General features: G+C 41.2%; 54 protein-coding genes, 1 other RNA gene and 1 pseudogene (2 of these 56 only partly in view). 22 read left to right on the forward strand and 34 right to left on the reverse strand.

Annotated elements, in window-relative coordinates:
* The 5 genes and pseudogenes from rlmB to N523_RS18900 all read right to left on the reverse strand — a co-directional run.
* Nucleotides 1-405 carry the 5' portion of a 23S rRNA (guanosine(2251)-2'-O)-methyltransferase RlmB gene (gene rlmB, locus N523_RS0104290; protein WP_008112440.1) on the reverse strand. 339 nt of this gene lie to the left of the window's left edge, so the window shows 405 of its 744 coding nt (coding positions 1-405); it begins with the start codon at nt 403-405; its stop codon lies off the left edge, out of view.
* Nucleotides 402-2,861, reverse strand: a complete 2,460-nt coding sequence (gene rnr / locus N523_RS0104295; protein ID WP_028834423.1) for a ribonuclease R — start codon at nt 2,859-2,861, stop codon at nt 402-404. Before rnr ends, rlmB begins: the two co-directional genes overlap by 4 nt.
* Before the next feature lie 208 nt (nt 2,862-3,069).
* On the reverse strand, nt 3,070-3,804 hold the full coding sequence (locus tag N523_RS0104300; RefSeq protein ID WP_028834424.1) for an enoyl-CoA hydratase/isomerase family protein: 735 nt from the start codon (nt 3,802-3,804) through the stop codon (nt 3,070-3,072).
* Between the two features lie 162 nt (nt 3,805-3,966).
* Nucleotides 3,967-4,581: a response regulator transcription factor gene (locus N523_RS0104305; protein WP_028834425.1), complete on the reverse strand. Its 615-nt coding sequence runs from the start codon at nt 4,579-4,581 to the stop codon at nt 3,967-3,969.
* Nucleotides 4,578-5,670 (reverse strand): annotated as a pseudogene (locus tag N523_RS18900) (sensor histidine kinase). Before N523_RS18900 ends, N523_RS0104305 begins: the two are co-directional and overlap by 4 nt.
* 328 nt (nt 5,671-5,998) lie before the next feature.
* Here N523_RS18900 and N523_RS0104320 point away from each other — a divergent pair.
* From N523_RS0104320 to queG, 4 genes are all read left to right on the forward strand, one after another.
* Nucleotides 5,999-6,865: a DMT family transporter gene (locus N523_RS0104320; RefSeq protein WP_028834426.1), complete on the forward strand. Its 867-nt coding sequence runs from the start codon at nt 5,999-6,001 to the stop codon at nt 6,863-6,865.
* Complete coding sequence (locus N523_RS0104325; protein WP_028834427.1) at nt 6,862-7,566, forward strand: glycerophosphodiester phosphodiesterase; 705 nt, start codon at nt 6,862-6,864, stop codon at nt 7,564-7,566. The genes N523_RS0104320 and N523_RS0104325 overlap by 4 nt, the downstream gene beginning before the upstream one ends.
* Before the next feature lie 58 nt (nt 7,567-7,624).
* The gene (locus N523_RS0104330; RefSeq protein ID WP_024601218.1) at nt 7,625-8,845 is read left to right on the forward strand and encodes a methyl-accepting chemotaxis protein; all 1,221 of its coding nucleotides are present in this window, start codon (nt 7,625-7,627) and stop codon (nt 8,843-8,845) included.
* 70 nt (nt 8,846-8,915) lie between these two features.
* Nucleotides 8,916-10,049, forward strand: coding sequence for a tRNA epoxyqueuosine(34) reductase QueG (gene queG, locus N523_RS0104335; protein WP_016899494.1), 1,134 nt, complete (start codon nt 8,916-8,918; stop codon nt 10,047-10,049).
* 609 nt (nt 10,050-10,658) lie between these two features.
* Here queG and N523_RS0104340 read toward each other — a convergent pair.
* From N523_RS0104340 to N523_RS0104350, 3 genes are all read right to left on the reverse strand, one after another.
* A complete protein-coding gene (locus N523_RS0104340; RefSeq protein WP_028834428.1) occupies nt 10,659-11,786 on the reverse strand; it encodes a response regulator in 1,128 nt (375 codons plus the stop codon).
* Between the two features lie 36 nt (nt 11,787-11,822).
* Nucleotides 11,823-13,814: an ATP-binding protein gene (locus N523_RS0104345; protein WP_028834429.1), complete on the reverse strand. Its 1,992-nt coding sequence runs from the start codon at nt 13,812-13,814 to the stop codon at nt 11,823-11,825.
* A 110-nt stretch (nt 13,815-13,924) separates the two neighbouring features.
* Nucleotides 13,925-14,413, reverse strand: a complete 489-nt coding sequence (locus N523_RS0104350; protein WP_013464075.1) for a GNAT family N-acetyltransferase — start codon at nt 14,411-14,413, stop codon at nt 13,925-13,927.
* 88 nt (nt 14,414-14,501) lie between these two features.
* Between N523_RS0104350 and N523_RS0104355 the strand changes: the two genes are divergently transcribed.
* From N523_RS0104355 to N523_RS0104380, 6 genes are all read left to right on the forward strand, one after another.
* On the forward strand, nt 14,502-15,071 hold the full coding sequence (locus N523_RS0104355) for a glutathione peroxidase (RefSeq protein WP_028834430.1): 570 nt from the start codon (nt 14,502-14,504) through the stop codon (nt 15,069-15,071).
* Between the two features lie 75 nt (nt 15,072-15,146).
* Entirely contained in the window at nt 15,147-15,428 is a 282-nt protein-coding gene (locus tag N523_RS0104360; protein ID WP_008114778.1) for a peptidylprolyl isomerase, read from the forward strand.
* A gap of 69 nt (nt 15,429-15,497) precedes the next feature.
* The gene (locus N523_RS18905) at nt 15,498-15,776 is read left to right on the forward strand and encodes a glutathione S-transferase family protein (RefSeq protein ID WP_036949825.1); all 279 of its coding nucleotides are present in this window, start codon (nt 15,498-15,500) and stop codon (nt 15,774-15,776) included.
* A 630-nt stretch (nt 15,777-16,406) separates the two neighbouring features.
* Nucleotides 16,407-16,757 (forward strand): DUF2750 domain-containing protein, encoded by a 351-nt coding sequence (locus N523_RS0104370; RefSeq protein WP_013464070.1) that lies wholly within the window; start codon nt 16,407-16,409, stop codon nt 16,755-16,757.
* Nucleotides 16,758-16,846: 89 nt separating this feature from the next.
* Nucleotides 16,847-17,527 carry a hypothetical protein gene (locus N523_RS0104375; protein WP_028834431.1) on the forward strand — a complete coding sequence of 227 codons (681 nt, stop codon included), beginning with the start codon at nt 16,847-16,849 and terminating at the stop codon, nt 17,525-17,527.
* A gap of 114 nt (nt 17,528-17,641) precedes the next feature.
* Complete coding sequence (locus tag N523_RS0104380; RefSeq protein ID WP_028834432.1) at nt 17,642-20,215, forward strand: M1 family metallopeptidase; 2,574 nt, start codon at nt 17,642-17,644, stop codon at nt 20,213-20,215.
* Nucleotides 20,216-20,474: 259 nt separating this feature from the next.
* On the opposite strand, the gene N523_RS0104385 is transcribed toward N523_RS0104380, so the two are convergent.
* Both N523_RS0104385 and N523_RS0104390 read right to left on the reverse strand, forming a co-directional pair.
* Complete coding sequence (locus N523_RS0104385; RefSeq protein ID WP_013464067.1) at nt 20,475-20,840, reverse strand: hypothetical protein; 366 nt, start codon at nt 20,838-20,840, stop codon at nt 20,475-20,477.
* A 333-nt stretch (nt 20,841-21,173) separates the two neighbouring features.
* A complete protein-coding gene (locus N523_RS0104390; protein WP_028834433.1) occupies nt 21,174-22,043 on the reverse strand; it encodes a hypothetical protein in 870 nt (289 codons plus the stop codon).
* Nucleotides 22,044-22,158: 115 nt separating this feature from the next.
* On the opposite strand from N523_RS0104390, the gene N523_RS0104395 reads away from it, so the two are divergent.
* From N523_RS0104395 to yjjG, 3 genes are read left to right on the forward strand one after another with little or no spacing between them, the layout of a single operon-like run.
* The gene (locus N523_RS0104395; protein WP_008114793.1) at nt 22,159-23,058 is read left to right on the forward strand and encodes a phosphoribulokinase; all 900 of its coding nucleotides are present in this window, start codon (nt 22,159-22,161) and stop codon (nt 23,056-23,058) included.
* Nucleotides 23,059-23,118: 60 nt separating this feature from the next.
* Nucleotides 23,119-23,658 carry an inosine/xanthosine triphosphatase gene (gene yjjX / locus N523_RS0104400; RefSeq protein WP_024601200.1) on the forward strand — a complete coding sequence of 180 codons (540 nt, stop codon included), beginning with the start codon at nt 23,119-23,121 and terminating at the stop codon, nt 23,656-23,658.
* An 11-nt stretch (nt 23,659-23,669) separates the two neighbouring features.
* Nucleotides 23,670-24,344, forward strand: a complete 675-nt coding sequence (gene yjjG / locus N523_RS0104405; RefSeq protein WP_028834434.1) for a pyrimidine 5'-nucleotidase — start codon at nt 23,670-23,672, stop codon at nt 24,342-24,344.
* A 103-nt stretch (nt 24,345-24,447) separates the two neighbouring features.
* Here yjjG and lpxC read toward each other — a convergent pair whose 3' ends face one another.
* From lpxC to mraZ, 16 genes are all read right to left on the reverse strand, one after another.
* On the reverse strand, nt 24,448-25,359 hold the full coding sequence (gene lpxC, locus N523_RS0104410; RefSeq protein WP_028834435.1) for a UDP-3-O-acyl-N-acetylglucosamine deacetylase: 912 nt from the start codon (nt 25,357-25,359) through the stop codon (nt 24,448-24,450).
* A 106-nt stretch (nt 25,360-25,465) separates the two neighbouring features.
* Nucleotides 25,466-26,719, reverse strand: coding sequence for a cell division protein FtsZ (ftsZ, locus tag N523_RS0104415; RefSeq protein ID WP_024601202.1), 1,254 nt, complete (start codon nt 26,717-26,719; stop codon nt 25,466-25,468).
* Nucleotides 26,720-26,740: 21 nt separating this feature from the next.
* Nucleotides 26,741-27,973: a cell division protein FtsA gene (ftsA, locus tag N523_RS0104420; RefSeq protein WP_013464060.1), complete on the reverse strand. Its 1,233-nt coding sequence runs from the start codon at nt 27,971-27,973 to the stop codon at nt 26,741-26,743.
* A 13-nt stretch (nt 27,974-27,986) separates the two neighbouring features.
* A complete protein-coding gene (locus N523_RS0104425; protein WP_013464059.1) occupies nt 27,987-28,748 on the reverse strand; it encodes a cell division protein FtsQ/DivIB in 762 nt (253 codons plus the stop codon).
* A 1-nt stretch (nt 28,749) separates the two neighbouring features.
* A complete protein-coding gene (locus N523_RS0104430) occupies nt 28,750-29,670 on the reverse strand; it encodes a D-alanine--D-alanine ligase (protein WP_028834436.1) in 921 nt (306 codons plus the stop codon).
* On the reverse strand, nt 29,667-31,076 hold the full coding sequence (murC, locus tag N523_RS0104435; RefSeq protein ID WP_216712925.1) for a UDP-N-acetylmuramate--L-alanine ligase: 1,410 nt from the start codon (nt 31,074-31,076) through the stop codon (nt 29,667-29,669). Before murC ends, N523_RS0104430 begins: the two co-directional genes overlap by 4 nt.
* 42 nt (nt 31,077-31,118) lie before the next feature.
* Nucleotides 31,119-32,195, reverse strand: a complete 1,077-nt coding sequence (murG, locus tag N523_RS0104440) for an undecaprenyldiphospho-muramoylpentapeptide beta-N-acetylglucosaminyltransferase (protein WP_028834437.1) — start codon at nt 32,193-32,195, stop codon at nt 31,119-31,121.
* Nucleotides 32,192-33,367 carry a cell division protein FtsW gene (ftsW, locus tag N523_RS0104445; RefSeq protein ID WP_008465286.1) on the reverse strand — a complete coding sequence of 392 codons (1,176 nt, stop codon included), beginning with the start codon at nt 33,365-33,367 and terminating at the stop codon, nt 32,192-32,194. The genes murG and ftsW overlap by 4 nt, the downstream gene beginning before the upstream one ends.
* Nucleotides 33,364-34,698 (reverse strand): UDP-N-acetylmuramoyl-L-alanine--D-glutamate ligase, encoded by a 1,335-nt coding sequence (gene murD / locus N523_RS0104450; RefSeq protein WP_028834438.1) that lies wholly within the window; start codon nt 34,696-34,698, stop codon nt 33,364-33,366. The genes ftsW and murD overlap by 4 nt, the downstream gene beginning before the upstream one ends.
* Entirely contained in the window at nt 34,699-35,781 is a 1,083-nt protein-coding gene (gene mraY, locus N523_RS0104455) for a phospho-N-acetylmuramoyl-pentapeptide-transferase (RefSeq protein ID WP_008110692.1), read from the reverse strand.
* Nucleotides 35,775-37,163 (reverse strand): UDP-N-acetylmuramoyl-tripeptide--D-alanyl-D-alanine ligase, encoded by a 1,389-nt coding sequence (locus N523_RS0104460; RefSeq protein ID WP_028834439.1) that lies wholly within the window; start codon nt 37,161-37,163, stop codon nt 35,775-35,777. Before N523_RS0104460 ends, mraY begins: the two co-directional genes overlap by 7 nt.
* A complete protein-coding gene (gene murE, locus N523_RS0104465; protein WP_013464054.1) occupies nt 37,160-38,638 on the reverse strand; it encodes a UDP-N-acetylmuramoyl-L-alanyl-D-glutamate--2,6-diaminopimelate ligase in 1,479 nt (492 codons plus the stop codon). The genes N523_RS0104460 and murE overlap by 4 nt, the downstream gene beginning before the upstream one ends.
* A complete protein-coding gene (locus N523_RS0104470) occupies nt 38,631-40,448 on the reverse strand; it encodes a peptidoglycan glycosyltransferase FtsI (protein WP_013464053.1) in 1,818 nt (605 codons plus the stop codon). Before N523_RS0104470 ends, murE begins: the two co-directional genes overlap by 8 nt.
* A complete protein-coding gene (gene ftsL, locus N523_RS0104475) occupies nt 40,445-40,771 on the reverse strand; it encodes a cell division protein FtsL (protein WP_008110697.1) in 327 nt (108 codons plus the stop codon). Before ftsL ends, N523_RS0104470 begins: the two co-directional genes overlap by 4 nt.
* A complete protein-coding gene (gene rsmH / locus N523_RS0104480; protein WP_008110698.1) occupies nt 40,768-41,706 on the reverse strand; it encodes a 16S rRNA (cytosine(1402)-N(4))-methyltransferase RsmH in 939 nt (312 codons plus the stop codon). Before rsmH ends, ftsL begins: the two co-directional genes overlap by 4 nt.
* A 28-nt stretch (nt 41,707-41,734) precedes the next feature.
* Complete coding sequence (mraZ, locus tag N523_RS0104485; RefSeq protein ID WP_028834440.1) at nt 41,735-42,193, reverse strand: division/cell wall cluster transcriptional repressor MraZ; 459 nt, start codon at nt 42,191-42,193, stop codon at nt 41,735-41,737.
* A gap of 574 nt (nt 42,194-42,767) precedes the next feature.
* Here mraZ and N523_RS0104490 point away from each other — a divergent pair.
* The 3 genes from N523_RS0104490 to N523_RS0104500 are packed head-to-tail and all read left to right on the forward strand — an operon-like array spanning nt 42,768 to nt 43,787.
* Complete coding sequence (locus N523_RS0104490) at nt 42,768-43,085, forward strand: hypothetical protein (protein ID WP_013464052.1); 318 nt, start codon at nt 42,768-42,770, stop codon at nt 43,083-43,085.
* A gap of 5 nt (nt 43,086-43,090) precedes the next feature.
* A complete protein-coding gene (locus N523_RS0104495) occupies nt 43,091-43,531 on the forward strand; it encodes a hypothetical protein (RefSeq protein ID WP_028834441.1) in 441 nt (146 codons plus the stop codon).
* A gap of 13 nt (nt 43,532-43,544) precedes the next feature.
* A complete protein-coding gene (locus tag N523_RS0104500) occupies nt 43,545-43,787 on the forward strand; it encodes a hypothetical protein (RefSeq protein ID WP_008110702.1) in 243 nt (80 codons plus the stop codon).
* 22 nt (nt 43,788-43,809) lie between these two features.
* Here N523_RS0104500 and N523_RS0104505 read toward each other — a convergent pair whose 3' ends face one another.
* A complete protein-coding gene (locus N523_RS0104505) occupies nt 43,810-44,655 on the reverse strand; it encodes a pirin family protein (RefSeq protein ID WP_028834442.1) in 846 nt (281 codons plus the stop codon).
* 254 nt (nt 44,656-44,909) lie between these two features.
* Here N523_RS0104505 and N523_RS0104510 point away from each other — a divergent pair, with 254 nt between their 5' ends.
* Complete coding sequence (locus N523_RS0104510) at nt 44,910-47,936, forward strand: bifunctional diguanylate cyclase/phosphodiesterase (RefSeq protein WP_028834443.1); 3,027 nt, start codon at nt 44,910-44,912, stop codon at nt 47,934-47,936.
* Between the two features lie 23 nt (nt 47,937-47,959).
* On the opposite strand, the gene N523_RS0104515 is transcribed toward N523_RS0104510, so the two are convergent.
* A complete protein-coding gene (locus tag N523_RS0104515; protein ID WP_028834444.1) occupies nt 47,960-48,907 on the reverse strand; it encodes a YihY/virulence factor BrkB family protein in 948 nt (315 codons plus the stop codon).
* A gap of 123 nt (nt 48,908-49,030) precedes the next feature.
* Here N523_RS0104515 and N523_RS0104520 point away from each other — a divergent pair, with 123 nt between their 5' ends.
* Nucleotides 49,031-50,134, forward strand: coding sequence for a mechanosensitive ion channel family protein (locus N523_RS0104520; protein ID WP_028834445.1), 1,104 nt, complete (start codon nt 49,031-49,033; stop codon nt 50,132-50,134).
* A gap of 214 nt (nt 50,135-50,348) precedes the next feature.
* Here the strand turns inward: N523_RS0104520 and rnpB are convergent.
* Nucleotides 50,349-50,714, reverse strand: an RNA gene (rnpB, locus tag N523_RS19200) — RNase P RNA component class A.
* Nucleotides 50,715-50,756: 42 nt separating this feature from the next.
* A complete protein-coding gene (gene rsmI / locus N523_RS0104525) occupies nt 50,757-51,614 on the reverse strand; it encodes a 16S rRNA (cytidine(1402)-2'-O)-methyltransferase (protein ID WP_024601335.1) in 858 nt (285 codons plus the stop codon).
* Nucleotides 51,615-51,674: 60 nt separating this feature from the next.
* Here rsmI and N523_RS0104530 point away from each other — a divergent pair, with 60 nt between their 5' ends.
* The 4 genes from N523_RS0104530 to dolP all read left to right on the forward strand — a co-directional run bounded on the left by N523_RS0104530 (nt 51,675) and on the right by dolP (nt 55,240).
* A complete protein-coding gene (locus N523_RS0104530) occupies nt 51,675-53,555 on the forward strand; it encodes a penicillin-binding protein activator (protein WP_016899511.1) in 1,881 nt (626 codons plus the stop codon).
* Nucleotides 53,556-53,564: 9 nt separating this feature from the next.
* The gene (locus N523_RS0104535; RefSeq protein WP_016899512.1) at nt 53,565-53,936 is read left to right on the forward strand and encodes a YraN family protein; all 372 of its coding nucleotides are present in this window, start codon (nt 53,565-53,567) and stop codon (nt 53,934-53,936) included.
* A 151-nt stretch (nt 53,937-54,087) separates the two neighbouring features.
* Nucleotides 54,088-54,681, forward strand: coding sequence for an SIS domain-containing protein (locus N523_RS0104540; RefSeq protein ID WP_013464044.1), 594 nt, complete (start codon nt 54,088-54,090; stop codon nt 54,679-54,681).
* Nucleotides 54,674-55,240, forward strand: a complete 567-nt coding sequence (gene dolP, locus N523_RS0104545) for a division/outer membrane stress-associated lipid-binding lipoprotein (protein WP_013464043.1) — start codon at nt 54,674-54,676, stop codon at nt 55,238-55,240. The genes N523_RS0104540 and dolP overlap by 8 nt, the downstream gene beginning before the upstream one ends.
* A 452-nt stretch (nt 55,241-55,692) precedes the next feature.
* Here the strand turns inward: dolP and N523_RS0104550 are convergent, their stop codons facing one another.
* The 4 genes from N523_RS0104550 to N523_RS0104565 form a co-directional block, all read right to left on the reverse strand.
* On the reverse strand, nt 55,693-56,130 hold the full coding sequence (locus N523_RS0104550) for a ClpXP protease specificity-enhancing factor (protein WP_028834446.1): 438 nt from the start codon (nt 56,128-56,130) through the stop codon (nt 55,693-55,695).
* Nucleotides 56,130-56,756 carry a stringent starvation protein SspA gene (sspA, locus tag N523_RS0104555; RefSeq protein WP_013464041.1) on the reverse strand — a complete coding sequence of 209 codons (627 nt, stop codon included), beginning with the start codon at nt 56,754-56,756 and terminating at the stop codon, nt 56,130-56,132. The genes N523_RS0104550 and sspA overlap by 1 nt, the downstream gene beginning before the upstream one ends.
* 79 nt (nt 56,757-56,835) lie before the next feature.
* Entirely contained in the window at nt 56,836-57,579 is a 744-nt protein-coding gene (locus N523_RS0104560) for a cytochrome c1 (protein WP_008110862.1), read from the reverse strand.
* A protein-coding gene (locus tag N523_RS0104565) for a cytochrome b (RefSeq protein ID WP_008110864.1) crosses the window boundary here: on the reverse strand, nt 57,576-57,671 show its 3' portion. 1,170 nt of this gene lie beyond the right edge of the window; only the last 96 of its 1,266 coding nucleotides appear in the window; its start codon lies beyond the right edge, outside the window — the gene reads right to left on this strand; the stop codon is at nt 57,576-57,578. Before N523_RS0104565 ends, N523_RS0104560 begins: the two co-directional genes overlap by 4 nt.

Consider the following 57,671-nt stretch of genomic DNA (forward strand, 5'->3'; position numbering starts at 1 on the left):
AAGCTTTGCTGACTTGTCTTTAGGAACTATCACCGCATGAACACCGGCAGCATCGGCGCTACGTAAGCAGGCACCTAAATTATGCGGATCGGTGATGCCATCAAGTACGAGTAAAAACGGGGTGTCTTCGCGTTCAATGATCTCATCAAGATCTTTTTCGTTAAACACACGTGCCGCTTTCACGTTGGCGATAATGCCTTGATGTTGTTCATCTTTCGCTTTGTTATCAAGCGCTTTTCGTTGCATAAACTGTACTGAAATACCAAACTGACGCGCTTGCTCAATCACCGGCGATAAGCGCTTATCATCACGTCCTTTAAGGGCGTATATTTCTATAAAACGCTCTGGCTCTTTTGCCAAAATTGCTTCAACAGAGTGAAAGCCAAAAATTAATTCATTACTCACGAATTGTTTGCTCCTGGGCTACTACGTTTACGGGCATTTTTACCTGGTCTTTTAGGCTTTTTGACCGCTTTCTTTTTGGTTTTTTTCTTAGCGGTGGTGTCATCCGCTTTTACTTTTGATTTGCTCGCTGATTTGCCTTTTGCGGCAGGCTTTTTACCCGCCTTTGGCTTTTTGTCATCACTTGCTGACTTTTTACCCGGGATTTTACCGGCTTTAAGTTGCGAGCGAACGCTCGCTGGAGCATTTTTTTTAGGTGCACGACGACGCGCATAACGATCTTGGGCAACATCGCCTTTAAGCGTTAAGTTTATACGACGATCATCTAAGCTTACCGAGGCAACTTGTACAGTGACTTTGTCGCCTAAACGATAAACCGTATGTGTGTGTTCACCCACCAAGCAATGTTTAGCTGCATCATGCTGGAAATATTCATCACCTAAATTGGTAACATGAATTAATCCATCAATTTGTAAGTCATCTAAACGAATAAATAAACCAAAGTTAGTAACCGATGAAATAACCCCGTTAAACTCCATGCCTACATGATCTTGCATGTATTCACATTTTAACCAATCGGCTACTTCACGGGTGGCATCATCTGCGCGGCGCTCAGTAGTTGAACACTGCTCACCAAGTTGATCGACTTCATCATCGCTATAAGCGTATTCACCAGAGGTTTGCTGCCCTTGTGCTTTTAATACTGCTTTAATTGCACGATGCACCACTAAATCTGGGTAACGGCGAATTGGCGAGGTAAAATGTGCGTAAGCCGATAATGCTAAACCAAAGTGGCCTATGTTATCTGGCTGATAAACCGCTTGTTTCATTGAGCGCAGCAGCATAGTTTGAATAAGTTCAGCCTCTGGGCGGTCACCTAAACGAGCCAACACATGGGTAATTTCTTTTGGGGTTGGTTCATCACTTAGCGTGCTTTCAATCCCCAGCTCAGTTAAAAACTGAGTAAAGTTACCCAGCTTTTCGCTATCGGGCTCATCATGTACTCGATACAGTGCACTGGCTTCGTGTTTTTCCAGTAATTTAGCCGCCGAAACATTGGCTAAAATCATACATTCTTCAATGAGCTTATGCGCATCGTTACGAATAACTGGCACAATTGATTCGATTTTACGCTGTGCATTAAATACAAAGCGGGTTTCGAGTGTTTCAAACTCAATCGCACCACGCTCTTGGCGCGCTGCTTTTAATGCCATGTACATTTGCTGTAAGTCAGTTAAATGTGGCACCACGGCTGCGTATTCTTTACGAAGCTTTTCATCGTTTTGTAAAATGGCATTTACTTTGGTGTAAGTTAAACGTGCATGTGAGTTCATCACCGCTTCGTAAAACTTATAACCTGAGAGCTTACCCTCTTGCGATACGGTCATTTCTGCAACCATACACAGGCGATCAACCTCTGGGTTAAGCGAACACAAACCGTTAGATAATACTTTTGGTAGCATTGGAATAACTTGCTCAGGGAAATACACTGAGTTACCGCGCTCTATCGCTTCTTTGTTAAGCGGCGTGTTCATACCTACATAATGTGATACATCGGCAATGGCTACCCATAAGCGCCAGCCACCCGACTTTTTAGGCTCACAGTATACGGCATCATCAAAATCACGAGCGTCTTCGCCATCTATGGTCACAAGCGGTAAGCCGCGTAAATCAACTCGACCTTGCTTATCGGCTTCTTCAACAAATTCACCTAAGTGGGCAACTTGTTGTTCAACCTCTTCAGGCCATACGTGTGGAATATCGTGATTACGCAGCGCAACTTCAATTTCCATACCCGGCGCTAAATGCTCGCCCAGTACGTCGATAACTTTACCTACCGCATTCATATTACGGCTTGGATTTTGGGTTATTTGCACTTGCACCATTTGGTTATGACGCGCGCCTTTTTCGTTACCCGGTAGAATAATAATGTCTTGGGTAATGCGCGGATCTTCAGCCACAACAACGGCAATACCATGCTCAACAAAATAACGCCCTACAATGGGTGCGCGCTCGTTAGTGAGTACTTTGATGATGCGTGCGTCGCATTTTGAGCCTGAGCCGCGTTTAGTGCCTTTGGCAAGAACGATGTCACCGTGTAGCACCATATTCATTTGATGCTTGGCAATAAACCAATCTTTGCTCTCGCCTTCAACTTCTAAAAAGCCAAAACCGTCTCTGTGACCGACTACTTTGCCTTTGGTTAAACCGGCTTCGTCAATCAGGGCATAACATTTAAATTTATTAAAATACAGCTGCCCATCACGCTCCATGGCGCGAAGTCGGCGCTTAAATGCTATTTGTCGTTCTTCATCGTTGACTGCGAGTTCTTCACATAGTTGTGCGTAGTTAGCAGGTTTGGAACGCTCTTGCAGGTGAGTAAGTATAAACTCACGACTAGGGACTGGGTTTTCGTACTTTTCTTGTTCTCGACTGAGATTTGGATCTTGGTTTGACATTCACTATCTTGTTAGTTGGTTATGTAAGTATTTTAACTCATATACTCGCAATGAGACAGGTAAAAGCCATTAAACTTTTAATAAAGCGTTATTACCTTTTGCATTTTGTGAAAATATAACTAAATAACGCTTAACATGTACTTAATTTAAGAGCTTAAAAGTGAGTAAAATAGCAGTGCTGATGTTTACTCACTTTTATATAAACAGCTTACTTTTGCTGTAGTTTCTTCCACAATAGCGTGCTGATGTGTTCAATAAAAGCCGCATCTTGTGCAGCCATAACATCGAGTATTGGTTTGTTCATTTGGCTTTTATTTTGAGAGTATATCCAGCGATTTTTATTAAAGCTTTGCGCAAACTCTAACACACCCGTTTGCAAGGCTTGCTCATCAGCAAAAATTGCTTCTACCACATTTTGCTGTAACAATTTTTGCGCATCAACACGCTCGCCTGTCATGGCTAAGCGGTTAAAAAATTGCGGATTAATCGCTTTATTAATAATCGGAAACATAGACGGTACAAACGGCACTAATACATCGACTTCGGGGAAACAAAAGAAGCCTTTGTCTGATTTCATAAATCTAAAATCACAGGCACACGCCAGTACCGAACCATTACCATAAGTGTGGCCGTTTAGCGCGGCAATAATAGGCATAGGAAAAGTAACAATACGTTTAAACAAGGCACCTATCGAGTTCATGAAAGCGGCAATTATTTGTGGTGTGTTGTCAGGGTTTGCCATCCACTGTAGATCAATGCCTAACGACCAACTTTTATCGCTACTTGAGGTTAGCACCACCGCTTTAATATGCTCGTTAGCCTCAATCGTATCTAGGTGTTGATTAAACTCGTTTATAAAGGTTGGATTATGGCGGTTTTCTGCTGTATTCATAGTAAGGATAGCCGTGCTTCCTTGCGTGGTAATTTCTATTAATGCTGTCATTAGACCCTCATTTAGTGCTTTTAGCTGCGCTTTTAGCACTTTTCATTACTTTTATAATTATAAATAGAATAGTAATACGTTGTATGAAATTTATAAAGCGTCTATTTTTGTAACCATTAAAGGAGCGAGAGCTTAAGCCATAGCGTTTAAATATTCGCGCAATTACAACCACCCTTTTTGTCGGGCTATACGTGCTGCATCAATTCGGTTTGTGGCATTGAGTTTAGCAATTGCATCGGATAAATAATTACGCGTTGTGCCTTCACTTATATAAAGCTGTTTTGCTATTTCGCTGGTTTTTAATCCATCACTTGCAAGTTTTAACGCTTTGCGTTCTTTATCTGTGAGTGGATCGGTATCGTCTAATGCGTTAATTGCCAGCTCTGGGTCAATCACCTTTTGCCCTTGCATTACTTTTTTAAGCGCATTGATTAGCTCTTCGCTTGGCGCTTCTTTTAAAATAAAACCTTTAACACCCGCACTTAAAGAACGCCTAATATAACCGGCTCGCGAAAAGGTGGTCATAATTACCATGTTAATTGCAGGGTGCTTAGCGGCTATTTGTTCACTAAGCTCAATACCATTCATGCTTGGCATCTCTATGTCGGTTAAGACAATATCTGGATGTAAGTCTTTATCAAGCGCGCTGATTTCATTTAACGCATCTTGGCCATTACTTGCTTGACCAATCACCTCAATATTGAAATCAAGGCTTAATAAGGCTGCAACGGCATCGCGCACCAGTGCTTGGTCTTCAACTAAATATACTTTGATCATTTTAAATCCTCAGCACTCAATGGCAGCACAACAGTTAAAGTAAATGTGTCGCCACAGGTAAATGTTGCATTGCCATTTAATTGCTCAGCCCGCTCTTTAATGCCATTTAAACCATTACCTGCTTTTAATGTAGTGCATGGCGCATTATCAATAACGTTGATAACTAATTGCTGCTTTGTTTGCTCTATATTGATAGAACCGTTTTTTGTACTGCTATGGCGTAATAAATTAGTAACCGACTCTTTAATAATAAGGCTCGCAATGCCCTCTACTTTAACGGGTAAGATCGCTAAATTAACGTTAAACTTTATTTTAAAACCTTGCTCTTTGAGTGTTTGTTTTAGCTGTGTTATTTGGCTCACTAGGTCGAGTTGCTTTAAATCACTTACTGCGTTTCGTACATCACTCAGTAACTGTCTTGCAAGATCTGCTACTTGGGCTATTTCGTTATTGGCCTGATCGTATCGTTCACCTTGATTTAGTTTATTCGCAAGCTCAGCTTTTAAAGCTATTGATGACAGTGAGTGACCTAAAATATCGTGTAAATCTCGGGCTATGCGCTCACGCTCAGCAATGGCTGCTAGTTGCTCTAATTGCTTTGCGCTTTCTTGCTCACGAATTTTATGTAAATGCTCTCTTTTTGCCGCTATACCATAGCTAAATAGGGCCGCACATAAAATTAAAGCCACCGCTAAAAAGTACTCAAGCTTAGCTATGTCACCCACATAGGAGCTTAGCAAAACAGTTAAAATTATCGCTAATGCGGCATAAACTCTTTGATAATTACTATATGTATAGCCCGCTACATAAGCTATAAAGCCAAATAAGGTTGGTGTACCAGCGCTATAAAAAGTGGCACTAAAACACACCAGTAACATAGCGATAACTAACTTAGTTACTCCCCCATTTTTGCAATTTATTGCTTTTACATATAACAATATAAAAGGCTAAAGACAAGATGATTTGATGAGCCGTAAAGTTAGCAAAATCAATGATCATCGGGAGTAAATAAAAACCGGTAAAAACTAAATGACCATATTTCCAAAAATCTTTATCGCTTTGCTGAGAAAACCTGTTAACCGAGCTCATACCAATACCTCTGGCCTATTATTTTTATTTATAGCACTCTTTTTATTAATAAATACAAATAACATAAAAATGCATACGAACATAAAACAATCGACATAAGTGATAGTAAAACTTAGTGTTTCTAAAAAATCGCTAATGCTTAAGCTTGTTAAAATTAAAGAATTCATAACACCCTCCAATATAAGTAAGGTAACTATGCCAGTGGGCAAAATAGATAAGAGTGTGAAGTGTCATTAACTTGGCTGACATTTGTCATGAAATAGAAAAATTCATCTTCTGAGTGTAAAAGCAATGCTAATATAGCCAAAAAAAGTGACCAGGAAATTTAATGCAGTCCCAACAACAAAGCTTAATTTACTTACACATTGCCGTACTTTTATTTGGCGGTACCGCCTTATTCGCAAAGCTAATTGGTTTGAATGCATTAGATATTACCGCTTATCGCGCGGCTATCGCTGGGCTGGCAATTTGTGTGCTACTAACTTTGCAAAAAAAACCAATTAAGCTGCATCGCGCTAAAGATTATGTGATTGCCATTTTATTAGGCGTTGCCGTAGGTATTCACTGGGTAACCTATTTTGCAGGCATGCAATTGGCAGGAATTACCGTGGGCATGTTAGCCTTTTTTACCTATCCCGTGATCACGGTATTTTTAGAACCCCTATTTAATAAAAGTAAGCCCAAAACAAAAGATATAATAAGTGCTGTGGTGGTGATTTTTGGCATTTATTTATTGATCCCTAACGTTAATTTAGGCGATGACATCACTTTAGGTGTTGTGACGGGCGTGGTATCAGCATTATTTTTTGCTCTTCGTAATATTACTCATAAACGTTACTTTAGCGAGTATGGTGGACCGCAAACCATGTTTTACCAAACCTTAGTGGCAAGCCTGATGCTGTGTGCTTTTATTGAAGTACCCATAACAAAAATTAATGATACTGATTTAATATTGCTGCTTATTGCCGGTGTGGTGTTTACTGCGATGCCGCATTCGTTATTTGCAGCGAGTTTAAAACATTTATCAGCAGCGACCGCTGGATTGATTTCTTGCTTACAGCCCCTTTATGGCACAATACTGGCTATAATTATTCTGCACGAACGCCCCTCAGTGATGACCCTGATTGGTGGCGCACTGATTGTTAGTGCTGCGTGCTTTGAAACTTGGTCAATTTCACGGAAAAAGCAGCCATGAAAATATTTGCACATAGAGGCGCAAGCACACACTTCCCCGAAAATACGCAAAGCGCCATTATAGCGGCGTTAAAAGCGAATGTAGATGGCATTGAGGTTGATGTACAAAGCGCGCTTGATGATTATGTTATTATTCATGATACCTACCTCGATAGAACCACTAATGGCAAAGGCAAAGTGTGCGACTTTAGTGCCCAGCAAATTAAACAGTTTGATGCAGGAAATGGCGAACAAGTCCCTACTTTGCAGCAATTAATAGACTGGAATAATAACCAAACCTTACTCAATTTAGAGCTAAAGCATACCTTTGAACTTGAAAAGTTTGCAACCGTGCTTGAAAGTAACATTGCGAACAAAAAAATAACCGCAGACAATATTTTAGTTTCATCATTTAATCATCATCAACTACACTGGCTAAAGAGCCGTTTACCGTGGCTTAAAATTGGCGCACTTACTGCATCAATTCCATTGCAGTATGCAAAGTTTGCACAAGACTTACAGGCCTACAGCATTCATATTGACAAAAACTTTATGAACAAACCGTTTGTAGACGATGCCAAAATACGCGGTTTACAAGTATTTGCTTACACCGTAGATGAAGTCGAAGATATTAAACTGATGCTTGCCTGTGGTGTTGATGGTATTTTTACTAACGACCCTGAACGAACTAAGCATTATTTAGCGCAATTAAATGAACTATAACTAATTATTTAATTGCCATTTATGCTATAAAAACAATAATTTAGTAGGTCACTATTTAATGAGTAGCTACATGCGTATTTATAATTTTTTAGAACAAACACTGTTTTATACTTTAACCCGAAAAATAGTTGGGAATTTAAGTTTTGTTTTTTTATTTCAAGCCATTACTTTGTTTTGGTTGCACAGTAGCTTAACCGAAAACCAGCAAAGCACTGGCTTATTTTGGGCACTTGCGCTACTTATTATTGCAGGCTTTATTTTTACTATTTTTTATATGCGCTTTTTAATTGTGCGCCCGGTAAAAGCAATGCGCGATACGCTCATTAATATTAATCAACAAGATGCGAATTTAGCAGCCAAATTACCCCATTTCACGTTTGATGAATTTAGAGACTTAAGTGAGCAATACAATCAATTTACTACCCATTTAAATAGTTTATTAAGCACTACCTATACCAGCGCCCAAGAGAGTGTGCAGAGTAACAGCCAAGTAACGCAATCAATGCAGCACACAGAGCAGCTAAGCGAACAGCAAATTAATTTAAGCCACACCATTATTAATGCCAGTAACCAAATTACCCAAAGCCTGCAGGCTATAGTAAGCAACACTGATAGCGTACATCAGGTCAATAATGAACACCTTAATTTTGTAAAGCTCTCTGCTGGTGAGCTATCAAAACTAGTTGAGCAGGTAAGGCTTATTAATGAAATGCTGGGTAGTTTTTCTAAAACGATTGCGGGCTTGAAAGAGAACAGCGAAAACATTCGCAGTATTTTAAAAATGGTTGAAGAGTTTTCGGATCAAACTAACTTATTAGCACTAAATGCAGCCATAGAAGCGGCACGCGCTGGTGAAGCGGGGCGAGGTTTTGCCGTGGTTGCCGATGAAGTTCGTACCCTATCGGTAAAAGTAAGCGACGCAACACGCCAAATTAGTGATTTTATTACCCAAATGAATGAGCTCGTTAATGAAACGAATAAAGAGTCAGAGCAATTAATAAACCACTCAAATAATGCGCAAACATCAATTAACACCACCTCTGATGGGTTTGGTAAAATGCTCAATGAGTTTGAACATAATCAACAACAATTGCAGCAAATAGCCAATGCCGTACACTTGCTCGAAGATACCCAAAACCAAACGCATGAATCGGTTGAGCAAATTGTGGCGCTAGGCGAACAAGCCAAGCAACAAATAGATACAGCACTGCATGATTCTGAACAATCACAAAAGCTAAGCCAACAAACCCAACAACAGTTAAAACGCTTTGTAGATTAGGCAATAACAATTTCACCCAAGCCGCGATTATGCTAAATTAAGCGGCTTGTCATTTAACTGTGTGAAGTATGTGAGCGACGTAAAACCAAACTATGAACAGCTAGCCCAGCAAATAAAATTATGGGGCCAACAACTTGGCTTTAGTGAAGTGGGCATTACTGACATTGATTTAACTAAGCATGAAGCACAGCTTCAGCGTTGGCTTGATGCAGGGTATCATGGTTCAATGGATTACATGGCTGCACATGGAATGAAACGCGCCCGCCCTAGCGAACTAGTCCCTGGCACGCAACGAGTTATTTCAGTAAAAATGAATTACCTGCCGCCAGATTCAGGCTTTGCCAAAAACCTTAAAAATACCGAGAAAGCCTATATCAGCCGCTATGCGCTTGGCCGTGACTACCACAAATTAATGCGTAATCGGCTCAAGCAATTAGGTAAAAAAATTGAACAGCAGGTAGGTGACTATGGCTTTAGGCCTTTTGTTGATTCAGCGCCAGTGCTTGAGCGTCAATTAGCTGAAAAAGCAGGGCTTGGCTGGCGAGGTAAACATTCTTTATTAATCAATAAAGAGGCTGGTTCTTGGTTTTTTTTAGGCGAGTTATTTGTAGATTTACCACTGCCTATTGATGATGAAAACACGTTCGAAGGTTGTGGTAAATGTGTTGCCTGTATAACCCTTTGCCCTACCGGCGCTATTGTAGAACCTTATGTGGTAGATGCACGTAAATGCATATCGTATTTAACCATAGAGCATCAAGGGGCTATTCCAGAGCAATACCGAACCTTAATGGGTAACCGCATTTATGGTTGCGATGATTGCCAGTTAGTGTGCCCATGGAATCGCTATGGACAAATTACCGACGAGCAAGACTTCCACCCCCGTACACAATTAAAAAATAAAGACTTACTCGCATTATTTGCCTGGGATGAAACTACCTTTTTAACAAATACCGAGGGCAGCCCTATTCGGCGTATTGGCCATGAGCGTTGGTTACGAAATATAGCGGTTGGCTTAGGCAACGCAGATTTTAGTCCAGCGATTATTCATGCACTTGAAGATAAACGCAAAACGGTCAGTGACATGGTGAATGAGCACATAGAATGGGCACTTACCCAGCAACATGATAAACAAAGACAAAAGCTGCGCAAAACAGCACGGCTAATACGGATTGTTGAAAAAGGCCTACCCAGAGACGCGTAAGCCTATTGCCTAAAAAAACGCGACATAATGTCGCTGATACAAGCTATCTGCCTAATCGTAGCGACGAGTTTAGCCCGCGCCTCGCAGCCCGTAACCCGCACCTTTAGGCTTTGTCTGTAATCACTCTCTTTACGAGCTCTTTGCCCTCTTTGTGCATAATTAACTAAGATCTGATTTAACACAGAGAAGAAAATGAGGAGTAAATGAGAAACCACAATTAAAATACCGATCTTAATTAACCTGTTACTCCTACCTTTCGTCTTTAACCTTTAAAAGACGCGATATAAAGTCGCTGCTACAAGTCAATATATCTAATCGTAGTAAGGAATTTACCCCGCGCCTCGCAGCCCGTAGCCCGTATTTTTAGCCTTTGTCTGTAATCACTTTCTCTGTGAACTCTGTGCCCTCTTTGTGTAATTTACTAATATCTTATTGAACACAGAGAATAAAATGAGAAGCCACAATTAAAGTACCGATCTTAATTAACCTGTTACTCCTACCTTTCGTCTTTAACCTTTAAAAAACGCGACATAATGTCGCTGATACAAGCTATCTGCCTAATCGTAGCAAGGAATTTACCCCGCGCCTCGCAGCCCGTAGCCCGCACCTTTAGGCTTTCAACAATAAAGCAAGATCTTGCTCTATTTCTGCAAAGGCTTTTTTAACTTGATCCACTGACTCCTGACGTGCAACCGAGTTTTGTATGGTTTCGTCTACTTTTTTATAAATAAAAATTTCTTGGTCTTCATCCAATCCCATAGTTGGGATCCGCTCTTCGAGTTCTTCTTGTAAATGCTTAAATACTTTTTCGTTATTAATACGACTGTCGTTCAACATCCCAATTAAACGATGAAACTTACTATGCACAGTACCGGCAACTTTATTTAACCGCTCCTGCTGCGATATCAGCATCTGCTTAGTGGTAATGGCTCGTAATTGTTGCTCGGTTACACTTACAATAAAGCAAATATGATCACGTATGCGTCCGTGCTTTTGCTCGTCATGCTCTGGCATATTTAAAATCAGTAAACTCACAAGCTCGTAGTTAACCAAAATGCGATGAGAAAACTCATGCAATCGTCCTTTGCTTTTAAGCATTTCAAATAACTCAATTACAATTGGAGAACACACCCCATTGAGCGCAAAGTGCGACTTAGTATCGTTACATCTAAATTCAATATTACTTTGTAGGCCAAATGCCTGTAAGCATTCTACTAATGCTTTGCCAAGCTCTTGTACATCGTTAATAAAACCAATATTTTCAATGTAATTTACTATCTGACCCATTTCGCTGCTATTTGCCATGGCATTAAAGGCGGTAGAGGTCGCTTCTTTTACTTGCTTTTCAAGCTGTTGTTTTTCTATTAAGACTTGATTTAGTTTATTCAGTTTTTGCTTTAATTCGTCGTGCCCAAACGGTTTTACAATATAGTCTTCCGCGCCTACTGAATAACCTTCCATGCGCTCCTCAACCGTACCTCTTGCAGATACAAACATCACGATGATGTCATGGGTAATGGGGTTAGCTTTAAGCTCTTTACATACTTCATAACCATTCATTTTTGGCATACTTACATCAAGTAATATAACTTGAGGCATATACTCTTCAACCATACTTAAGCATTCAGGGCCGCTTGAAGCTAGCTTAAGTTCAAAATCAAGATCCTCTAATATTTCTTCAATTATTTCGAGGTTAAATGGTTCATCGTCGACTGCAAGAATTTTAGTTAAAGCCATAATTTTTCATCCATATAAATTAAAACAATTCGATTGTTAGCCGCTATTTTTCACTAATTGCTCATCAGCTAGGTATTCATCTAAGTTTATTTCTAAAGGAACTTGTATCGAAATTGTTGTTCCACCAAGGCTGTTATTGCATGCTTTAATACTGCCTTGATGCAATGAAACAAACTCACGACACAAGGTAAGACCCAACCCGGTTCCACCTGCACCACTATTCGTTTTACTGCTTTGCTCAAATTTATTGAAAACCATTTCAAGTTCCTCTTCAGGTATTCCTATACCGCTATCTATCACTGCAATGTTTGCATTGTCATCGTCTCTTTGCATGACAACTTCAACAGTACTGTGCTCTTCACTAAATTTGAGTGCATTACTCAATACATTTCTCAAAACCTGATTTATTTGCTCTTCATCGCACTGTGCAACAATCGGCGCGTTATCAGAGCTAAAAACAATATTTATATCTTTTTCAATAGCAATACCGGCAACATCATCAATACTGGTTTTAACAATAGTCGCTAAATCATAAGCCCGTGGGTTGAATGGAAATTTACCAACATCTAATTTAGAAAGGTCGAGTAAATTATTAAGTAACGATAGTAGTCTTTGCCCACTTGATTCAATACGAGTTAAATACTTCAAAAGTTTATCTTTGCTAAAATCACCCTCTTGTAACTTGCTAATACCAAAACGTGAAAAGCTCAATATAGAGTGCATAGGGGTTCTTAGCTCATGCGACATATTTGCCAAAAACTCTGATTTACTTAGATTAGCCGCTTCGGCAATATCTTTCGCATGCTCAAGCTGTGAAGTACGTGCCCTTACTTGCTCTTCTAAAAGATCTTTGGCTTCCAACAGTAGATCTTCTTTTTGTTTTAAATGACTAACATTTTTAAAAATAACCGCTAACGCTATTTCGCCATGGTGGTCTATTTCATTAAATGATCCAACTAGCGGAATTTTACTTCCGTCTTTATTTACAATGTGTAAGTCACAACTAAACTGACGATTACTGTTTAATGTAGAGATTTTATCTTTTATTGCCTGCACCGAGTCATCATCTAAAAAATGAAATAACGAGTGAGCAATGAGCTTTTTAAACTTTAAATTAAATAATTTTAAGCAGGCATCATTGGCCTCGACTATCTTGCCTTTGCGTTCAAATAATAAAATAGGATCGGGGGTATTTTTAAAAATGACCTGCAGTAGGCTGTCTTTTTCAATCAGCACATCAACTGTTTCTTGTAATCTTTCTACTAGCTCAGCATTGTGACGTTTTAGCAGCTCGGTTTGCCATAATTTATGTACAGCCTGTAGTAACACATTGTCATTTAAAGGCTTAATTAAAACATCTTCAACACCTTGGCGAATGGCTTCTAACATAGATTGTTCAGGGCGTGAGGTTACTAACAAGCAACGACTATGCGGTTGTATTTTTTTTAAACTCGAAAATATCTCTAAACCAGAACCCGGTTGTAAGCTAAAGTCACTGATTAAAATATCAATACTCCTGAGCTTGGCAATATTAATTGCTTCATCATGGTTTGTTGCGGTGTATACCTCAATATGAGCGCCATAAAGGCTACTTTTGAGTGACTCTAATCGCTCATTAACATGATCAACGAGTAAAATTGTCGGCAGTTTAAAAATGTGATCTGGACCTATCTCTAATAAGGCCTCAATTAAAGACGTTATTTCTTTATTGGAAAAGAAGGGGTAGATAATGGTGGCATTGGGTATCAAGTCATTTAATTTGGAAAATGCGCTAAGCAACTCCCCTGATTCTGCTTTTGGCGCTAATAACAAAAATGATTGATAAGTCGCTTTCTCAACAACTATCGATACAACATCGGTTGGCACGCCTTGAGAAAATACCAACAAGTCATAAATGTCTATGTCTGTATTTTCATCAAACATAGCAAAGTGGACTAATTCAACTTGGCAGCCAATTAGTTCTAATAACACTTTTAAGCGCATAGCAATCATGCTACTGCTATCAATAATAAGTATTTTTCTCGCCATTTAGACACACTTTAAAGAGTTAATTAAACACCTTTTCAGCATAGTCTAGAATTTTTGGTTTAGCATAATCACCTACGTAAAAGTGAATTTTGCTGCCTTTTGTTATGGTACTAGGTTAAATGCTTACCAAAAATAGTCAGGCTGTACAGCTGATTGTCCATTCTTGCTACGTTAGGCAGCTCTCCCCATACTGCAAAATCAAAATGCTTAAATAATTTAATGCTCGGTTCGTTGTGACTAAAAATAAACCCAAGTAATACTTCGATATTAAGTTGCTTGGCTTGTTGTTGTGCAAATTGCATCAGCTTTTTACCCAACCCTTTTCCTTGGGCTGCTGCCGTAATGTAAATGCTTAACTCAACGGTGCCATCGTAAGCTGGGCGGCCATAAAACGATTTATAACTAAGCCACGCTAATACTTGGTTGTTCTCACAGTAAACAAAAATAGGGCGTTGAGCAGTATGGCTATCAAACCAAGGTTGTTTATCAGCGACGGTCACCTCTTCGGTATCGGCGGTGACCATTCGACTAGGGATAGTTTCATTGTAAATAGCAACAATGGCAGTTAAATCATCAGGTTTTGCTAAACGTATAGTCATAGAAAATAAAGTAAAATTGATCAATTTAGCCTATAGTAGCGTATGATAAGTTACATAAATACTCTAAAAACGCACTTAAGGTAATAGCATGATAAAAAAAATAATACTTGGTTTAACCCTAGCGTTAAGTTGTGTTTCGCTAAATACATATGCCGCAGACTCGCCCCTCCCTTCATTAGATGCAAACACCTGCAATGACTTCACGAATGTTTCACTTAGAAAGTTGCGCTCAACTGAAACCATTAACTTATGTGATTTTAAAAACCAGCCTCTTTTGATTGTTAACACTGCGAGTAACTGCGGTTTTACGCCGCAATTTGAAGGTTTAGAAGCGCTTTATAATAAATACAAAGACGAAGGCTTGGTGGTATTAGGCTTTCCATCAGATGATTTTTTTCAAGAAGAGAACGATGAAAAAGATACCGCTAAAGTGTGTTACGTAAATTATGGTGTAACTTTCCCTATGCTGGCCACCAGCGCAGTTCGAGGTAGTGACGCAAACCCTATTTTCAAGCATTTAAACGCCCAAACCAGTTCACCAAACTGGAACTTCTATAAATACGTGGTATCGGCCGATCGCAAAACGATTACGCGTTTTAACAGCCGCGTAGCACCGGATTCAGCAAAACTAGAAAGCGCAATCAAAAGTGCATTTTAACTTTGTGTTTTCAGTTTAACCTTACTAAGATGTTGCTATCAAATTTAAAAACTAAACTTACAGGTAGGAGAACTTATGGCAGTTGCAAGTGCAAGGCACATACTCGTAGACAGTGAAGCACAATGTTTAGACCTTAAAGATAAAATTGAGCAAGGTGAAGACTTTGCAGAACTCGCTAAACTGCATTCTAATTGTCCATCAGGTCAAGATGGTGGTGCATTAGGTGAGTTTGGCCCAGGTATGATGGTGCCTGAATTTGACAAGGTGGTATTTTCAGCGCCGCTAAATCAAGTACAAGGCCCTGTACAAACACAGTTTGGTTACCATTTATTAGAAGTAACCAGCCGCTCAGAGTAAGTAAATCGATTTATTAATAAAGCCGCATCAGCGGCTTTTTATTTATGTGGAGTTGGCAAAAGCCCTATTATGCAACTATTTGGCTCTATTCCTTCCCCTTATGTTCGCCGTATTAGAATCTGGGCACAACAAAACAATTGTGCGCTTGAATTTATTAATCTCGATATTTTTTCTAAAGACGATCGGCCGTTGGTGGTCACAAAAAATCCAGCAGCCAAAATTCCTATATTGGTCGATGACACGCTTACCCTAAGTGATTCAAATACCATACTGCGTTATTTACTTGAAAAAACCCAGCACCCCCCACTTACATGGCCTCAAGAGCACTTTTTAATTAGGGCCTGTTGATCTTTCAAGGTTAAATTTACAGCAGTCTGTTTGGTATTTAGGCAAGGCAGAGCCTATGTGGTGTGGTTATTCCCCATAAATAGGCGATAACGTAGCATTAATGCCAAACAGGCGCTGCCCGAAGGGTTCTGCCTAGGGGCGATTAACTCTTTGTTGCCTACATGGATGTAGGTAAGGGGCGTGAGCAGGACGCGGAAGCTTTGCTCGGTTTTTACTTAGCCCACTAGGTTACAAACCTCGCGCCGCGATTAAATCGTCCCTAGTTTGAAGAAATTTTAATCCGTAAAGGTCAACAGGCCCTAGCATCAATGCCTGCAATGATTCATTCGTTGAATTACTGTTATGCCAACGTTCTGGATTTGACACGCAAGCTGATAAACTATTTTTTAATCTGCAAAATGAGCGGATTGCGCAAACTTTAGACTATTTAAATGATCATTTATGCGATGATGAATTTAAAAGCTGTGAATGCCTCAACATCAGTTTATACTGCTTACTTGATTGGATATGCTTTCGTGAACTAGCCGATTTTAGCGCGCAGCCGCAATTAGTTAAGTTTCATGAGGCGTTTAGTCCGCGTCAAGCGGCTAAAAATACCAACCCTCGACTTAAATTTTAAAAGGTGGATACATGAGCGATATCGAAATTGAATCACAACTAGTTAGCTTTGTAGAAAAAGTACGTGTTAGTGAGCAGATCTGGGCACTGGGTGCCGATGATGGTGGCTTTGTTGTATGTGAGTCAAATCAGTTTGACGACACCGATGTACTTTTACTGTGGGAATCACAAGACGCAGCACAAGCACAATGTAAAGAAGAGTGGCAAGACTACAGCCCTGTAGAAATAAACCTTGATGAGTTTTTAGATGATTGGGTTGAAGACCTAAAATCTGATGATGCATTAGTAGGTTTAAATTGGAATGACGATCAGGTGTGTGTAGAAATTGAACCAGTTGGTTTAGCTCGCGCGCTAAGCGAATAAGTTTTAGGCGTTAGTTCGCTGACATTATCCCAACTAACAGCAACGGTTAGTTGGGGTATAAAAATAATAAAAACTGTCAAGGTAATACGTTGAAAACCCATCTTGGTCGTCGTCCATTTTCAGCTATGGAGCTGCATACGCTCTATAACGGATATATTTATAGTGATACACGGCTTGCCCGCGAACAAGCTAAACACTGGCATTTTTGGCTGCCCTTAATTGCTTATTACAGTGGCGCTTACAGTGATGAAATTGGCCATTTAACCCTAGATGACTTGGTGGTTAAAAATAGCATTCTCTGCTTTAGCTTTCATACTCATGGTAAAATTAAACCCCGTTTAATTCCTGTACATAACGCCCTTATTAAGGCCGGACTTAATGATTATTTAGCCTACGCAAAAGCGCAAAAACACACACGTTTACTGTTTGACCTCCCAGCAAAAACAGGACGCTACAGTGAAAAAGTACGCATTTGGTTTTCAGGCGAGGGCGAACGTGCGGGGTATTTGCAAAAATGTGCAATTCCTTCGGTGGATCAACTCGGTATGAAAACCGCCATTAGTAGTTTACGGCTTAACTTTGAACAGCAAATTCGTATTTATGCCCTGCAAGCAGGCAACAAAGACTGCTTTAATTATTTAATGGGCTTTAATGATTACCCTCATGATAACTTTAACGATATAGCCTTGTTAAATAAGGTGCTACAACAGATCCGGGTTATCAATTCCCATATTCATTGGCAGCGGTTTTTAGCCCGAGATAGCCACTGACAAACTTTGTTACTCTTTTCCTTAGCGATCTGCGCTTACTCTAGTAAAAAAAGCTGTTAGGATGAAGTGCCGTCTATATGACTGTTTCTAACAACAAAAAATCTAGGGATAACTATGTTTTTAAAAAGCCTCTTAACCGTGAGCGTTGCGCTTGCGATGAATGCTGCTCATGCTAACGAATTCGTCATTGAAAAACTCGCAAAGCCAAGTTCACAAAAAGTCGCTTTAACGCTCGACCCAAGTCAGGATACCTTTACAGGAATGACCGAGATCAGCTTAGAAGTGCTCAAACCAACACACTTCATTGAGCTCAATGGTGTTGATTATGCAACTAAAATGGTGCAACTACTAGGCGAGCAAAACTGTGATTTAAACAGCGAAATGCTTAAAACAGGTAAGGTTAAATTTAGCTGTGAAGAGCAAATTCAGCCAGGTAAATACACCTTAAAAATAGATTTCTCAGCGCCATATAATCGCCAAAGTGTGGGGCTATATAAAACCCTAGATCAAGGCGTTCCTTATCTTTTCACCCAATTTGAAATGAGCGATGCCCGTCGAGCATTTCCGGTGTTTGACGAACCAAGCTATAAAATTCCGTTTCAGTTAACCATTACCGCCCCCACCTCACAAAAAGTGTATTCAAATACACCTGAGCTAAAAACGACGGTGAATGGCGATATGACCACCCATTACTTTGATAAAACGCCACCAATTCCATCTTACTTAGTGGCTATGGCTGTAGGTCCATTTGAAGAGCTAGAAATTAAAGGCATGCCTATTCCTGGGCGTGTGATCACCCCACAAGGTAAAATTCATTTAGCGCAATATGCAAAAGAGAACATGCCTAAAGTACTGGGCGCACTTGAAGACTACTTTGGTATTCCTTATGTATATAAAAAGCTAGATTCAGTGGCTGTTCCTGAATTTCCGTTTGGCGCTATGGAAAATTCAGGCTTAGTGACTTACCGCGAAGATATTCTTCTGGTTGATTTAGAAGCTGCAACGCGTAGTAAAAAACAACGTAATGTCTCTATTATTGCCCATGAATTAGCTCACCAATGGTACGGTAACTTAGTGACTATGAAGTGGTGGAACGACTTATGGTTAAACGAGGCGTTTGCAAGCTGGATGGCGGCAAAAATTACTAAGCAGCTTAATCCTGAGTTTGAATCACACCTAGATTTACCACAAAACAACGTAATGGCGTTAGATGCACGTTTAAGCACTAAGCCAATTCGTAAACCAATTAAAACCGAAGCCGATATTATGGATGGTTTAGGCCTTGCCTACAGCAAAGGCAGCTCAGTACTGGCGATGGTTGAAAACTGGATTGGCGAAGAGGCATTTCAAGCTGGTATTCAGAACTACTTAAAAGAATTCTCCTATAAAAATGCAGAAGCTGCCGATTTATGGGAAGCACTTGGTAAGGCTTCAAATAAAGATGTAGCGAGCGTTTTAAAATCGTTTATTGAACAGTCGTCATTCCCGCTAATTAACGTTAAGCAGCAAGGTAAGAGCATTACGATTTCGCAAAGTCGTTTTGCCAATGCCGGTGTTGAAGCTCCTGCTCAACTGTGGAATGTACCGGTTGCGATTAAATATGGTGCTGGCGATAAAGTACAAACAGCCAATGTATTATTAAATAAACAAAGCCAAACGCTAGCATTAGACTTTGAACCAGAGTGGATTTATCCAGATCAAGGCGCGCTAGGTTATTACCGTTGGGTAATGGATGATGCGCAATTTAATGCGTTAATAGATAATGCAGCTAGGGTATTAAACGACCGTGAACGCTTAGCCCTATTATCGGCAACAGATGCCCTACTTGATGCCGGTGTCATTTCAGCGGCTAAATTAATGCAAACGCTTGAAGTATTTGCCAGCGATAGTCATCCACGCGTAGCTAACACTGCTTTAGGTTATTTAGCGTCACAGCAGCGTACCTTTAAAGACGATAGCAATAAAGATTTATGGCCTACGTTTATTCAAAATGCGGTGATGCCTGCCGCTAAAAAATATGGCCTAGAAGCAAAAATGGGCGAAGATGGCGCAGTAGCTCAACTTCGTGCCGCGGTAGTATCACGCTTAGGGTTTGATGGTGAAGATAAAAATGTGATCAATAAAGCCAAACAGCAAACACAAGCTTACTTAAACGATCCACAAAAGGTAGACCCTTATTTAGCAGGTACTTATTTACGCCTTGCGGCTTTTCATGGGGATAAGGCGTTGCTAGATCAGTTTATGACAACCTTTAAAACCACCAAAGATCCACAAGTGCGTACCAATATGCTGGCAGCAATGGGTTACTTTGGTAAACCTGAACTACAAAAAGCGGTACTGGCGTATAGCTTAACAGACGAAGTAACGGCTTCTGATATGCGTACTATTTTATCGGGTCAAAGTTACACCGATGAACGCCAAGCACTGTTTATTGATTGGATTTATAGCAACTACGATAAAGTAACAGCAAGCTTGCCACCATTTTTTGTGCCTAACTTACCTTACTTTACTACCGCCAGCTGTGACGCTGACAGTTTAGCTACAACGCAAAGTTTCTTTGACGCTAAACTGGATGCTGTACCCGGTTATGCGCGTACGTTAAGTAAACTTGCAGAGAGCACCAATGACTGTATTGCACTTAAAAACCGTGAACTGAAATCAGTCAATAGCTTTTTAAATAGCAAATAAGTTAAAGTTTATAGGATGGCGGGCTGCGGGCGACGAGTAACGAGCCGAAAACCTCAAACTCGGGCTAATGGCTGATGTTTTCTCATTTACTTCTCATTGTCTTCTCTTTGTGTAATAAGATCTTAAAAAATTTATTCACAAAGAGGTTAAGAGGCGCTGCGCTTTTAGAGGTAGTAATTAAAGACAAAGGTTAAGGGTTAAAGGTTAAAGGTTAAAGATTTTATCTTGCACCTTTTGCCTTTAGCCCTGCACCACTCTATTAACCGCCAATAATCATCGTTAGCTTTGCTATAAACTCTTTTGCCGCTTGTTCAGAGTTAATTTTAAAAGCGACACCATAATGAATAGGCTGCGTACTTTTATAAATACGGGTAGGAAAACGGGTCATTTCACTGCTATGAAAATAGCCTTGAGTACGCACAACCCCATCAATATCAGTAAAGTCATCGCTAAACACTTCAAATGCAGGTCGGATCACAATTTTACCTTTACCTGCTTCCGCATGGGTATAAAACGCTTCTTTAGAGTTTACTAGCATATACTCAGCTATGTTTTTTATTTTAAAGTTACTTCTACACTCTAGTTTGATCAGCTGCTCGGTTAACTCGTCTGCACTAAATGCCACGTGACTTTCCTTTTTATTTAATAGGGGGTTAGGGTCTGTTGACCTTTCAGAGTTAAATTTGCAGCAGTCTGTTTGGTATTTAGCCAAGGTAAAGCATATGTAATGTGGTTATTCCCCATAAATAGGCGATAACGCAGCATCAATGCCAAACAGGCACTGCCCTTCGGGTTCTGCCTAGGGGCGATTTACTCTTTGTTGCTCAGTTTTGACTTAGCCCACTAGGTTACAAACCTCGCGCCGCGATTAAACCGCCCCTAGTTTGAACAAATTGTAATCCGCAAAGGTCAACAGACCCTAGACTAACTCATGCATGAGTGAAAGTCCGAAATTTATTTATTCACTACACACAAAAGCTAATTGCTGATTTTTATAACTCAACCGGCTTATTTCAGTATCGCAATATTGGCTTAAATCAAGCCACTGCGATATAGCAGAGCCGCGTGTTAATTTACGCTGGTAAACACGGTTTTTAATTGCGTAAGCAATGGTATTTTCATCTTTTAAGATGAAGTCTTGTACTTGGTTTGGCAGTCTAAGTATATCGGTAACTTGCTTAGTTTGTGGATCAAAACGCGCTAAGTGATGCTGCCCGTGTTTACTATGGCTAAATAAAAACTCAGCCTGCGCTTTATTATAAATAAGCGTGCGACCAATATCGCTTGCTACCACCTCACCTTTTGCCGCAGCAACCGAGGTATATTGCAAAGTGTGTGGTTCGCCTAAAATAAACATCACTAAATCGTTGTTACTTCCCCAAGCGTGATAGCCTACAGGTTCAATCCAATCAAAAATACGACTTGCAGCCAACTCGGGTGCCAACGGATATTGCCATAGCTTTTGTTTACCATCGTCTTCAACGACAATCGCCGATAAGTGCTGCCCATCAGGTGTTAAAGTGGGCGAGTATTCACTTTGTGGCGTATTAGTGACCATAGAGGTTTGTTTTGATGATAAGCTGTAAAGCGCAATATCTGTTTGACTCTGGTCATTACTGATTATTTCTCGGGTATAGTATAGGCCGGTGTTGGTTAAATGAGGTTGATTGTTATAGCTCGTTTTATCACTAACAATGCTTACACGTATACCATGCGGAGTATTTAAATCGGCGAGCAAAATTTGGCTTTTAGGCATACTTGCCTGAGCAATATCTAGCGTTAAAGCATTTACAGCTATAAGCCCTAACAATGGTTTAATCAGTTTCATGCTTTCTCTCGTTTTAATTTTAAGCACCTCATGATAACGTTATTTCCTGATGACGTCACTTGACCTAAGTCAGTCAACTCTTTATAACTAACGGGTCATAAAAAAGAGAACAAACATGTCAGCTAAACACCCTATTATTGCAATCACCGGTTCATCTGGAGCGGGCACAACGACCACCACTAACGCCGTGAAGCATATTTTCCGTAGCCTTGATATCAATGCGGCATTTATCGAAGGTGATAGCTTTCATCGTTATACACGTCCTGAAATGGACAAAAAAATTCGGGAAGCACAGCAAGAAAGTAAACACATTAGCTATTTTGGCCGAGAAGCTAACGACTTTGGCGCCTTAGAAGACTTATTTACTAAATACGGTGAAACCGGCGAAGGAAAACTTCGTCGTTATTTACACACCTTTGATGAAGCCGTGCCTTATAACCAGTTACCTGGGACATTTACCCCATGGCAAGAACTTGAGCAAAATACAGACCTGATGTTTTACGAGGGTCTACATGGCGGTGTAGTTGATGAAGATCATGATGTTGCTAAACATGTTGATTTACTCATAGGCATGGTGCCTATTATTAACCTTGAATGGATCCAAAAGCTCATTCGCGACACCTCAGAACGCGGCCACTCTCGTGAAAAAGTCATGGATTCTATTGTGCGCAGTATGGATGACTACATTAATCATATAACGCCGCAATTTTCTCGTACCCATATTAACTTTCAGCGAGTCCCCACCGTTGATACTTCCAACCCATTTAGCGCTAAAGATATCCCCTCCCTTGATGAAAGCTTTGTTGTGATTCGCTTTAGGGGGATTGATGATGTTGATTTTCCGTATTATTTGCGGATGATTGAAGGCAGTTTTATGTCGCGTATAAACACCTTAGTGGTGCCTGGTGGTAAAATGGGTCTCGCGATGGAACTGGTACTCACGCCTCTGATAAAAGATATTATTTTGAAAAAACGCGCCTTAGCAAAGTTAGCCCCTCCTGAAATTCCTATTTAGACTCTTTTTTGTGAACTCTAACTCACGTACACTGCTGATTTTAAGTATGACGAGTTTAATATGTCGCAATCAATTAAAATTATTGTTGGGTCTAAAAACCCAGTAAAAATCAATGCCGCTAAACATATTTTTGCGATGTATTTTCCTGAGCGTGTAATCGAATGTAGTGGTGTTCACGCGCCCTCAGAGGTACCCGATCAACCCCTAGGTGAAGAGCAAACCTGCTTAGGGGCACAAAATCGCGTTAATTACTGTAAAAACCACTATCAGGCAGACTACTATGTGGCGATGGAAGGTGGTGCAGCTCAATTTAGCTATGGTGCGGCAACCTTTGCCTATGTAGTTATTGATAATGGCGCACAGCAAGTTACAGGCCGAAGCAGTAACTTACCCCTGCCCACTGTGTTTTATAAAGCATTGCTTCAAGGTGAAGAGCTTGGTGACGTGATGGATAAAGCCTTTAATACCACCAATATTAAACAGCAAGGGGGTGCTATTGGCTTATTAACTGATCATCATGCAACACGAGAAAGTACCTATACTCAAGCGCTGACACTCGCCATGGCGCCTTTTCTTAATCCCACTCTATATAATCAATAACGGATGTTTTAATGAAGTATAACTACGTATTATTTGATGCCGACGAAACCTTATTTAGCTTTAATGCCTTTGCTGGCCTTAAAAAAATGCTAGCAACCTATGACATGGATTTTACCGAGGCAGATTATGCCCATTACCAAAACACCAATAAGTCATTATGGATTGCTTATCAAAACAACGAGATCACCTCAAGTCACTTACAAGTAACTCGTTTTAGCGAACTGGCAAATAAACTTGATGTGCCAGCTCAACAGCTCAATGATGATTTTTTATCAGCAATGGCCGAAATTTGTATGCCTTTACCCGGCGCCGTTGAATTATTAAATGCCCTTAAACCCCATGCCAAGCTGGGCATTATTACCAATGGCTTTTCTCAGTTACAAGCACGTCGCCTAGCGCATACGGGGCTGCAAGATATGTTTGACTGGTTAGTTATTTCTGAGCAAGTTGGTATTGCTAAACCTGCAAAAGAGATATTTGAGCACACCTTTAACTTAATGGGTAATCCACCGAAAGAGCAAATTTTAATGGTCGGTGATACCGCCAGCAGTGATATTCTTGGCGGTCAAAATGTGGGAATTGACACTTGTTGGCTGCAACATCCTGGCGTGAACTTGCCTGAGGGAATTAAACCAACATATCAGGTAACCCAGCTTAAACAGTTGCAAACTATATTAGGACTTTGATAATAAAAGCCTGAGTGTAATTTAGCTGTTTAGCTAATTAACAAACAAAAAAATGACGCTAATAAGCGTCATTTTTTATAACTGTATATAAGTGATTAACTAATTAGGCGTTAGCTAGCTCAAGGCCGGGGGCAGGCATCGTCACAGGCGTTTCAAAGGTTGCCCACTCCCATGCTGACTCTGTTGCCATAATTTTGCGTAGTAACTTATTATTTAAATCATGGCCTGATTTAAATGCGGTTACTTTGCCTAAAAGGTTGTGACCTGTCATAAACATGTCACCTACACAGTCTAGTATCTTATGCTTGACGAACTCGTCTGCGTAACGCAAACCGTTCGGATTTAAAACTTTAAATTCATCAAGTACAACTGCGCTATCCATGCTGCCACCTAGTGCTAGGTTGTTAGCATGCATGTATTCAATGTCTTTCATAAAGCCAAAAGTACGTGCACGGCTTATCTCTTCAGTAAAGCTTTGTGCCGTAATATCTAAACCAACACGTTGGCGGCTTTCATTAATTGCAGGGTGATCGAAGGCAATTTCGAAATCGATGTGGAATCCGTCGTAAGGTTCTACTTCGGCCCATTTATCACCTTCTTCAATACGTACTTTTTCTTTAATACGAATAAAGCGTTTTGCAACATTTTGCTCTTCAATGCCGCCTTTTTGTAATAAATAAATGAATGGCAATGCACTACCATCCATTATTGGTACTTCTGAGCTATCAAGTTCAACAATTAAATTGTCGATACCCATTGCCGCAACCGCCGCAATTAAGTGCTCAGTAGTCGATAAACGAACGCCATCTTTGTTAATTAAACAGGTACACAATTGCGTATCACCAACGGCTTCAGGTGTTGTTTCAAAATCAACAACCGGATCAAGGTCGACACGACGAAATACAATCCCAGTATTTGCGTTCGCAGGTCGGAGAGTTATTGTGACCTTCTCACCTTTATGAAGTCCAATTCCTATGGCTTTGACTACTTGTGCAATCGTACGCTGTTTAATCATAGGTTCGCTCACTTTAGTATATATTACAGTTAGACGGCGGAGTGTAGCATAAATACGGTATAACTACAATATTCGTTCACATTTCGCACAAAAGTACTGTTTTTTATTAATCTGCTTGTTTACGTAAAAAAGCAGGGATGTCGAAATAATCGCCACCTTCAGATTTATCTGTTTTCTTAGCACTGCTTGACGACGTATTCGCTGAAGAACTTGAAGAGCTCGTCGATGTGCTTTGCTCTTTTGATTCTGTTTGCGTAGTCGTTGCAGGCTCTTCTGTACTTGCGCCTTGGCTTGCAAAGCTAGGAACATACATGCTGCTGCTTGTTTGCGTGCTTGAACTGGCTACATCAGAACCTGATGCTTTTTTAAAGCCATTATCTACAATACCAAACTGTGGACGACGATCGCCGCCTAAGCCAGTTGCAACAACCGTTACACGTAGCTCGTCTGTCATTTCAGGGTCGATTACCGCACCCACAACCACCGTTGCGTTTTCAGACGCTAGCGCCTTAACGTGATTACCCACGATTTCAAATTCTTCAATCGCGATATCCATGCCGGCAGTAATATTAACCAAGATACCTTTAGCACCGGTTAAATCAACGTCCTCTAGTAATGGGCTTGAAATAGCCGCTTCTGCTGCTTCTTGTGCACGATCAGGACCCGAGGCAGATGCAGTTCCCATCATGGCTGTACCCATTGCAGACATAACAGTACGTACGTCGGCGAAATCCACGTTAATTAGACCCGAGCGTGTGATTAGCTCAGCAATACCCTGTACCGCACCAAATAATACGTCATTTGCTTTAGCAAACGCATCCAGTAAAGTTGTCCCTTTACCTAATACTTTTAGTAATTTGTTATTTGGAATAGTAATTAACGAGTCCACGATTTCAGACAATTCGCTAATCCCCTGCTCTGCAGCAGCAGCACGTTTTTTACCTTCAAAATCAAATGGACGCGTTACAACTGCCACGGTTAGAATGCCCAGCTCTTTAGCAATTTTAGCCACGACTGGCGCTGCTCCGGTCCCTGTACCGCCGCCCATACCTGCCGCTATAAATACCATATCGGCGCCTTCAAGGCTGGCACGAATCGTTTCTGCGTCTTCTTCAGCCGACTGACGGCCTACTTCAGGGTTTGCACCCGCACCTAACCCAGAGGTTATTTGCGTACCTAATTGTACCGTTACATCAGCGGCTGAATTACGTAATGCTTGTGCATCCGTATTCGCTGCAATAAAACGAACACCTTCTATTTGTTGTTTTACCATGTGCTCAACTGCGTTACCGCCGCCGCCACCAACACCGATTACTTTTATTACAGCTTCTTCGCTGTGTTGTTCCATTATATCAAACATATTTACTCTCCGACTTGAGTACTAAAACTCGCCTTGAAACCATTTTGTGATGCGGTTCCACCAATTATTATTATCATCCGCTTTCGACTTTTGTGCATTCATCGACTGCATAGTACGCCCGTATTGTAACAAACCTACAGCGGTTGCGTACGATGGATCATCAACATAATCAGTTAAACCTACTACACCAATTGGTTTACCTATTCTTACTGGCATCTGAAAAATATCTTCAGCCACTTCCATTGCGCCAGTCATTTTAGCAGTTCCGCCAGTAATGACGAGACCTGCTGCAATTTGGTCTTCTAATCCTGAACGACGAATTTCTTCCATCGCCAGTTCAAATAATTCTCTAAAACGTGGCTCAACCACTTCTGATAACGTGTGCCTAGACATCAGTCTTGCTGGTCGCCCACCTACGCTTGGCACTTCAATCGTGTCTTCGCTGCTCGCCATTTGGCTACTTGCACAGGCATATTGTACTTTGAGTGACTCAGCATGTGATATAGGTGTACGAAATATTTTTGCAATATCACCGGTTACTTGGTTACCTGCCACCGGAATAACCGCCGAATGACGCAGCGCACCATTAATATAAATAGTGATATCCATAGTACCACCACCAATATCAAGCACCGCAACACCTAACTCTTTTTCGTCATCCGTCAGTACGGAATAACACGAAGCAAGCGCTGTGAATATAAGTTGGTCAACTTCAAGCCCGCAACGTTCAACACATTTTTCTATATTTTTAGCCATGTCGTTGGAGCAGGTAATAATGTGCGCGCGTGCTTCCATGCGCACACCGCTCATGCCGAGTGGGTTTTTAATCCCCTCTTGCATATCAATGCTGTACTCTTGCGGCAAAGCATGCAACATTTTGCGTTCAGCTGAAATTGGCACTGAACGAGCAATGTGTATTACATTTTCAATGTCTTCATCGGTTACTTCGGTGTTATTAATAGCCACAACACCGCTTTCGTTCTGACACTGAATATGCTTGCCAGAAATACCCAAATAAACCGAGCTAATACGACAATCAGCCATCAATTCGGCTTCATCTATAGCGCGGCGAATAGACTCAGACACTAAATTTAAATCGTTAACACCGCCTTTATCCATTCCATGAGATACTTGGCTCCCCACGCCAACAATGCTGAGCTTGTTATCTGTGGTGATTTCACCTACCGTGGCCACTACTTTAGAAGTGCCAACGTCTAATCCAATCACTAGGTTTCTTTCTGCTGACTTAGTCATGCCTTACTCTTTATTATAATTGCTGTTCTTGCAGTGGCTTATAGCTCACTGCAAGGCCGGTATCGTAGCGTAAATCAATTGCATCTATCTGTGCATCAGCACGTTTTTCTATACGTGAATAAACGTCTATAAAACGTTGTACACGTTTGGCTTTATCTTTGCGTCCTAAATTTAAACGCACACCGTTATCTAACCAAAGTTGCCACGAAAACCGCTCAGATAGCGCAAGGCTAGTGAGCGTTAATGCATTGACTTTGAGCATTTCATCAAACTGTTTAAACGCTACCCATGCTTCTTTTTCACTGCCCTCTGGCCCATATAGTTGGGGTAAAGTGGCACTTAATTTATCACTTTTTGCTTCAAACGCGTCACCGCTTTGATTAATCAGCAAGTCACTATTCCAGTGAGCAACCGCTTGATGTTCTACCACGTAAACTTGAATGGTATCAGGCCATTGTTTTCTTACCGATACCGTTGCAACCCAAGGCAGCTCTTGTACTAAATGCTGAACTTGCTTTACGTTTAGCTCAAAAAAACTGCTTAAATCTGCTTTTTTTATTGCCGCTGTTATTGCTTTTTCATCGGTGTACTTAGGGTTCCCCAGCACCGTTAAATGCTTAATTTGTGCATCTTTATTTTCAACTAACCAGTGCGAAACCCCACTGGTTATTTCAATTAACCCTATCACCACGGCTAGAAAAAAACTCACTCCAAAAATCAGCGACCAGTTAAGTTGCTGTTTTAGTTGCTGCGCTTTCTCTAAAAAGGGATGCATATTAAAGGGTTTGCTCCAAAATGCGAACAACTAATTGCTCAAAACTTGCCCCGTTGGCTTTTGCTGCCATTGGCACCAATGATTTTTCTGTCATGCCTGGTACGGTATTCACTTCTAGTAAGTAAAAATGTCCTTGTTCATCTTGCATCGCATCGACTCGTCCCCAGCCACTTGCACCTACTAAATCAAACGCATCAAGCGCCATCGCTTGTAATTTTTGAGTATCCGATGGTGATAAATCAGCAGGGCAATGATATTGCGTACTATTTGACTGATATTTAGCTTGGTAGTCATAAAATCCATTTGGGGTGCTCATTTCAATCACAGGTTGTACTTCATCACCCAATACCGTAATGGTAAATTCGCGACCCGTGATCCACTGCTCTACCAATACTTGGCTGTCGAACTTAAATGCATTAGTGAGCGCATCTTCAAGTTCTTCTGCAGAGCTTGCTTGCGCCATACCGATACTGGAGCCTTCGTGCGATGGCTTAACCATTACCTTTTTAAATTGCGCCATAATGGCATTGGCATCAAAGCCTTTTTTAGCATCAACCACGGCATAAGGTGCGGTGCTTAAGCCTGCCGATTTAAACAAATGCTTACAACGAATTTTATCCATTGCCAGTGCCGAACCCAGAACATTACTGCCGGTATACGGCAGGTTCATAAATTCTAGAGCACCTTGTACCGTGCCGTCTTCACCACCACGCCCATGTAAAGCAATAAAAACGCGATCAACGTTTAACGACTTTAATTCCCATAACGAACGATTTTGTGGATCAAACGCTATCGCATCAATGCCAACTTCTAACAGCGCATTTAATACCGCTTGACCAGATTTTAATGACACGTCACGCTCTGCTGAGTTTCCACCTAGCAGCACCGCTACTTTACCAAACTGGGAATTTACCTGTGTCATACTTCACCTTGCTTTAATTTTTCTATCGACATATTCGTGGCTGCTAAATTTTTAACAAGCTGACCTATGTTACCCGCACCTTGTGTGAGCACTAGGTCGTTATTTTGTAGGCAGTTGGCAAGTACGCCCGCAAGCTCTGAGCTTGAGGCTACATGTAATGGCTCTTTGCCACGCTGGCGCAAACTACGGCATAAACTCTTACTATCAGCGCCAACAATCGGCTCTTCGCCAGCACTGTAAACATCGAGTAATAAAAGCTGATCAACCTCAGCCAATACCTTAACAAAATCTTCGTATAAATCGCGAGTACGCGTATAACGGTGAGGCTGATACACCATCACTAAACGCTTATCAGGCCAGCCTTCTCGTGCTGCAGTGATAGTAGCGGCCACTTCTGATGGGTGATGGCCATAGTCATCAACAAGCATCACGCTGCCGCGTTCATTTTCAAATTCACCGTAGTGCTGAAAACGACGGCCAATACCTTCAAAAGTATCTAAAGCCGCTAAAATTGCATGATTCGCAATATTTTGATCTTTAGCCACGGCAATCGCTGCGGTTGCATTAAGGGCATTATGTTTACCCGGCATATTCAGCTTGGCGGTTAAACTCTCACCTTGTTTATTAGTTACCGTAAATTGGCATGTGTTCGCTGTTTGGCTAAAGTCACTCATTCGATAATCAGCCTCGTGTGACTCACCGTAAGTGATCACCGGACGACCAAAACGGGGGATCAATTCAGCAGCAACGTCTGAATCAATACACACCACCGCTAACCCGTAAAAAGGCAGGTTATGAATGAATTCAACATAAGTATCTTTCATTTTTTCTAAACTACCGCCGTAGGTTTCCATGTGATCTTCTTCAATATTAGTGATCACCGACACCATAGGCTGTAAATGCAAAAATGAGGCATCGCTTTCATCTGCTTCGGCGATTAAAAAGTCACTTTTACCTACCTTAGCATTGCTGCCAGCACTGTTAAGCAAACCACCAATAATAAAGGTTGGATCGAGCCCGGCTTGTGCATAAATGCTCGCAATTAAGCTGGTTGTGGTCGTTTTACCATGGGTGCCCGCAATGGCAATACCGTGGCGAAAGCGCATCAGTTCAGCTAACATTTCTGCACGACGAACCACCGGAATACGCGCAGCTTGCGCGGCTTGAATTTCAGGATTTGTTTTATCTATTGCACTTGAAACCACCACCACATTGGCGTCTTTTACGTTATTTTCATGATGGCCAATAAATACTTCAGCACCGGCTTTAATTAAACGCTCAGTCATTGCGCTGTGAGCTATATCTGAACCGGTAATACGGTAACCTTCAAAAGCAAGTACTTCTGCAATGCCGCCCATGCCTGCACCGCCTATTCCTACAAAGTGAATAGTTTCAATGCGGCGCATCGCTGGGCGTGTATATTTTTCTTTTGCTAATGTCTGTTTCACTTATGTTCTCTTATTTGTTACTTGCTCACAGTGCATCGCTACGCTTGCTGTGGCATCTAAAATAGCCTGCTGTTTTGCTTTGCCAGCCATTTTAGTTATTAATAAAGGTTCGGCTAAATAGGGGCTTAAAAGTTCAACAATACTGCGCTTATTAAATTGCCCCTGTGGCATTAATAACGCCCCCTCTGCCATTACTAAATACTGTGCATTGGCTGTTTGATGATCATCAACCGCGTGTGGAAACGGCACAAATACCGCCATTTTACCCGCTGCGGCAATTTCACTTACCGTAAGCGCACCCGCACGACAAATCACAATATCTGCCCAGCTATAAGCAGTATCCATATCATCAATAAATTCAGCAACGGTCACTTGCTCATTGCCAATTTGTTGCTGCTGGTAACTTTCACTTACACTAGCAAGGTGCCCTTTACCGGTTTGATGCCAAATATTAATGGCACAAGTATCATTCAAGCGCTTAAATGCTTCAGGTAGTATTTGGTTGAGCACTTGCGCACCTAACGAGCCACCCACAACAAGCATATTGATTGGGCTTGATACTTCCCGCTTAGGTATATCAACCACACTCTGACGCACAGGGTTACCCACCAGCTCAGCCTTTCCACTGGCAAAAGCACTAGGGAAAGCCGCTAACACGCGATTCGCAAATTTCGCTAGCCATTTATTGCTCATGCCTGCTACGGCATTTTGTTCGTGAATCACCAAAGGAATACCTAGGCTTTTTGCCGCAATACCTGTTGGGCCAGTTACATACCCCCCCATTGCTAAAACGACGTCAGGGCGTTGTTGTTTTAATACCTTACGCGCTTGCAATATTGCATTAATAACCATGAATGGCGCTTTAATAAGGCGTTTTAAACCATTCCCTCGCACGCCTTTTACATCAATAAAATCAATTTCTATGTTGTGCTTGGGCACGACACTGGCTTCCATTCTATCTGGGGTGCCTATCCAGCTAACTTGCCAACCTTGCTGTTTGAGATAATCAGCAACGGCAATCCCTGGAAAAATATGTCCACCTGTGCCCCCTGCTACAACGACTATTTTTTTACTCATCGCTTAGCTCCACCTGACGTGGCTTGTTTCGTTGCCATCTTGGTCTCAAAATCTACACGTAATAAAATACCGGTTGCTATGGTCATCATTAATAAACTTGAGCCACCATAAGAAATAAACGGCAAGGTTAATCCTTTGGTTGGTAAAATACCGGCACTGGCGCCCACATTCACCATAGTTTGAAACGCAAACCAAATACCAATTGCTAAGGCTAAGTAGCCTTCATATTCTTTGCCGTTTTTAAGCGCGTTTTGGCCAATGAGTAAAGCTCTAAATACTAAAGTACCCAGTACCATTAAAATGCTCAGCACCCCCATAAAACCTAACTCTTCAGCAATAACAGCAAAAATAAAGTCGGTGTGCGCTTCTGGTAAATATTGTAATTTTTGTACGCTGTTTCCTAGGCCTTGGCCAAACCAATCGCCTTGACTATAAGCCATTAGTGATTGCACTAATTGATAGCCTTTGCCAAAAGGGTCATCCCAAGGTTCTAAAAAGCCAACCACACGGGCCATACGATATGGCTCTAACACAATAAGCCCAACCACTAGCGCAATACCGGTTAAAATAAGTGCAAAAAACTGCCAAAGCTTGGCACCGGCTAAAAACAACAAACCAACCGTAGTAACAAACATCACCACCACAGTCCCTAAATCGGGCTGCATTAAAATAAGTGCTGCATAAACTGCAAATACCGCTATGGGTTTAGCAAAGCCTTTTATGTTTTCTTGAACTTCATTGCGCTTACGTACTAAGTAGCCTGCGATATAACTAAAAAAGAACAACTTAGCTAGCTCCGAGGCTTGAATATTAAACGGTCCTACGGGTATCCAGCGGGTCGAACCATTGACTTCACGTCCTACAATAAGTACCACTAATAACAGTACTAAACCGATTAGTAATAAATAGGGGTTAGCTTTTTTCCACCACGACATAGGTACTTGAGTACTAATGCAAAATAAACAAAACGATAGCCCTAAAAAAATGCCATGGCGGATAGTAAAATGATAAATATTACCAAACAGTCTATCGGCTGTCGGCATTGAGGCACTGGTTACCATCACAAAGCCCACACCAATCAGCATTAGCATGCAATAAAGCAGTGGCACATCATAAAGCTGCGCTGAAGGTTTAGGGGTGAGAGCCTCTTTAATATCCGCAAAAGCAATCATGACTGCCCCTGCAATACAGATTGCACAAAATCATCGCCGCGTTGCATATAATTGTTATACATATCAATGCTGGCACAGGCAGGTGCGAGTAAAACGGTATCGCCCGATTTACTTAATTGCTTTGCAAGCGCCACAGCCTCAGACATATTATTGGTTAAATGACCTTTAGCACTCAGTGCCACTAAATCTTTGGCATCTTTACCAAAACAAATCAGCGCTTTTACATGCTTTTCAATATAAGGCTTTAACACCTCTAAATCAGCACCTTTAGCATCACCACCAGCAATCACCACTAAGTTTTGTTGTTCACCCGCTAAACTATCTATTGCCGCCACTGTTGCGCCTACGTTGGTGGCTTTAGAGTCGTTAAAGTATTTAACGCCATTAAACTCACCCACAAACTGACAACGGTGCGCTAAGCCATTAAATTGAGATAATGCGGTTTTGTAATGCGCCTTAGTAATTGTAAATGGGCTGAGTAACGCCATCACTGCCAAGGTATTTAAATAGTTATGCTTACCCACAACGGCTAAAGTACTTACTGGTAAATAAGCTTCGTCCTTTACCATAAAGTGCGCTTCGTTATTGTGCTGTGCTAAGTGGTAATTGCCTTGTGTTTCACCAAAACTCAGTTGTGGTGCTAACGTGCGACTCACAGGGTGTGTTTGTATGTCATCAGCATTAATCACTATGTGTTCAGCACCATTATAAATACTTAGTTTTGAATCTATATAGGATTGGTAACTATCATAACGATCGAGATGATCTTCTGAAATATTAAGCACGGTTGCACTAGTCGTTTTTAGGCTGCGTGTGGTATCAAGCTGAAAACTTGATAGCTCCAATACAAATACATCAAAGTCACCGTCAAGTAAATCCAGTACCGCTGTGCCAATGTTGCCACCGAGTGCCACCTTATAACCTGCGGTTTTTAATACTTCGTAGGCAAGTGTTACTACGGTTGATTTACCATTAGAGCCGGTTACAGCAACGACTGGTTTGCTATTAATGCGCGCAAATAACTCAACATCACCAATCACTTCAACGCCTGCGTTAATTGCCTTCGCAACCGCAGGGGTTTTTAAGCCCAGCCCGGGACTAATAATAATCATATCGCAAGCACTGAGCGCCGCATTTTCTAAGTCACCAAAGTGAGTTTTTAATTGAGGTGCGTGCTGATTGAGCCAATCAACACCTGGCGGATTCTCTCTGCTATCGACCACATAAGGCTGTATTGATTGAGATAATAAAAAACGCACAATGCCCAGACCGGTTACACCGAGTCCGAGCACTGTTATGTGTTTATTTTTTATCTCGTTTAAATACTGCATTTATCGGATCTTTAATGTCGCAAGGCCAGCGAGTACCAGCACAATAGAAATTATCCAAAAGCGCACAATAACGCGTGGCTCCGGCCAACCTTTAAGTTCGTAATGGTGATGAATAGGCGCCATTCTAAAAATGCGTTGCCCACGTAATTTGTAAGAGCCAACTTGTAAAATTACCGATAGCGCTTCCATTACAAACACGCCCCCCATAATAATCAGTAACAGCTCTTGGCGAACAAGTACGGCAATAATCCCCAATGCACCACCCAGTGCTAATGAGCCTACATCGCCCATAAATACTTGCGCCGGATACGTGTTAAACCATAAAAAACCTAACCCAGCCCCTACAATAGCGGTACATACCACAACCAACTCACTCGCCAGTGGTAAATGCGGAATATGCAAATAAGCCGAAAAATTAATATTACCCGTTAAGTAAGCAATAATGGCCAGTGCTGCAGCCACTAAAATGGTAGGTACTATGGCCAAACCGTCTAGACCGTCGGTTAAATTAACCGCGTTTGACGTGCCCACCAACGCAAAGTAGGTGATCACGATATAAAACAGCCCCAGCTGTGGCAGTACATCTTTAAAAAATGGCACAACAAGAGATGTTTCTGTCGCTTGTGTGCTGCTCATGTAAAGCGCAGTGGCTACAACCAGTGCAATTACCGATTGCCAAAAGTATTTCCACTTTGCAATAAGTCCTTTTGGATCTTTACGGATCACCTTACGGTAATCATCAATAAAGCCCACAATACCTAATGAGCCAATTACAAATAAAGTGGCCCATACGTATTTATTAGACAAGTCTGCCCATAATAATGTGCTGGTAAAAATAGCCCCTAAAATAAGTAAGCCACCCATGGTCGGGGTACCCGATTTAGATAGGTGCGATTGCGGACCATCATCACGTACTGTTTGTCCTATTTGCATGCGTTGCAGCGCACGAATTAACTTAGGACCAAAATACAACGACATCATCAATGCGGTTAAAATACCTAAAATGGCACGCAGGGTTAAATACGAAAAAACATTAAAGCCACTATAATATTGAGTTAAATACTCAGCCAGCCAAACTAACATGATGATACTCCATTGATGGCTTGTTGCTGGCCATTAACTAAATCGGTTACTAAAAGCTCCATGCGAGAACTGCGTGATCCTTTCACGACAAGGGTAATTTTTTTATCTACTTTGCTAATGCTGTTTTGAATTTGCTGCAGCATTTGCTCACGATTAGAGAAATGGCGATTTGGCAGCCCAAATACATCACTGGCACATTTACTTAATACTCCGAGTGTAAATAACTCATCAATGCCTTGCGCTAATGCGTATTCACCGACTTCTTGATGATATTTACGGGCATCTTCGCCAAGTTCACCCATATCACCGAGTGCCAAAATACGATGACCTTGAATATCACTAAGTAAATCAATCGCAGCTTTCACCGACTTTACGTTGGCATTGTATGTATCATCAATAATGGTGAGTGAATCACTGGCTTCAATTAGGTTAACCCGTCCTTTAACTTCACCCATGGTCGCTAACGCGCTGGCAATGTCCTCAAGTGACACGTCAAACTCACTTGTTAACGCCGCAGCAATAAGCGCGTTACTAATATTATGTTTACCTGGCAGTGCTAACTTAACCGGCACACTGTGTTGCTTGGTGCACAAAGTGAAGCTTGCGCGAGCTTGTGCATCTAGGCTGATGTCTTCAGCCCAAATATCGAGCTTTTCACTACTCGAAAAACATTTAATATTGCGCGTTGCTAACTTATCAAGCCAATATTGACTAAAGTCACTATCGCAATTGACGATGGCGATGCCATCCTCTTTTAATCCGTCGTAAATTTCGCCTTTGGCTTGTGCCACACCTTGCAGGCTACCAAAGCCTTCCAAGTGGGCAGCAGCAACATTACATACCACAGCTACATCCGGTTTGGTCATCGCGGTGGTGTACGCAATTTCACCTATGTGGTTAGCGCCTAATTCAATAACCGCAAAGCGATGTCGTGGCTCTAATCTGAGTAAAGTTAACGGTACGCCAATGTCGTTGTTAAAATTACCTTTAGTGGCTAATACATCCCCTTTACTTGATAAAATAGCGGCACACATTTCTTTAACTGTTGTTTTACCTACACTGCCAGTAATAGCGATAGTTTTAGGTGCAACTTGCGCCATCACTGCTGTACCAATTGTGCCTAATGCAATACGGGTATCGGCAACTACAAATTGAGCAATATCGGTATCAACAGCGTGATCGACAATCACGCCTATAGCGCCTTTTTGTTTTGCTTGTTCAATAAATTTATGGCCATCAAAATTTGGGCCCTTAAGCGCCAAAAACACTTCACCATCACACAAAGTACGGGTATCGGTGTTTATATTTATCACCTTGCGATTATCACCTTGATAATCGGTTGCTAGCACATTAGCTAGCCAATCAAAATCCATTGGGATCATGCTTGAGACCCTCTTACTGCTTTTTTTAATTGTTGTTGTACAAATTGGCGGTCGCAAAAATCGATGCGTGTATCGCCTATAATTTGATAGTCTTCATGCCCTTTACCGGCAATTAAAATAACCTCACCGGCTTTTGCGTTATCTATAGCAAATTGTATCGCGGCACCGCGATCGGCCTCTAAATGAGCGTTTTCTGGATGCTCTAATCCCGCAGCTACATCATTAATAATGTCATTAGGGTCTTCAGAGCGTGGGTTATCACTGGTAATGATCACTTTGTCTGCAAACTGCTCTGCAGCTTGTGCCATTAGTACACGCTTTCCTTTATCTCTGTCGCCGCCACAACCAAACACACAACTCACTCCACCTGGTACATGTTGCTGCAGCGCTTGTAACGCTAAAGCCAACGCATCTGGCGTATGCGCATAATCAACAACGCAAGTAGGCATACTTGGCGCTGTAAATGCTTGCATCCTGCCGGCTACCGGCTGTAAATACTCACATCCTGCTACTAACTGTGTTAATGGATAGCCTAGCGCTAATAGCGTTGCTAACGCAGCCGTTAAATTATAAAGATTAAATTCACCAAACAGCGGTGATTTTATGGCAACATCACCCCAGCTAGTAGTTAATTGCGCCGAAATACCGGTTGCTGAATACTGAACATCTGAAAAATACACAAACTGTGCATTTTTAGGGGCTAAGTTTTTACGGCCATAACAAATAAGACTATTAAAGCTGTATTTTTCAATCCATTGCTCTGCTTGTCCGTCATCCTGATTAAGAATGACATGGTCAGCATCAAAATCACGAAACAGCATTAATTTAGCATCACCATAGCTTTGCATATCGCCATGGTAATCTAAGTGATCGCGCGACAAGTTAGTAAACACTGCAGCTTTAAAATAGCATTGATCAACACGGTGCTGTACCAAACCATGCGATGACACTTCCATAGCAACCAATTGGTGTTGCTCATTTTTTAAGTCGCTTAAAATACGCTGTAAATCGACTGCTGAAGGCGTAGTATTTTGCAGTGGTGTTAAGTTATCTGGATGGCCGTAACCTAAGGTGCCAATAATAGCGGCTTGGGTATGACAAAATTGTGCTAAATGAGCAATCATTGCTGTGGTAGTCGATTTACCATTGGTGCCCGTTACGCCAACTAAATCTAAGTGCTTGCTCGGTTGTTGGTAAAATTGACTCGCCAATACAGGCAGTTTCTTATTCAATTCTGAGACTAAATAAAGCGGCTCAAAATCACTTTCAAATTCACACAGTCTGTCGGCAATAATTGCACTGGCACCATTTTCAATTGCTTTACTAATAAAGTGCCCACCATCTAACTGGTGCCCTTTTATCGCCACAAACACATCACCTGGTTTTACATCGCGGCTATCTAAACGCAGCTCGTTTACCATTAAACGTGCTGCATCTATTTCTAAATGTTTTAAAATTGTGTGTAAATCACGCACCATCATCTTTGCCCTTCACGTATGCCACCGAGTCTTTGTCTGGGGCAACGTTTAAAATTCTTAATGAATTAGAGATTATTTCTGCAAACGCTGGACCTGCTGTTGCGCCGCCATAATAAACATCTCCACCGGGCTCGTTGATTAATACCACAACGGCTAATCGCGGGTTACTCGCAGGGGCAATGCCCGCAAAATAACCTACATATTCGTCACCATAGCCCCCTGCGGCGGCTTTTTTAGAGGTGCCTGTTTTACCAGCAGCGCGGTAACCATCCACTTTAACGCGGCGTGCGGTACCGCCTTCTTCAAATACGCTTTCCATCATATGGACAACGGCTTCAACATCTTCTTGTTGAAAGACACGCTCACCTTCAGGTATAGAATCTTGCTTTAGTACAGTAAGCGGACGATTAACCCCGCCTGCCCCTAACATGGCGTAAAAACGTGCCATTTGCGCGGTACTCACGGCAATATTGTAACCAAACGAGAGCGCTGCAATTTCGTGATCTGACCAACGGCGATTAGGGTAAAATAAGCCACTACTTTCGCCTACCATGCCAGTACCACTATCACTGCCAAACCCCACTTTTTGATACAAGCCCACAAAGTACTCTTTGGGTACTGTTTGGCTTATTTTGGTTACTCCCATATTACTGGAGTATTTTAAAATTTCGCGCAGCGTCATTTCGCCATGATTACGGGTATCTTGTACTAAGCTGCCCCCTAAGCGCATCCAGCCTGGGTAGGTATCAACTTTGTCATCCGGTTGGATTGTGCCGTAGTCTAATCCAGCTAAAATGGCTAGAGGCTTAACAGTTGAGCCGGGTTCAAACAAATCAGTAATAGCGCGGTTACGACGTTTATGAGGAGCCGCCCCGCTTAAGTTGTTAGGATTAAATGAAGGGCTATTGACCATGGCCAAGACTTCACCGGTTTTAACATCTACTACCATGGCAGAACCTGAGGTCGCTTTATAAGTTAATACCGCTGATTTAACTGCTTTATAGGCAATGGCTTGAATTCGCTGATCAATACTTAGTTGAATGCTTTCAGGCTCTACTCGCTCGCGTTCATCAAGCACTTCAACTTCACGCCCTTGCGCATCTTTGCGAATGGTACGGCGACCTTCTTCACCGGTTAACGCGTTTTCATAAAGCTTTTCTATGCCCTCAATGCCTTTACCATCAATATTGGTAAACCCAATAACATGTGCGCTTACTTCACCAGCAGGGTAATAACGTTTTGATTCATCCAATAAATGAATACCAGGTAGGCGTAAATCACCGATGTAATTAGCCACAGCGGGAGTCACTTGGCGTTTTAAATACACAAAGCGACGAGTAGGATCATCAAGTAATCGCGTGTTAATTTTACTAGGCTCAATGCGCAACACATCAGCCAATTCACGCCAGCGTAAATCATTTTTATAATACAGGGCGGTACGCTTATTTAACTCAGCAACATTTTCACGAAGCGTTTGCTGATCTTCACCGTTTTTGCGTGCTTGCCTAAGTACTTTACTAACCAGTGATTTATGCAGGGCTTTAGGATCCGCATACACGCTTACCACAGGCACACTAACGGCAAGCTCTTTACCGTTACGATCGAAAATCATCCCGCGTTGCACATGCAGTTTTTCAATCCGTACCGTACGTTTATCGCTTTCAGAGCGCGCTTTATCAGGTTCAATTACTTGCAAGTACGCAGCACGCGATACCAAGGTCACAAACACTAAAAAAATCACCGCGCACACTAAAATAAAGCGCCATGCTATTAGGTTATTGACTGGTTTTTTGCCTCGCATTCTCATTGTAATATAATTACCTGCTCATCTTGGCTGGTTGGCCGCTTCATTTCGAGTTGTGACGTTGCCACTTCTTCAATGCGCGCATGTTGTGAATAAAACTCTTCTTCCACTAAAAAATAACGCCATTCTAAATCCAATTCGTCACGCTCTTGGAGCAACGAATCTTGCTCAATTAATTGCGCTCGAGAGAGATGAGTTACTTGCACCACACTCAAGCTTGATGCGAATATCACAACCAACAAGGCCAAGGTGATCTTGTTCGCACCTAGGCCTTTAATTATTTCAAGAAATAAATTGGGTTGGCGATAGCTCGCTTTTTTACTCATCCCAACCTCTGTGCGATCCTTAGCACTGAGCTGCGAGAGCGTGGATTACGCGCCACTTCATCAGCACTTGGTTTAATAGCTTTACCCACTGCTTTTAACGTCAGATTTTTATTTATTTGTGCGTCGGTTAAAGGCAGACCTCTGGGTATCGCTTCTCCCTTACTCTGTTTTTTAATAAATTGTTTAACAATGCGATCTTCTAAAGAATGAAACGAAATAACCACTAAGCGACCACCCGGCTTAAGAACTTTAATCGCCGCTTGTAATGCCGTTTGAATTTCCTCTAATTCGCTATTGATATAAATACGAATAGCCTGAAAAGTCCGCGTTGCAGGGTGTTTAAACTTATCTTTCACCGGTACGGCTTCATCGACTAAATCAGCGAGCTGCTTAGTAGTAGTGATTGGCGTGTGTTCACGCACTTCTAAAATTTTGTGCGCAATGCGCTTACCAAATTTTTCTTCACCTAGCTTTTTGATCACATGAGTAATGTCATCTAATTCAGCCTCAGCTAACCACTGCGCTGCGCTGCGACCTGTACTTGGATCCATTCTCATATCGAGCGGACCATCTTTCATAAAGCTAAAGCCACGCGCTGCGTCATCTAGCTGCGGTGACGACACACCAATATCAAGTAAAATGCCATCAACCTGACCAATAAGATCGTTTTGCTCAGCTACCTCGTATAACTTTGAAAAACGAGAATGAGCAATTGAAAAACGCGGGTCATCAGCAAACTTTTCAGCAGACTTTATCGCTTGTGGATCTTGGTCAATGGCCTGCAAACGACCGCTTTCACCTAAGCGCGCTAATATTTGCCCTGAATGTCCGCCACGTCCAAAGGTACCATCCATGTATATGCCGTCTGGCTTAATTGCAAGTGCATCTATGGTTTCGTCCATTAATACGGATACGTGTTCAAATTGCGCTGTCATTAGCTGTTATTTGCCTTTTATTTTGCTGCTAGAGGGTGAAGTTATCTAAATCGTCATTCGGTTCAAAATCACCGAGCCTTTCAAGCTCAGTGTCTTGGCGCATCTGCTCGTGCCAACGTGCTTCATCCCAAATTTCAAATTTATTCATTAAACCCACCAGCATAATTTTTTTGCCAAGTTCTGCATGTGAGCGCAATGAAGCCGCCAACAAAATTCGACCGTTTTTATCAAGCTGATACTCTGTCGCATTACCTAACAACATACGTTGCATCCGTCGTGCTCTGGGATTCATATTGGATATTTTTGCTAAACGGCTTTCTATTTCTAACCATTCAGCAAGAGGGTATAACCAAAGGCAAGGCTCATTGAGTGCAACGGTGCAAATTACCGTTCCCTGATCTTCAGACAATAGCGTATCTCGGTACTTAGTCGGTACCGCAAAACGTCCTTTATCATCCAAACTCAGTGAACTTGCGCCACGAAACATAAAAAGCCTATTGTAAAATTATTTTAATCAACTTTTTGATTAACCCGATCCAGTTTGATCCACTAAACACCACTTTTTACCACAGTGCTCCAGTTTAGGGCTTGACAAGCCTTTTTGTCAAGTAAGTCACCCAGCTTTAGCACCCCGCGAAGCCTGAAAAAATAAGGCTCCGATTAAAGCGGTTGAATTGTTTAATAAAAAATCTGATCAGCCAGTAAAAAATTTTTTATCGTTCTTTTTATTAGCTTGTTGGCATTATTTGCTTAATGAATAAACAGTGAATAATTACAATTTATTTGAGCCCTGCTGACCTTTGTGAATTAGAGTCTGTTCAAACTAGATGCGGTTTAATCGTGTCGCGAGGTTTGTAACCGAGTGGACAAAGAAAAAATCAATCTCGAATGATCAACACGTCCTAGTTTGTAAAAATTACAAACTGTTGTCGCAATAGTTACAGCTATAAACCCACTCAAAATTCGTAAATAAAATACAATTCATATAAAACAACAGGTTAAAGACTGGTTTAATCATTGCATCTAAATAATTACTTTTAAAAAACTATTAAGGATTGATTATGGCTACGGCAACAAAGAGCAAAACTCCTATTGATGCAAAACAAGAGATTGAAGCACCGCTAACAGATAAAGCGACATCAGCAGCGCATGACGCAGTTGATGCATTATCAAGTAAAGCGGCGGTAGCTGAAAATGGTGTTCGTAAAGGCGCAAGCAGCTCAGCTGAAACGCTTAATGAAAAGCAGTTAGCCGCTCGTGAGAAACTAGCAGAGTGTTCGTCTAAAACGCGTCAACTCGCATCAGAAAACCCATTAGCAACGGCGGGTCTGGCGTTTGCTGCTGGTATGTTAGTTACAGCACTGTTTCGTCGTAAGTAATACTAATGCAAAACCAACACTCAACACCAAGTGAATCACAAGGGACAGATTCGCCGTCATCGGCAAAACACGCCGATGACTGGCAAGATCATGTTGCTAAGCTTGCTGATTATGCAGCGCAGCTCAAGGATGATTATCACCAACAAGGAAAGTTAACGCATCAGCTGGCTACAGCTGAGTGGAAGCTGTCGTTAAGATCCTTAGCACTGATCACCATTCTACTAGGATGTTTTGCCAGTGGCTTGGTGTTACTGTGGGTGGGATTTTTAGGTATTGTAGGCTTTGCCACCTTTGATCTGTTTAGCTCTATTTGGCTGAGCATTGCAGTGGTGATCAGCCTACAAATTTTATGCTTAGTTTGGCTGTGGCGAAACGCCGTTTATCTAAGCAAAAAAATTGGCTTTACTAAAACGCTAAATAGCCTAAGGCAGCTGCTTAAATTATAAGGCACACACTATTATGTTAATCAATTATTTGATCAACTCACCGAACGCTCGCGTGCAACAGCTAGATAAAGAAGTTGTTATGCGATCAGAGCTAAAACGTCAGCATCTTGCAGCTATAAAATACAGAGCCAAACGCTTTGCAGCAACAAAAGTGGGGCTCGCCAGTGCGTTTGCAGCTGGCGCTGTAGTTGAGTCTGCTAAAGGTGATGCTAACACGATAAAAAAATACACTTGGTTATTAAAGCTACTTGCTTAAAAGTCATTCGCGCATCGATTTATCACGACAATGAGCCAAAAAAACCATTTTGATAATCGCTTACAGCCTGGCGAATTTCAGCCTCGGTGGTCATTACAAAAGGTCCCATGTGCGCAATTGGCTGGTTAAGTGGATCGCCTGCTAAAATAAGAACCCCCGCCGCTTTCTGTGCCTGTAATGCAATGTCACTCAATGGTTCTAATATAAGTAACTTACCCGCATTAAACACGTCACCTGTCTGAGATATTAATGAGCCTGTATGAATATAAATCATTACTTTTTGCTGTTTTAAAGCCGGTAAATTAAGCCCTTCACCCGCAGGCAAAGCTACATCGGCTATAGCGCCATTAGCAGCTAAATTTTGTAAGCTTGCAGCCAATTGGTGTGATTCAAATTGCCATGTCCCTGCTAAGGCTTTAAGTGAAACACCTTGTTGATTAGTAAAACTCGGTGCTGGATGCTCTGTGGTATCTTGGTATTGAGGCTCACGCATTTTTTGAGCACTTGGCATATTGAGCCAAATTTGAAAACCATGTAAGCCTTGTTCAGCATCGGCAAGGGGCATTTCACTGTGCATAACACCGCTACCGGTACTCATCCATTGTACGTCACCCGCACGAATCGCCTTTTTGTTACCCATTTGGTCTTGATGTTCAAACCCGCCTTTTAAAATATAGGTAAAGGTTTCGATCCCCCTATGAGGATGAGGAGGAAAGCCACCAATATAATCACTTTCATCGTCAGATTTAAGCTCATCTATCATTAAAAATGGATCTAAATATTTACCATCAAATCCTGGAATACGACGAATATTAACACCATCCCCATCTTGGGTAGCATAAGCAGTTAGTACTTTGGTTATTTTCATTTTTGTTGCCTAAAATAGGTTAAGTAAAAGTATAAAATATTAATTTATTATTATGACTCTACCCGAAAATTAATTAATAAATTTCAGTTATATACAATAAAAGTAAATTTAATATTTGCGATATAACCTTAGTACATTAAAGGTTATTTATAGTAGAATTATTGGTCAGAGTTTTACCCTATATTTATTTGGATACGATTATTTTTACTGCATCATTAAAACATCAGCTTTATCGACTACTTATGCTAATTTGCATGCCTGTAGCTGCTGTCATTTTAGTAACCTTGTGGTTTAGTCGTGACGCGGCTATTAAAGAGCACGAGAAAAAAGTGCGCTCTATCACTGAGCATCTAATTATCAAGCAGCAAAGCATGATTAATGATGTAGAGCATATTACTGAGTTTTTAGCAAAAAAGCAGAAAGACATTAAGTCTTTATCTTCTCGCTGCCCTTCGTATTTTTTAGATGTTAAGGCACTCAATGGCAATATCGCGAATATTGGTTTAGTAAACAAAGACGGCGATTTAATTTGTTCCTCAAATAATGGTGCCCCTAATATCAACGTTAGTGATCGTCCCTACTTTAAAAACGCACTCGCCAGTAAAGAGTTTAGTATTGGCCATTTCCAGCACGATCGCAGCCTTGAAGCCCAGAGCATTAACTTTGCTTCCCCTATTCTTAATGAAAACAATGATATTGAAGGCGTGATAGTAACTGTAATTGCTTTAGACTGGTGGAGCTCGGCACTTAATAGCTTGAATTTACCGACAGAAGTTCGAGTCGCCATCACTGACTCTAATAATCTTATTTTAGCCAACTCCCCTTTTTCAGCCGATAGATTGGGTTATAAATTGGAAGAGTTTGATTTAGAACATAATTTACAAGCAGGTGTCATTTTTAAAGGAAAAGATGGTATCCGTAGAGTTTTTCATCAAACGACTCTCTATCGAGATGGCAATGACAATAAGCTCTCTATTTATATTACTCAACCAATAGATAAAACACTTGAGCGGATAGATATTAACTTTGTAAAAATGGTTTTAGGATTTTTAATGACCATTCTTCTTTTAGCTGTATTAGCTAGACGACTGGTCAATAAAAGCATTTTAAATCCGATTAAAAGTCTAACGCAGGCGGTTAACCGCTTAGCGGCCGGTAATATGCCTCATGACGATGAGCAGCCCAATAGTCCTGAGCTAAATAGACTTTACCATCGTTTTAAATACATGGCCGAAACTCGCTTAACGGCTGAAGCATGCCTTAAACATAAGCATGACGAGCTCAATAGCCTGCTTAATGCATTACCCGATGCTTTTTTACGCGTAGATGCCAATGGCAATATTCTTGATACCGGTGGACGTATTAAATCGTTAAATTATAGCCATTCAACACCCCCTAAAAAATTATCGTGTTTATTCTCTGATGCTAATTTAAAACAAGTGCAAGGGTACTTAATACCCCTGATCGCCCCTGTCACTGTTGAGCTTGAACAAAAACAAGACAATCAGTTTTATGAAGCTAAAATTAGCCCAATGAAAAAAGCCGATGAGTTTATTATCGTTATTAGTAACATCACTCAACGAAAGCAAAATCAAGAATCGTTGCATTTAGCGTCATTAGTTTACAACAACAGCAGTGAAGGCATGGCAATCACGGATGAAAATGGGGTTATTTATGATGTGAACCCTGCGTTTTGTGAAACAACTTTGTATTCTCGAAAAGAAGTACTCAATAAAACGGTGGGTATTTTATCATCGGGTAAACACGATAAGCAGTTTTATAATTACATGTGGCAATCGCTCAATAAAACAGGGCGTTGGCAAGGTGAAATAACCAATCGTCGTAAAAATGGCGAGCTGTATGTTGAATGGTTAACCATCGATACTATTTACGATAAAAATAAAGCCCCGACTAGTCGTATTGCTATTTTTACCGACCTAACCGAGAAAAAACAAGCAGATGAATTAATTTGGCGACAAGCGCACTTTGATCATTTAACCGACTTGCCTAATCGATTAGAACTAAAAGAGCGCTTAAACCTACGATTCGCAAACCTTACCAATGCAGATCAAAAACTGGTCATTATGCTATTAGATATTGATCATTTTAAAGATATTAACGACACATTGGGCCACCATTACGGCGATAGATTACTTAAGTTAGTATCTGAGCGAATTGTGCAAACGGCCAAAGAGGCTGACTTTGTAGCACGAATTGGCGGAGACGAGTTTGTTGTTGTATTTAGTGATTTACATGGCAGCGATAATATAAAGCAAATGGCAAAATCACTTTTGCTTAGCCTTGCCTCCACTATTTTTATTGAAGATGAAAAAGTGTATATCAGTGCCAGTATTGGTATTGCCTGCGCGCCAGATGATGGCCAAAATCCAGAGCAATTACTTAAAGCCGCTGACCAAGCTATGTATAAAGCAAAAAATAGCGGTCGCAATGGCTTTGAATTTTTCTCACATGATATGCGTGAAGATGCAAACGCAAGAATGCAACTACTCAAAGAGCTTCGCTCAGCTATAGAGCTAGAACAATTTGAATTGTATTACCAACCTATCGTATCGCTTGATGATTTACACGTTCATAAAGCTGAGGGACTTATTCGTTGGCAACACCCAGAAAAAGGCCTGATCAGCCCTGCTGACTTTATTCCTCTTGCTGAAGAAACCAGACAAATAAATGCGCTGGGTCAATTTGTATTTGCTGAGGCACTACAAACACTTAATGATATTAAAAAACACATTCAAGATGAATTTCAAATAAGCATTAACGTTTCACCAGTGCAATTGGCAACCGTCGATAGCGGCATAGACGAATGGTACGATATGCTAGCAACGGCAAATATACCAGCCTCAGCGATTGTGGCCGAAATTACTGAAGGCTTAATGGTTAACCCGGAAGAACTTACCCAAAGTCGTTTGAAAGCCTTGGTTAAGTCAGGTATGCAATTGGCCCTTGATGACTTTGGCACCGGTTATTCATCGCTTGCTTACTTGCAAGAAATGGATACCGACTACCTAAAAATAGATAAACGCTTTGTTGATAATATTCAAAAAGGCAGTCAAGAGCTGGCTTTGTGTGAAGCAATTATCATGATGGCTCATCAGCTTGGTTTAAAAGTGATTGCCGAAGGCATAGAAACAAAATTACAAATGGATTTATTACTTGAGGCCGGTTGTGATTATGGCCAGGGCTATTTGTTTTCAAAGCCGCTGCACAAAGCCTCGTTTATGCAGCTGATAACAACAAATCAAGTAATTAGTTTAAAATAAAAGTCATTTAGCCCTAATACTGGTTATTTTGTGTCGAGGTGGTCTGCTACATACGCACCTCGCTGCCCTCTTTTTTTATCTGGTCCAATGGTGCTGTCTTGAGCAGTTTGCTGTTCTAACGCAGCATTGATTGTGGCTCCCAAAATAATGATATAAGCGCTAATAAATAGCCACATAAGCATAATAACCACTCCACCTATAGAGCCATATGTTTCGTTGTAACTAGCAAAATGAGATACATAAAATGAAAAGCCAAAAGATGCCACAATCCATAATACGGTGGCGGTGAATGAGCCCACGGTAACCCAGCGCCATTTAGCTGCTTTTCTGTGAGGCGCATAACGGTATAAAATTAATAATGCAAAGTTAAAAGTCAATGCCAGCAATGGCCATGATATAAGCATGATTAAAAAATCAATACTCTCTTTAATTCCTAGTAAATTAAGCGCTAGCGGTAATATACCTATAATTACCAGTGCTATTACAGCCACCACAATTGCACCCACTGAAAATAACAAACGTACAAGTTGCGCCTTTAAGAATGAGCGTTTTTCGTATTCGTGATAACTAATATTACATGCTGTGATCAACGCTTGGCTGCCCTTAGAGCTACTCCAGATAGTTAACAGTAAAGTACCCAGCGCACTAAGGCTTAAACTAGTTTGTGACTTTTGCGCAAGACTTGAAACTTGAGATAAAATAATTTCTTGAGTGCTTTGTGGTAATAACGCCATAAACTGACTTAAATACACACTAATATCATTCGGTGATGCAAAATAAGCATACACAGACACCAATGCCGCAATGGCGGGAAAAATAGCCAGTAACGCATAAAATGCCACGCCAGCCGCCACTAAAGATAAATTATCACGGCTCATTTGTTTTACTATTCGCCTTGTAATATCCCACCAGCCACGCAGAGGGATATGGTTAGGCTGCTTGGCTCTTTGGCCACGCTTAAAGTCACTCATAGTTAACTCCCTTTTCCTAATTAAGTAGCAAAATGTTTGCCAAACAAATACTGCTTGGTATTAAACTTGCTGCTATTGTTTAACACAGACTCTAATTACTTCGACCTAACACGGATGACCTCTATGCTCAGTGCTTTAATTGCAACACTCGCTAATAACACATCAATTCCAGCAATCGACACCGTTAAGCCAAACTCAATTTCTTGGAGCTTTTTAAAAGATCAAAGCGTGCAATTACTACACACATTCATGCAATTACTGCCCACTTTATTATTAGGGATTGTTATTTTGGTGATTAGTTATTTAATTGCCACACCATTATCACGCTTGTTAATAAAGCCTGTTACTTACATGACCAAGAGTAAATTAGTACATCTAGTTGCTAGGCGAGGTATTAGCACCTTAATTATTTTACTCGGGTTTTATCTATTTTTACGCTTGGCAGGACTCACCGAATTCGCGGTCGCAATTATGAGTGGCACCGGATTAATTGGGCTTATTTTAGGCTTTGCCTTTCGGGATATTGCTGAGAACTTTATTGCCAGTTTACTTTTAAGTGTACAGCGTCCATTTAAAATAGATGATGTAATAGAAGTTGATGGCAGAATTGGTATTGTTAAAAAAGTAACTGCACGGGCAACCACTTTAGTTGACTACGATGGCAATCATATTCAAATACCCAATGCGACTGTGTATAAAAATACCATTAAAAACTTAACCGCTAATCCTAAAATGCGCGGTCATTTTTCAATCGGTATTGGCTACGATAATGACATTCGCGACGCACAAGGTTTGGCAATTAGTATAATATCGCAGCAAACCTCTGTGCTTAGCGATCCACCTCCCCAAGTATTGATTGATAACTTAGGCTCCGCCACTATTAACTTTACCGTTTACTTTTGGGTCAACGGCGAACAATACAGCACGGTAAAAGTAGCCTCACAGCTTATGCGAGAGTTAATCAATAGTTTTACGCAACATAATATAAGCATGCCTGACAATGCCAGAGAGCGTATATTGCTCAATAGCCAAGGTGAAGATATTTATCCCATAGCAAGCGAAGCTAAAACAGAGGCAACAGAAGAAATTAACGAGCAATCACATATTCAAAAACATAAAACCACAGAGCATGAACACAGTATTGATGATGTAAGTAGTGATACGGATGATATTCGCGAGCAAGCCGATGAATCACGCGACCCAGAGCAAGGTAAAAATATTATATAGAGAGGTTCGAGGTTCGAGGTTCGAGGTTCGAGGTTCGAGAAATTTAAAAGCCTTGCGGTTAACATTACAAGGTTTTTTATGCCTGAAGGCGATAGTTAGTCTCGCGTCGAGTTTAGGTTTTAAGCCCGCAACCCGAAGCTCGCCGCCCGCAACCTGACAGCTTATTCCAAACACAAAAAAGCCCGCAGCGTTAACTGCGAGCTTTTTTATTGAATGAGTGAGTCAGCCGGTAAGCCGGGTTCTGTCCTTTCCGAAGAAAGTGATAATCATTCGTCTAGGCCATAAATCGCTCTATGGCTCAAGCAACCTACCCGGTTCCAACGTGGGCCACGCCATAAGGAACCCTATTTGGTCTTGCTCCGAGTGGAGTTTACCTTGCAACCGACTATTACTAGCGGCCCGGTGCGCTCTTACCGCACCCTTTCACCCTTACCAATCCGAAGATTGGCGGTCTTCTCTCTGCTGCACTTGTCGTGGGCTCACGCCCCCCAGCCGTTAACTGGCACTCTGCCCTGTGGAGCCCGGACTTTCCTCCCCCTGCGCATTTTCGTTGCAGGCAGCGATTATCTTGGCTAACTCGGCGCGCAGTATACATGAGAGCACAACACTACGCAGTAAACATTTACTGTTTTTCTTCAATAATTGTTTTATAAAGCGCGTTTTTCTTCATACCAAAGTAATCGGCTACTACACCACAGGCTTTTTTCATTGGCATTTCGTTTTCGAGTAACGCTAACATTTTACGAGCTTCTGGTGGAATATCGTCAACTACCTTAGGTTTACCCGGCAGCATGAGTACTATTTCACCGCGCTGTTTAGTAGGATCGTCAGTTAAAAACTGCTTTAACTCAGTCACTGTGCCATTAAAAAAGGTTTCAAATGTTTTAGTGAGCTCTTTGGCAAATACCACTTGCTGCTCACTACCTAGCGCTGCTTCTAAATCGTCTAAGCTTGCCATAATACGGTGGGTACTTTCATACATAATGCTGGTGATGCTTGAGTTAACTGCATCAATAAAAAAGTCTTGGCGCGCTTTACTTTTAGCGGGCGTAAAGCCAACAAACTGAAAACGGTCGGTTGGCAGCCCTGAACAACATACCGCCGTAATAGCAGCGCATGCACCAGGTACAGGTGTGACAAGTGCGCCCTGCTCACGGCATAAATTAACAACGGCATAACCAGGGTCGCTTATAAGCGGCGTGCCGGCATCGGATACTAATGCAATATTTAACCCTTGATTAAGTTGATCAATAATTTGCTGCGCTTTTTGCTTTTCATTATGGTCATGTAACGCAAAGGTTTTAGCCTTAATACCAAAGTGGCTGAGTAGCTTGCCAGTATGGCGAGTGTCTTCAGCAGCGATTAAGTCAACCTGCGATAATGTCGCGATTGCACGCTGACTTAAGTCGTCATAATTGCCGATTGGGGTGGCAACAACGTAAAGAGTGCCAATTTTCTGTGAATTCTCCTCATTTAACATTGAGGTCTCCTGCGTCAGTCAGTAATATAAGCAAATCGCGTTAACGTATGGGAAATCATTGTGCGACTTAAACTAGTTAGTCTATTAATTATATTGTCAGGGTTATCGGCGTGTAGCACAACCGAAAAACCAACTAAAACCAGCGATAACTTAAATAGCAGTGCCAATACGCTGAAAAATGAAGCACTGAACGCGCAATCGATTTATCAATTAGCGCAAAACCGTTTTGGTGCAGATAAAATTCAACTGCTTTATAGTGCCCGTGATAGCGCCATTACTGAAGAAAACTGGCCGCTACTCGAAACAATATGTAGCGAACTTGCACTTACTGCCAGTGTTGATCAAATTCAAAACCGTTTATATATTGCCTTTGCACAAAAAGAGCAGAATAAAAACCAGCAAGCACTTGAAGTATTAAACTCACTTGAGGGACAACTCAAGCAACCCGAACATTTTGCCTGGCACAAATTTTTAACTGCCAGCATTTTTGCTTCTCAAAACTTGCCAAAACGTGCTGCACCCTATTTTTTTGCGGCGTCAGAATCTGCAACTAAAAACACTATTTCAATTCCTCAGCTTAGTGATGCACTTTGGAAAAATTTAAAGCAACTCTCATCTTACGCATTAGAACGATTTAACCGTGGTTCTGTGATCCAACAAGGTTGGGTTAACTTAGCTTTGTATCATCAAGTTTACGCCAACAGCTCGGTTGATTTAGACCAAGCCATTAATAATTGGCGCCGCCGTTACCTGGGGCATCCTGGTAACAATGTACTGCCAAAACAAGAAACGTATGCTAATGAATTAGCGCCAATTAATATTGAGCGTTTGGTTGTTTTACTGCCTCAGTCAGGTGCTAATAAGCGCCTTGGGGATGCCTTAAAAGCCGGTATATTGGCAGCGCTTGATAAAAAAGAGATCAACGAAACACTGTTTATAGATGAAAACACTGAAACAGAAGCGTTGAGCGCACAAATTTCTCAGTTACAGCCTGACTTTGTTATTGGTCCACTATTAAAAGCCAATATAGATAAGCTCGCTAATACCAATACATTACTCGATATACCCACCTTACATTTAAATACCTTTGATGGCGAAAGAACCTCGCTGCAACATTACTTTTTTGCGCTTAATCCTGAACATGAAGTACAGCAAACGCTAGAGCACTTTTTAGCACAGGGTTATCAAAAGCCGATGTTGTTAGCGCCAAATAATACCAATGGCCAGCGCTTAGTTGACTACTTTAATCTGCAGTGGCAACGCTATAGTGAAACAACCACGCAAGTTGGTTTTTATAACGATAACAAAGATATGCCCAATACGATTACTAGCTTGTTAGAAGTTGATAAGTCAAAAGAGCGTATTAAATCTGTTAAAGCACTTTTTAATAAAGAAGTTGAAAGCGAAACACGCTCACGTGGAGATATTGATGCCATTTACATACTCGGCGACGCCATTGAAACCCGATTAATTAAGCCTTACCTTGATGTTAATGTGAGTACCTTTGCCGATAGAATTCCTATTTACGCCAGCTCTAAAAGCCACAGTAAGCAAATAGATACCACTGACAAAGGTGATTTAGACGGACTCTACTTTACTGAACTGCCTTGGATGTTAGACTCACAAATTAAGCAACATAATCTGCGTCAGCAATACAATGATTTATGGCCTGAACAAGCCGATATAAGCCAACGTTTATTTGCGATGGCTTATGATTCCGTCACCATGCTTAACGATATTAGACAATTGAGTGTTACACCCGATAAATACTTTTCAGGGTTGAGCGGTAAATTGTCGATTAATAGTGCCGGTGATATTGAACGTTCACTGCAATGGGCTCAGTACAGCAACCGCCGAATAAAACCGGTGGAGTTAAAAACACAACGCCCTGTACCGCTATTTATGCAATCAGCTAACGATGGCATAACCATAATTAACTAAGGGGTCGACATGTCGTGGTTTAAACAGCTGTGGCAAAATAGTCGTGAAAAAGGCCAGTATTATGAGCGCCAAGCGCAAAAGTATTTAGAAGCACAAGGCTTAAAAGCGATTGAGCGTAATTACTACTGCCCCTATGGCGAACTTGATGTCATTATGAAAGACGGTGACACATTAGTATTTGTAGAAGTTAAGTTTCGTAAAAATAATATAAAAGGCGGCGCTAATTATGCTTTAAGCCCGCAAAAGCAAGCAAAATTAAGACGAACTATTTATCATTACCTCGCGGCTAAAAACTTAAAGAATCAGCCATTACGTATTGATTATGTTGCTATAACAGGCGAGCCATCACTACACATAAACTGGCTAAAAAACGTATTTTAATACCGAGCACATACAAATGAGTGAGCAATTATTACAACAGCTAAATGCATTAATGCGTAGTTAAAAATTAACAAGCTGCTTCTAAAAATCATCATCCTTAATAAAGCGGGTGTGAGCTCACACAGAATTAGATATTAATTGTTGGTAATCCATGCAAGACACAATAAAAGAAATTTTTAAAGAAAGTATTCAAGTTCAAATTGCAGCAGGTGAAGTACTTCCTAGCGCATTGGAGTCAGCGGCATTCACCATTGCACAAAGCCTGATCAATGGTAATAAACTGATATGTTGCGGCACAGCAAACTGCCACATGTTGGCACAACACATGGCTGGCGTATTAGTAAACTTTTACGAAACAGAGCGCCCTTGCTTACCTGCAATTGCCCTTTCGCAAGAAAATATTAACCTAGGTCAAGGCCATCAAATAGATGACCACGATACCTTTGCACGCCAAGTACGTGCCTTTGCTCAGCAAGGTGATTTGCTCCTTGCATTAGCAATTAATGGCAATGAAAAACATATAATTTCTGCAGTAGAAGCGGCACTAACCAAAGATATGAAGGTCATAGTAATGGTAGGTGATGATGGCGGCGAACTCGTTGGCTTACTTGGGCACAACGATGTAGAAATACGTACACCGTCTAAACGCCCTAGTCGCATTATTGAATCGCATTTAGTTAACCTTCACTGTTTAAGTGAATTGGTAGATTTAACTCTTTTCCCGCAGGATGAAAATTATGTTTAAACGCTCCCTGATTATTTTAGGCACCGTTGTGTTATTACAAGGTTGTGCTGCTGCTGTAGTGGCCGGCACAGCCAGTGCTGTTACTGCAGCAAACGATAGACGAACCATTGGCTCGCAAATAGACGACAACAACATTGAAATAAAAGCCAGCATTGCTATTAGTGAAGATGAACGTCTTAATAAGTTTGCTCATATCAGCGTTATAAGCGTTAATGGCGTGGTTTTAATGGTAGGGCAAGTTCCTAACCAAGAAATGAAAAACCAAGCGTTTAAAACCATTGAGAACCTATCTGGCATTCGTAAAATTCACAACCAACTACGCATTGGCTCTAATATTGGTATCACCACGCAAACTCACGACTCATGGTTAACCTCAAAAGTAAAAGCGCAGCTTTTAGCGGCTGAAAACATCAGCAGTAATAATATAAAAGTAGTGACTGAAAATGCCGAAGTATACTTAATGGGGCTAGTGTCTGACGCTGAAGCAAACCAAGCCGTTAATATTGCCCGTAATATCTCTGGCGTAGAGCGCGTTATTAAAGTGTTTGAGTATTTGTAAAGAATAAGGTTCGAGGTTCGAGGTTCGAGGTTCGAGGTTCGAGGTTCGAGGTTCGAGGTTCGAGAAGTTTAAAAACCTTGCGGTTAACATCGCAAGGTTTTTTTATACCTGTAGGCAATGAACCCGCTTAAAAAACCATATACACAAAGAGAAGTGAATGAGGAGTAAATGAGGAGTAAATGAGAAAACAATAACCATGAGCCCGAGTGATTAATTGTTTTTTCACTAGCTCTAAAAGCACAGCGTCTCTTAACCTCTTTGTGAATAAATTTATTACCTAAAACCACATGCGCGGAATAAACCCGCAGCTACACCAATCAATCTCAACCCATTTCTCACAGCTCGTCGCCCGTGAACTTTCACCTTTCACCTTTTCCCTTTCACCTTTCGCCTACTTTTAATCAGGTATAAAAAAACCGCTTATTAAGCGGTTTTTATCTAACATTTACGGGTTATTTTATAACGCGTAAATGTGAGCCTTTTTTCTTTTCAGGCTTAGGATCAGGTGTTTCATCAACTAGTTCAGGTGATGAATCGACACTTTCAAGCTCTGGAGCAAAATCGTCTTCGTCCTCTAAAAACTCATCTGCAGTAAAGACTGTGCCTTCGCCATTTTCGCGTGCATATATTGCAAGTACAGCCCCTAAAGGCACGTACACTTGCATTGGCTGACCGCCAAAGCGTGCGTTAAAGCTAAGCTGAGAATTATCTAACGAAAACTGCGTAACCGCTGAAGGGCTTATGTTCAATACAATTTGGCCGTCTTGGACAAACTGTGTTGGCACTTGCACTGCAGGAAAATCAGCATTAACCACTAAGTGTGGTGTGCATTCGTTATCAACAATCCAATCAAAAAAAGCGCGTAGTAAATAAGGACGATTAGAGGTCATTATAAACGGATCTCACGCTCTGCTTCAGTTAAAGAAGCTTGGAATGATTCACGTTCAAATAAACGGATCATATACTCTTTAAGTTCTTTAGAGCCTGCACCATTTAGCTCAATACCAAACTCAGGTAAACGCCATAATAGTGGAGCTAAGTAACAATCAACTAAGCTAAACTCTTCACTCATAAAGTAAGGCGCTTCACTAAAGATCGGTGCTATTGCAAGTAATGCTTCTGTCAGCTCTTTACGCGCTTGCGCTGCTTCAGACGTGTTGTTAATGATCTTTTCAGCTAGGCTGTACCAATCAGTATCAATACGGTGCATCATTAAACGACTACGACCACGCATGACCGGGTATACAGGCATTAGTGGAGGATGAGGAAAACGTTCATCAAGGTATTCCATGATGATGTTTGCCTGATATAAACCAAGCTCACGGTCAATCAGTGTTGGCACTGTACCGTAAGGGTTAATTTCGTGAAGTGCTTCTGGCAGATTATCCTTTTCAGCCATATGAATATCTACACTTACACCTTTTTCAGCAAGTACAATGCGTACTTGGTGGCTATACATACAGTTAGCACCAGAAAAAAGGGTCATTACAGGGCGCTTATTGGCAGCTACGGCCATGCCTACCTCCATTAAATAACTAAAACAGCAATAGGGGCTTAAGCCCCTATTGCAAAATTACCTTTAAATATGTTCAAACTTAATGAACATCTCTCCAGTATTCTTTCTTCAGCATAAATGCCAAGATAAATAGAATCACTAAGAATCCAAGTACCTTAATACCTAGCGCTTCCGATTCGAGACGTGTAGGTTCACCTACATACTCTAGGAAATTCGTTAAATCACGAACTGCTTGGTCATATTCATCTACACTTAATTCGCCCGTACCATCTGTTTCTGTACCAGTAATATGAGTGGTTGTTTTACCATTTACTGTTACTTCTTCAGTAATTGCGGTAGGAACACCTTGCAACTCTTGAAGAACATGTGGCATACCCACCGATGGGAATAACGTATTATTTACGCCAAACGGACGAGATTCATCTTTGTAAAACGATTTTAAATAGGTATAAATCCAATCACTGCCACGCACACGCGCAACATTTGTTAGATCCGGCGGAGCCGCACCAAACCATTTTGCAGCATCTTCTTTCTTCATTGCATTATTGATATGACTACCTACTTTTGAACCATCAAAAATAAGTTGCTCTTGACCAATCTCTGTTGGAATACCAATATCGCGGAAAGTACGTTCATAACGTTGATACTGCATTTGGTGACAACCAAGACAGTAGTTCATGAACAACTTTGCGCCACGTTGCAAAGAAGGTTGATCAGATATATCGTTACCCGCTTCCATTAGAGGAACTGACGGGCCTGCCGCCATTGCTGGTAATACGTTTACTGATAAAGCGAATAAACCAATAAGTAGCTTTTTCATCATTTCGTTAACCTCTCAGGCAATGGCTTAGTTTTTTCATTCTTACTGTAAACAAATAACAGTACGAAGAACATAAAGTAAGTCACAGTACAGAT

This window comes from Pseudoalteromonas sp. 23_GOM-1509m (genome assembly GCF_000518425.1).
GTDB classification, from domain to species: Bacteria; Pseudomonadota; Gammaproteobacteria; order Enterobacterales; family Alteromonadaceae; genus Pseudoalteromonas; species Pseudoalteromonas tetraodonis.

Coding starts and splice junctions, on each gene's coding strand:
- rnr (WP_028834423.1), bottom strand. CDS start 2,861: ATGTCAAACCAAGATCCAAATCTCAGTCGAGAACAAGAAAAGTACGAA.
- N523_RS0104300 (WP_028834424.1), bottom strand. CDS start 3,804: ATGACAGCATTAATAGAAATTACCACGCAAGGAAGCACGGCTATCCTT.
- N523_RS0104305 (WP_028834425.1), bottom strand. CDS start 4,581: ATGATCAAAGTATATTTAGTTGAAGACCAAGCACTGGTGCGCGATGCC.
- N523_RS0104320 (WP_028834426.1), top strand. CDS start 5,999: ATGCAGTCCCAACAACAAAGCTTAATTTACTTACACATTGCCGTACTT.
- N523_RS0104325 (WP_028834427.1), top strand. CDS start 6,862: ATGAAAATATTTGCACATAGAGGCGCAAGCACACACTTCCCCGAAAAT.
- N523_RS0104330 (WP_024601218.1), top strand. CDS start 7,625: ATGAGTAGCTACATGCGTATTTATAATTTTTTAGAACAAACACTGTTT.
- N523_RS0104340 (WP_028834428.1), bottom strand. CDS start 11,786: ATGGCTTTAACTAAAATTCTTGCAGTCGACGATGAACCATTTAACCTC.
- N523_RS0104345 (WP_028834429.1), bottom strand. CDS start 13,814: ATGGCGAGAAAAATACTTATTATTGATAGCAGTAGCATGATTGCTATG.
- N523_RS0104350 (WP_013464075.1), bottom strand. CDS start 14,413: ATGACTATACGTTTAGCAAAACCTGATGATTTAACTGCCATTGTTGCT.
- N523_RS0104355 (WP_028834430.1), top strand. CDS start 14,502: ATGATAAAAAAAATAATACTTGGTTTAACCCTAGCGTTAAGTTGTGTT.
- N523_RS0104360 (WP_008114778.1), top strand. CDS start 15,147: ATGGCAGTTGCAAGTGCAAGGCACATACTCGTAGACAGTGAAGCACAA.
- N523_RS18905 (WP_036949825.1), top strand. CDS start 15,498: ATGCAACTATTTGGCTCTATTCCTTCCCCTTATGTTCGCCGTATTAGA.
- N523_RS0104370 (WP_013464070.1), top strand. CDS start 16,407: ATGAGCGATATCGAAATTGAATCACAACTAGTTAGCTTTGTAGAAAAA.
- N523_RS0104380 (WP_028834432.1), top strand. CDS start 17,642: ATGTTTTTAAAAAGCCTCTTAACCGTGAGCGTTGCGCTTGCGATGAAT.
- N523_RS0104390 (WP_028834433.1), bottom strand. CDS start 22,043: ATGAAACTGATTAAACCATTGTTAGGGCTTATAGCTGTAAATGCTTTA.
- N523_RS0104395 (WP_008114793.1), top strand. CDS start 22,159: ATGTCAGCTAAACACCCTATTATTGCAATCACCGGTTCATCTGGAGCG.
- yjjX (WP_024601200.1), top strand. CDS start 23,119: ATGTCGCAATCAATTAAAATTATTGTTGGGTCTAAAAACCCAGTAAAA.
- yjjG (WP_028834434.1), top strand. CDS start 23,670: ATGAAGTATAACTACGTATTATTTGATGCCGACGAAACCTTATTTAGC.
- lpxC (WP_028834435.1), bottom strand. CDS start 25,359: ATGATTAAACAGCGTACGATTGCACAAGTAGTCAAAGCCATAGGAATT.
- ftsZ (WP_024601202.1), bottom strand. CDS start 26,719: ATGTTTGATATAATGGAACAACACAGCGAAGAAGCTGTAATAAAAGTA.
- ftsA (WP_013464060.1), bottom strand. CDS start 27,973: ATGACTAAGTCAGCAGAAAGAAACCTAGTGATTGGATTAGACGTTGGC.
- N523_RS0104425 (WP_013464059.1), bottom strand. CDS start 28,748: ATGCATCCCTTTTTAGAGAAAGCGCAGCAACTAAAACAGCAACTTAAC.
- N523_RS0104430 (WP_028834436.1), bottom strand. CDS start 29,670: ATGACACAGGTAAATTCCCAGTTTGGTAAAGTAGCGGTGCTGCTAGGT.
- murC (WP_216712925.1), bottom strand. CDS start 31,076: ATGCGCCGCATTGAAACTATTCACTTTGTAGGAATAGGCGGTGCAGGC.
- murG (WP_028834437.1), bottom strand. CDS start 32,195: ATGAGTAAAAAAATAGTCGTTGTAGCAGGGGGCACAGGTGGACATATT.
- ftsW (WP_008465286.1), bottom strand. CDS start 33,367: ATGATTGCTTTTGCGGATATTAAAGAGGCTCTCACCCCTAAACCTTCA.
- murD (WP_028834438.1), bottom strand. CDS start 34,698: ATGCAGTATTTAAACGAGATAAAAAATAAACACATAACAGTGCTCGGA.
- mraY (WP_008110692.1), bottom strand. CDS start 35,781: ATGTTAGTTTGGCTGGCTGAGTATTTAACTCAATATTATAGTGGCTTT.
- N523_RS0104460 (WP_028834439.1), bottom strand. CDS start 37,163: ATGATCCCAATGGATTTTGATTGGCTAGCTAATGTGCTAGCAACCGAT.
- N523_RS0104470 (WP_013464053.1), bottom strand. CDS start 40,448: ATGAGAATGCGAGGCAAAAAACCAGTCAATAACCTAATAGCATGGCGC.
- ftsL (WP_008110697.1), bottom strand. CDS start 40,771: ATGAGTAAAAAAGCGAGCTATCGCCAACCCAATTTATTTCTTGAAATA.
- rsmH (WP_008110698.1), bottom strand. CDS start 41,706: ATGACAGCGCAATTTGAACACGTATCCGTATTAATGGACGAAACCATA.
- mraZ (WP_028834440.1), bottom strand. CDS start 42,193: ATGTTTCGTGGCGCAAGTTCACTGAGTTTGGATGATAAAGGACGTTTT.
- N523_RS0104490 (WP_013464052.1), top strand. CDS start 42,768: ATGGCTACGGCAACAAAGAGCAAAACTCCTATTGATGCAAAACAAGAG.
- N523_RS0104495 (WP_028834441.1), top strand. CDS start 43,091: ATGCAAAACCAACACTCAACACCAAGTGAATCACAAGGGACAGATTCG.
- N523_RS0104500 (WP_008110702.1), top strand. CDS start 43,545: ATGTTAATCAATTATTTGATCAACTCACCGAACGCTCGCGTGCAACAG.
- N523_RS0104505 (WP_028834442.1), bottom strand. CDS start 44,655: ATGAAAATAACCAAAGTACTAACTGCTTATGCTACCCAAGATGGGGAT.
- N523_RS0104510 (WP_028834443.1), top strand. CDS start 44,910: ATGCCTGTAGCTGCTGTCATTTTAGTAACCTTGTGGTTTAGTCGTGAC.
- N523_RS0104515 (WP_028834444.1), bottom strand. CDS start 48,907: ATGAGTGACTTTAAGCGTGGCCAAAGAGCCAAGCAGCCTAACCATATC.
- N523_RS0104520 (WP_028834445.1), top strand. CDS start 49,031: ATGCTCAGTGCTTTAATTGCAACACTCGCTAATAACACATCAATTCCA.
- rsmI (WP_024601335.1), bottom strand. CDS start 51,614: ATGTTAAATGAGGAGAATTCACAGAAAATTGGCACTCTTTACGTTGTT.
- N523_RS0104535 (WP_016899512.1), top strand. CDS start 53,565: ATGTCGTGGTTTAAACAGCTGTGGCAAAATAGTCGTGAAAAAGGCCAG.
- N523_RS0104540 (WP_013464044.1), top strand. CDS start 54,088: ATGCAAGACACAATAAAAGAAATTTTTAAAGAAAGTATTCAAGTTCAA.
- dolP (WP_013464043.1), top strand. CDS start 54,674: ATGTTTAAACGCTCCCTGATTATTTTAGGCACCGTTGTGTTATTACAA.
- N523_RS0104550 (WP_028834446.1), bottom strand. CDS start 56,130: ATGACCTCTAATCGTCCTTATTTACTACGCGCTTTTTTTGATTGGATT.
- sspA (WP_013464041.1), bottom strand. CDS start 56,756: ATGGCCGTAGCTGCCAATAAGCGCCCTGTAATGACCCTTTTTTCTGGT.
- N523_RS0104560 (WP_008110862.1), bottom strand. CDS start 57,579: ATGATGAAAAAGCTACTTATTGGTTTATTCGCTTTATCAGTAAACGTA.